Origin of the sequence: Kitasatospora cystarginea (assembly GCF_039533515.1) — a bacterium.
Taxonomy (GTDB): Bacteria; Actinomycetota; Actinomycetes; order Streptomycetales; family Streptomycetaceae; genus Kitasatospora; species Kitasatospora cystarginea.
Genome location: NZ_BAAATR010000014.1, coordinates 114302 through 171972 on the forward strand (window position 1 = coordinate 114302; position 57671 = coordinate 171972).

At 71.9% G+C, this 57671-nt stretch carries 50 protein-coding genes (2 of these 50 running past the window's edge); 23 read left to right on the plus strand and 27 right to left on the minus strand.

Annotated elements, in window-relative coordinates:
• From pheA to ABD369_RS17715, 3 genes are all read left to right on the plus strand, one after another.
• On the plus strand, positions 1-496 hold the 3' portion of the coding sequence (pheA, locus tag ABD369_RS17705) for a prephenate dehydratase (RefSeq protein WP_344637377.1). The gene continues 440 nt to the left of window position 1, outside the view; 496 of the gene's 936 nt are visible here — the last part of the coding sequence; the start codon falls outside the window, past its left edge; the stop codon is at positions 494-496.
• 755 nt (positions 497-1251) lie between these two features.
• Positions 1252-2529: a serine--tRNA ligase gene (gene serS, locus ABD369_RS17710; protein ID WP_344637378.1), complete on the plus strand. Its 1278-nt coding sequence runs from the start codon at positions 1252-1254 to the stop codon at positions 2527-2529.
• A 69-nt stretch (positions 2530-2598) separates the two neighbouring features.
• Complete coding sequence (locus tag ABD369_RS17715) at positions 2599-3447, plus strand: HAD family hydrolase (RefSeq protein ID WP_344637379.1); 849 nt, start codon at positions 2599-2601, stop codon at positions 3445-3447.
• Between the two features lie 140 nt (positions 3448-3587).
• Here the strand turns inward: ABD369_RS17715 and ABD369_RS17720 are convergent, their stop codons facing one another.
• The gene (locus tag ABD369_RS17720; RefSeq protein ID WP_344637380.1) at positions 3588-5354 is read right to left on the minus strand and encodes an LCP family protein; all 1767 of its coding nucleotides are present in this window, start codon (positions 5352-5354) and stop codon (positions 3588-3590) included.
• Between the two features lie 417 nt (positions 5355-5771).
• Here ABD369_RS17720 and ABD369_RS17725 point away from each other — a divergent pair, with 417 nt between their 5' ends.
• The 3 genes from ABD369_RS17725 (at position 5772) to ABD369_RS17735 (ending at position 8478) form a co-directional block, all read left to right on the plus strand.
• On the plus strand, positions 5772-6506 hold the full coding sequence (locus tag ABD369_RS17725; protein WP_344637381.1) for a FadR/GntR family transcriptional regulator: 735 nt from the start codon (positions 5772-5774) through the stop codon (positions 6504-6506).
• A gap of 173 nt (positions 6507-6679) precedes the next feature.
• Positions 6680-7906 carry a CynX/NimT family MFS transporter gene (locus tag ABD369_RS17730; RefSeq protein WP_344637382.1) on the plus strand — a complete coding sequence of 409 codons (1227 nt, stop codon included), beginning with the start codon at positions 6680-6682 and terminating at the stop codon, positions 7904-7906.
• Positions 7907-8037: 131 nt separating this feature from the next.
• Positions 8038-8478 carry an SRPBCC family protein gene (locus ABD369_RS17735; protein WP_344637383.1) on the plus strand — a complete coding sequence of 147 codons (441 nt, stop codon included), beginning with the start codon at positions 8038-8040 and terminating at the stop codon, positions 8476-8478.
• Positions 8479-8535: 57 nt separating this feature from the next.
• Here ABD369_RS17735 and ABD369_RS17740 read toward each other — a convergent pair whose 3' ends face one another.
• The 9 genes from ABD369_RS17740 to ABD369_RS17780 form a co-directional block, all read right to left on the minus strand.
• Positions 8536-9252, minus strand: coding sequence for an ABC transporter permease (locus tag ABD369_RS17740; protein ID WP_344637384.1), 717 nt, complete (start codon positions 9250-9252; stop codon positions 8536-8538).
• 30 nt (positions 9253-9282) lie between these two features.
• On the minus strand, positions 9283-10200 hold the full coding sequence (locus ABD369_RS17745; protein WP_344637385.1) for an ABC transporter ATP-binding protein: 918 nt from the start codon (positions 10198-10200) through the stop codon (positions 9283-9285).
• Between the two features lie 12 nt (positions 10201-10212).
• The gene (locus ABD369_RS17750; protein WP_344637386.1) at positions 10213-11130 is read right to left on the minus strand and encodes an ABC transporter permease; all 918 of its coding nucleotides are present in this window, start codon (positions 11128-11130) and stop codon (positions 10213-10215) included.
• Positions 11114-12154 (minus strand): ABC transporter ATP-binding protein, encoded by a 1041-nt coding sequence (locus tag ABD369_RS17755; protein ID WP_344637387.1) that lies wholly within the window; start codon positions 12152-12154, stop codon positions 11114-11116. Before ABD369_RS17755 ends, ABD369_RS17750 begins: the two co-directional genes overlap by 17 nt.
• A 124-nt stretch (positions 12155-12278) precedes the next feature.
• Positions 12279-13283, minus strand: a complete 1005-nt coding sequence (locus tag ABD369_RS17760) for a hypothetical protein (RefSeq protein WP_344637388.1) — start codon at positions 13281-13283, stop codon at positions 12279-12281.
• Complete coding sequence (locus ABD369_RS17765) at positions 13280-14110, minus strand: hypothetical protein (protein ID WP_344637389.1); 831 nt, start codon at positions 14108-14110, stop codon at positions 13280-13282. The genes ABD369_RS17760 and ABD369_RS17765 overlap by 4 nt, the downstream gene beginning before the upstream one ends.
• Positions 14107-14955 (minus strand): hypothetical protein, encoded by an 849-nt coding sequence (locus ABD369_RS17770; RefSeq protein WP_344637390.1) that lies wholly within the window; start codon positions 14953-14955, stop codon positions 14107-14109. The genes ABD369_RS17765 and ABD369_RS17770 overlap by 4 nt, the downstream gene beginning before the upstream one ends.
• 74 nt (positions 14956-15029) lie before the next feature.
• Complete coding sequence (locus tag ABD369_RS17775; protein ID WP_344637391.1) at positions 15030-15929, minus strand: hypothetical protein; 900 nt, start codon at positions 15927-15929, stop codon at positions 15030-15032.
• A gap of 295 nt (positions 15930-16224) precedes the next feature.
• On the minus strand, positions 16225-17112 hold the full coding sequence (locus ABD369_RS17780; RefSeq protein ID WP_344637392.1) for an LLM class flavin-dependent oxidoreductase: 888 nt from the start codon (positions 17110-17112) through the stop codon (positions 16225-16227).
• A gap of 749 nt (positions 17113-17861) precedes the next feature.
• On the opposite strand from ABD369_RS17780, the gene ABD369_RS17785 reads away from it, so the two are divergent.
• The 7 genes from ABD369_RS17785 to ABD369_RS17815 all read left to right on the plus strand — a co-directional run bounded on the left by ABD369_RS17785 (position 17862) and on the right by ABD369_RS17815 (position 23517).
• Positions 17862-18140 (plus strand): hypothetical protein, encoded by a 279-nt coding sequence (locus tag ABD369_RS17785; RefSeq protein ID WP_344637393.1) that lies wholly within the window; start codon positions 17862-17864, stop codon positions 18138-18140.
• A gap of 53 nt (positions 18141-18193) precedes the next feature.
• Complete coding sequence (locus ABD369_RS17790; protein WP_344637394.1) at positions 18194-19450, plus strand: hypothetical protein; 1257 nt, start codon at positions 18194-18196, stop codon at positions 19448-19450.
• Positions 19451-19649: 199 nt separating this feature from the next.
• Positions 19650-19898, plus strand: coding sequence for a type II toxin-antitoxin system CcdA family antitoxin (locus ABD369_RS17795; protein ID WP_344637395.1), 249 nt, complete (start codon positions 19650-19652; stop codon positions 19896-19898).
• Positions 19895-20296: a DNA-binding protein gene (locus ABD369_RS17800; protein ID WP_344637396.1), complete on the plus strand. Its 402-nt coding sequence runs from the start codon at positions 19895-19897 to the stop codon at positions 20294-20296. Before ABD369_RS17795 ends, ABD369_RS17800 begins: the two co-directional genes overlap by 4 nt.
• A gap of 293 nt (positions 20297-20589) precedes the next feature.
• A complete protein-coding gene (locus ABD369_RS17805) occupies positions 20590-21819 on the plus strand; it encodes a serine hydrolase domain-containing protein (protein WP_344637397.1) in 1230 nt (409 codons plus the stop codon).
• 173 nt (positions 21820-21992) lie between these two features.
• A complete protein-coding gene (locus ABD369_RS17810) occupies positions 21993-22559 on the plus strand; it encodes a hypothetical protein (RefSeq protein ID WP_344637398.1) in 567 nt (188 codons plus the stop codon).
• Between the two features lie 130 nt (positions 22560-22689).
• Positions 22690-23517, plus strand: a complete 828-nt coding sequence (locus ABD369_RS17815; RefSeq protein WP_344637399.1) for an HAD family hydrolase — start codon at positions 22690-22692, stop codon at positions 23515-23517.
• Between the two features lie 36 nt (positions 23518-23553).
• On the opposite strand, the gene ABD369_RS17820 is transcribed toward ABD369_RS17815, so the two are convergent.
• The 13 genes from ABD369_RS17820 to hisC form a co-directional block, all read right to left on the minus strand.
• The gene (locus ABD369_RS17820; protein WP_344637400.1) at positions 23554-25443 is read right to left on the minus strand and encodes a GAF domain-containing sensor histidine kinase; all 1890 of its coding nucleotides are present in this window, start codon (positions 25441-25443) and stop codon (positions 23554-23556) included.
• A 38-nt stretch (positions 25444-25481) separates the two neighbouring features.
• Entirely contained in the window at positions 25482-29003 is a 3522-nt protein-coding gene (cydD, locus tag ABD369_RS17825; RefSeq protein ID WP_344637401.1) for a thiol reductant ABC exporter subunit CydD, read from the minus strand.
• Between the two features lie 31 nt (positions 29004-29034).
• Positions 29035-30048 (minus strand): cytochrome d ubiquinol oxidase subunit II, encoded by a 1014-nt coding sequence (gene cydB, locus ABD369_RS17830; protein ID WP_344637402.1) that lies wholly within the window; start codon positions 30046-30048, stop codon positions 29035-29037.
• Between the two features lie 26 nt (positions 30049-30074).
• Positions 30075-31634: a cytochrome ubiquinol oxidase subunit I gene (locus ABD369_RS17835; RefSeq protein WP_344637403.1), complete on the minus strand. Its 1560-nt coding sequence runs from the start codon at positions 31632-31634 to the stop codon at positions 30075-30077.
• A gap of 436 nt (positions 31635-32070) precedes the next feature.
• Positions 32071-33657 carry a sensor histidine kinase gene (locus ABD369_RS17840; RefSeq protein WP_344637404.1) on the minus strand — a complete coding sequence of 529 codons (1587 nt, stop codon included), beginning with the start codon at positions 33655-33657 and terminating at the stop codon, positions 32071-32073.
• A 4-nt stretch (positions 33658-33661) separates the two neighbouring features.
• Positions 33662-34354 carry a response regulator transcription factor gene (locus ABD369_RS17845; protein WP_425557649.1) on the minus strand — a complete coding sequence of 231 codons (693 nt, stop codon included), beginning with the start codon at positions 34352-34354 and terminating at the stop codon, positions 33662-33664.
• A 287-nt stretch (positions 34355-34641) separates the two neighbouring features.
• The gene (locus ABD369_RS17850; protein ID WP_344637405.1) at positions 34642-35325 is read right to left on the minus strand and encodes a VC0807 family protein; all 684 of its coding nucleotides are present in this window, start codon (positions 35323-35325) and stop codon (positions 34642-34644) included.
• A gap of 151 nt (positions 35326-35476) precedes the next feature.
• Positions 35477-36160 (minus strand): single stranded DNA-binding domain-containing protein, encoded by a 684-nt coding sequence (locus ABD369_RS17855; RefSeq protein ID WP_344637406.1) that lies wholly within the window; start codon positions 36158-36160, stop codon positions 35477-35479.
• A gap of 43 nt (positions 36161-36203) precedes the next feature.
• Entirely contained in the window at positions 36204-37406 is a 1203-nt protein-coding gene (locus ABD369_RS17860) for an ABC transporter permease (RefSeq protein ID WP_344637407.1), read from the minus strand.
• Positions 37403-38227, minus strand: a complete 825-nt coding sequence (locus tag ABD369_RS17865; protein WP_344637408.1) for an ABC transporter ATP-binding protein — start codon at positions 38225-38227, stop codon at positions 37403-37405. Before ABD369_RS17865 ends, ABD369_RS17860 begins: the two co-directional genes overlap by 4 nt.
• Entirely contained in the window at positions 38224-39633 is a 1410-nt protein-coding gene (locus ABD369_RS17870) for an efflux RND transporter periplasmic adaptor subunit (protein ID WP_344637409.1), read from the minus strand. Before ABD369_RS17870 ends, ABD369_RS17865 begins: the two co-directional genes overlap by 4 nt.
• Positions 39634-39883: 250 nt before the next feature.
• Positions 39884-40075 (minus strand): hypothetical protein, encoded by a 192-nt coding sequence (locus ABD369_RS17875; protein ID WP_344637410.1) that lies wholly within the window; start codon positions 40073-40075, stop codon positions 39884-39886.
• 352 nt (positions 40076-40427) lie between these two features.
• On the minus strand, positions 40428-41507 hold the full coding sequence (gene hisC / locus ABD369_RS17880) for a histidinol-phosphate transaminase (RefSeq protein WP_344637411.1): 1080 nt from the start codon (positions 41505-41507) through the stop codon (positions 40428-40430).
• 371 nt (positions 41508-41878) lie between these two features.
• Between hisC and ABD369_RS17885 the strand changes: the two genes are divergently transcribed.
• The 3 genes from ABD369_RS17885 to ABD369_RS17895 all read left to right on the plus strand — a co-directional run bounded on the left by ABD369_RS17885 (position 41879) and on the right by ABD369_RS17895 (position 45641).
• Positions 41879-43051 carry a LacI family DNA-binding transcriptional regulator gene (locus ABD369_RS17885; protein ID WP_344637412.1) on the plus strand — a complete coding sequence of 391 codons (1173 nt, stop codon included), beginning with the start codon at positions 41879-41881 and terminating at the stop codon, positions 43049-43051.
• Between the two features lie 207 nt (positions 43052-43258).
• A complete protein-coding gene (locus ABD369_RS17890; protein ID WP_344637413.1) occupies positions 43259-44416 on the plus strand; it encodes a metallophosphoesterase in 1158 nt (385 codons plus the stop codon).
• Positions 44417-44681: 265 nt separating this feature from the next.
• Positions 44682-45641: a hypothetical protein gene (locus ABD369_RS17895; RefSeq protein ID WP_344637414.1), complete on the plus strand. Its 960-nt coding sequence runs from the start codon at positions 44682-44684 to the stop codon at positions 45639-45641.
• 221 nt (positions 45642-45862) lie between these two features.
• On the opposite strand, the gene ABD369_RS17900 is transcribed toward ABD369_RS17895, so the two are convergent.
• Positions 45863-47539, minus strand: a complete 1677-nt coding sequence (locus ABD369_RS17900) for a DUF885 domain-containing protein (protein ID WP_344637415.1) — start codon at positions 47537-47539, stop codon at positions 45863-45865.
• A 202-nt stretch (positions 47540-47741) separates the two neighbouring features.
• Positions 47742-48473: a TSUP family transporter gene (locus ABD369_RS17905; protein WP_344637416.1), complete on the minus strand. Its 732-nt coding sequence runs from the start codon at positions 48471-48473 to the stop codon at positions 47742-47744.
• 224 nt (positions 48474-48697) lie between these two features.
• Here ABD369_RS17905 and ABD369_RS17910 point away from each other — a divergent pair, with 224 nt between their 5' ends.
• Both ABD369_RS17910 and ABD369_RS17915 read left to right on the plus strand, forming a co-directional pair.
• Positions 48698-49084 carry a VOC family protein gene (locus ABD369_RS17910; protein WP_344637417.1) on the plus strand — a complete coding sequence of 129 codons (387 nt, stop codon included), beginning with the start codon at positions 48698-48700 and terminating at the stop codon, positions 49082-49084.
• Between the two features lie 319 nt (positions 49085-49403).
• Positions 49404-49760 (plus strand): LPXTG cell wall anchor domain-containing protein, encoded by a 357-nt coding sequence (locus ABD369_RS17915; protein WP_344637418.1) that lies wholly within the window; start codon positions 49404-49406, stop codon positions 49758-49760.
• A gap of 234 nt (positions 49761-49994) precedes the next feature.
• On the opposite strand, the gene thiC is transcribed toward ABD369_RS17915, so the two are convergent.
• Positions 49995-51815 (minus strand): phosphomethylpyrimidine synthase ThiC, encoded by a 1821-nt coding sequence (thiC, locus tag ABD369_RS17920; protein WP_344637419.1) that lies wholly within the window; start codon positions 51813-51815, stop codon positions 49995-49997.
• Between the two features lie 221 nt (positions 51816-52036).
• On the opposite strand from thiC, the gene ABD369_RS17925 reads away from it, so the two are divergent.
• Both ABD369_RS17925 and ABD369_RS17930 read left to right on the plus strand, forming a co-directional pair.
• On the plus strand, positions 52037-52243 hold the full coding sequence (locus tag ABD369_RS17925; protein WP_344637420.1) for a hypothetical protein: 207 nt from the start codon (positions 52037-52039) through the stop codon (positions 52241-52243).
• 229 nt (positions 52244-52472) lie between these two features.
• Positions 52473-53960: a flotillin family protein gene (locus tag ABD369_RS17930; RefSeq protein WP_344637421.1), complete on the plus strand. Its 1488-nt coding sequence runs from the start codon at positions 52473-52475 to the stop codon at positions 53958-53960.
• Between the two features lie 107 nt (positions 53961-54067).
• Here the strand turns inward: ABD369_RS17930 and ABD369_RS17935 are convergent, their stop codons facing one another.
• Positions 54068-54844, minus strand: a complete 777-nt coding sequence (locus ABD369_RS17935) for a VC0807 family protein (protein WP_344637422.1) — start codon at positions 54842-54844, stop codon at positions 54068-54070.
• Between the two features lie 192 nt (positions 54845-55036).
• Between ABD369_RS17935 and ABD369_RS17940 the strand changes: the two genes are divergently transcribed.
• The 3 genes from ABD369_RS17940 to ABD369_RS17950 form a co-directional block, all read left to right on the plus strand.
• Entirely contained in the window at positions 55037-56047 is a 1011-nt protein-coding gene (locus ABD369_RS17940) for a 3-oxoacyl-ACP synthase III family protein (protein WP_344637423.1), read from the plus strand.
• Entirely contained in the window at positions 56044-56784 is a 741-nt protein-coding gene (locus ABD369_RS17945) for a glycosyltransferase family A protein (protein WP_344637424.1), read from the plus strand. Before ABD369_RS17940 ends, ABD369_RS17945 begins: the two co-directional genes overlap by 4 nt.
• A gap of 93 nt (positions 56785-56877) precedes the next feature.
• Positions 56878-57671 carry the 5' portion of a class I adenylate-forming enzyme family protein gene (locus ABD369_RS17950; RefSeq protein ID WP_344637425.1) on the plus strand. The gene runs 697 nt beyond the window's last position, so the window shows 794 of its 1491 coding nt (coding positions 1-794); it begins with the start codon at positions 56878-56880; the stop codon falls past the right edge of the window.

Sequence of the window (57671 nt, forward strand, 5' to 3'; positions counted from 1 at the left end):
CGGCGCCTTCGCGGGCGCGTTCGCGGCCCCGATCTACGGACTGGACGTCCTGGTCGACGACATCCACGACGCGGAGAACGCGACCACCCGCTTCGTGCTGGTCGGCCGCCCCGGACGGGTCTCCTCGCCGACCGGCGCGGACAAGACCTCGATGGTGGTCTGGCTGCCGGACGACCACCCGGGTGCGCTGCTGGAGCTGCTGCAGGAGTTCGCGGTGCGCGGGGTGAACCTGATGCGCATCGAGTCGCGGCCGACCGGCGAGGGCCTGGGGAACTACTGCTTCCTGATCGACTGCGAGGGCCACCTCAGCGAGCGGCGGGTGAGCGAGGCGCTGATGGGCCTGAAGCGGATCTGCCCGCAGGTGCGGTTCCTCGGCTCGTATCCGCGCGCCGACCACAGCACCCCGACGCCGCAGCGGCCCGGCACCCGGGACGAGGATTTCAGCACGGCCTCGGACTGGCTCTCGCGCTGCCTCGACGGACGCGGCGAACTCTGACCCGTCCGGGCGATCCACTCGGTGTGCGCCGTGCACACCGATCACCAGTGGTCGTTTTCATGAACAGCGCGGAACGATTCGGTGCTGTTCGGTCAAATTACGTCTTTCTCCGATACATGGACGGTTCACCCGAGCGGTCGCCCGGCGTCGACTCCGGAGTGTCGGTGGACCCGGCTCATCCACAGGCCCGACCGTTCATCCACAGATCGGGTGACTGCCGAGTTATCCACAGTTATCCACAGGGCTGGGGATGAATCGACAAACCGGCATATCCATCTACAGAGCTGGTCAGATCATCAGCTAGCCAGCAGGAACGACTAATCAGACTAGAGTCACCCTAGAGCCATCAAATCACCCGCCCGAGCGAGCGAATTGCCTCGGCCGAGAAGGTGAATCGAGGTTTGAAACCTCAATTCTTCGGTTCATTTTCGCGAGAGCCTGCACCGCCTGCCTGTCCACAGGCTTGCCGGAGAACCTGTGGACAGCGCCTCCAGGACCGTCTCCGCGCCTCCTGTCCACAGTGGTTATCCACAGGGCGGGGGGACTTATCCCCAGGTCGGTCCACCGCCCTCGGCCCCATCGGGCCACACCCGGGCACCGGCCGCCGTCGGGGCCCGGGCGGCATCCCGGACAACCGGGCCGGCGGCAAAACCGGCACCCGCCGCGCCCGGCCTGACACCCGGCCAGCCCGCCGGCCGCCGCGACGCGGCAAAACCGGTTCCTGGGAGCGCTCCCCTCCCCGGTAGGCTGGCCTCGTGATTGACCTTCGCCTGCTTCGTGAGGACCCTGACCGAGTGCGCGCCTCGCAGCGCGCCCGTGGCGAGGACGTCGGCCTGGTCGACGCCCTCCTCTCCGCCGACGAGCGGCGCCGGGCCTCGGGCAGTCGCTTCGACGAGCTGCGCAACGAGCAGAAGGTGCTCGGCAAGCAGGTCGCCAAGGCCCAGGGCGAGGAGAAGGCCGCGCTGCTCCAGCGCACCAAGGAGCTGGCCGCAGCGGTCAAGGCCGCCGACGCCGAGCAGACCGAGGCCAAGGAGGAGGCCGACCGCCTGCTCCGCTCGCTCGCAAACCTGATCGACCCGGCCGCCCCGGTCGGCGGCGAGGAGGACTTCGTCACCCTCGAGGAGATCGGCACCCCGCGCGACTTCGCGGCCGAAGGCTTCGAGCCCAAGGACCACGTCGAGCTGGGGCAGATCCTCGGCGCGATCGACACCGAGCGCGGCGCCAAGGTCGCCGGCGCCCGCTCCTACTACCTGACCGGCGTCGGCGCGCTGCTGGAGCTCGCCCTGGTCAACATGGCGATGGCGCAGGCCACCGAAGCCGGCTTCATCCCGATGATCACCCCGGCCCTGGTCCGCCCGGCCGCCATGGACGGCACCGGATTCCTCGGCCAGGCCGCGGAGAACGTCTACCACCTCCCCGACGAGGACCGGTACCTGGTCGGCACCAGCGAGGTCCCGCTGGCCGCTTACCACATGGACGAGATCATCGACGCCGACCGGCTGCCGCTGCGCTACGCCGGCTTCTCCTCCTGCTTCCGCCGCGAGGCGGGCACCTACGGCAAGGACACCCGCGGCATCATCCGCGTCCACCAGTTCGAGAAGGTGGAGATGTTCGTCTACACCACGCCGGAGGACGCCGAGGCCGAGCACCGCCGCCTGCTCCAGTGGGAGAAGGACTTCCTCACCGCGCTCGAACTCCCCTACCGGGTGATCGACGTCGCCTCCGGCGACCTCGGCTCCTCGGCCGCGCGCAAGTTCGACATCGAGGCCTGGATCCCGACCCAGGGCAAGTACCGCGAGGTCACCTCCACCTCGAACACCACCGAGTACCAGGCCCGCCGCCTGTCGATCCGACTGCGCGAGGAGGGCAGCAAGGTCCGCCCGCTGGCCACGCTGAACGGCACCCTGGTCGCCGTACCGCGCGTGATCGTGGCGATCCTGGAGAACCACCAGCAGGCCGACGGCTCGGTCGCCGTCCCCGAGGCGCTCCGCCCGTTCCTCGGCGGCCGCGCCGTGCTGGAGCCCGTCAAGTAAGCACCATCGCGCGGTAGTTGGGGAGCAACTACCGCACGACCGCAGTAACCCCGGGGAGACGTACGGCAGATGAGCACCGCGAGCCACCGACCTGACGTCTCCCCCGGTGGCGACCTGCCCTTCCGGCTGGTCGCCACCGACCTGGACGGCACCCTGCTGAACTCGGCGGAGACCGTCTCGGAGCGCACCCGCGCCGCGCTGGCGGCCACCGTCACCGCCGGAGCGCTGCACATCATCGTCACCGGCCGCTCGGCCAACTGGGCCCGTCCGGTCTTCGACGCGATCGGCTACACCGGCATCGCCGTCTGCGGGCAGGGCGCCCAGGTCTACCACGCGGGTGAGCACCGGCTGCTCACCTCGCTCACCCTGGACCGCAGGCTCGCCGAGCTGGCACTGGCCAAGATCGAGGCCGAGGTCGGCCCGCTCGCGGTGGCCGCGAGCCAGGACGGCCTGGACGGTGCCGTACTGGCCGGTCCCGGCTACGAACTGCAGATCGGCAGCGACCTGCCGATCGCCCGGGTGGACGCCTCCGAGCTGCTCACCGCGCCGATCAGCAAGCTCTACATCCAGCACCCGGACCACGACGACGACGAACTGGCGCAGATCGCCCAGCAGGCGGCGGGCGGCCTGGTCGGCGTCACCATGGCCGGGGAGGGGATAGTCGAACTGCTGCCGGTCGGCCTGAGCAAGGCCACCGGCCTGGCGGTCGCCGCCAACCGGCTCGGCGTGAAGTCCCGGGAGACCATCGCCTTCGGCGACATGCCCAACGACATCCCGATGTTCGCCTGGGCCGCACACGGCGTGGCCATGGCGGGCGCCCACGAGCAGCTGCTGGCGGTGGCCGACGAGGTCACCGCCGGCAACGACGAGGACGGCGTCGCGGTCGTCCTGGAACGACTCTTCCCGGCCGCCTGCTGAGAGCGTCTGCCGGGGCCGTCCGCCGGTGGCCGGTTGAACCGGTTGGCGGCCTGACGGCTCTGCGGCTTGGCCGCCTGACGGCTTACGACGGTGCCCCTCCCGGATCCGGGAGGGGCACCGTCGTCGTGTTCAGCCGCCGGTCAGCCGTACGAGACGTTGCTGCACGGGTCGTCGTCGGCCGAACGGGCGCCGTTGCTGACGCTGGTCGGCAGCGGGCCCGGGGCCGCGCTCGACCCGCTGGAGGCACCGCCCGCGCCCGAGCCGCCGGCCGCCGCGAAGTCCTTGCCGAGGACCACGTTGATGCCCGCCCTGGAGACCGGCTCCAGCGTGGCGCCGGGGAAGACCGAGGCGACGGTCTGCGCCTTGGCCTTGTCACCGGGGCCGTACTGGACCGAGGTGGTGGCGTGGTCCCGGGTGGCCGCGTTGGTCTTGGTGGTGACGGTGAACTTGGCGTCCTTCAGCCTGGTCTCCGCGGCGTTGGCCAGGCCCGAGGTGGTGGTGCCGTTGTAGATGCCGACCCGGATGCCGGCGCCGTCCACCGAGGCGGGCGCGGCCGTGCTCTGGCCACCGTCCGAGGCGGGGGCCGTGGAGGCATCGGCCGACGGGCTCGCGCTCGCCCCGCCGCTCGCGTCCTGGCCGTCCAGCGTGCGGTCGGCCTTGAGCGCGGCGAAGAGCTCCTCGGCATCAGGGTGGACCAGGGCGACCCGGGCGCCCTCGTACTTCCAGGGGGCGGTGATGAACTTGATGTCGTGCAGGTCGATGGCCTTCAGCGAGAGCGCGAAGGAGAGCAGCTTGTCCGCCGTCCCCAGGCCCTCGTCGACCGTCAGCGACTTGGTCGCGGCGTCCGCCAGCGGGAGCAGGTTGGTCGGACTCATGCCCTTGCCCTTGACGTCCTTGATCAGGGCGGAGAGGAACGCCTGCTGGCGCTTCATCCGGCCGATGTCGGAGCCGTCGCCGACGCCGTGCCGCAGCCGGACGTAGTCCAGTGCCTGCTGGCCCTCGACCGTCTGCTCGCCCTTCGCGAAGATCTGCTTGCCCTTGTGGCCGAGGTTCGGGTCCAGGTCGCCCTCGTAGATGGCGTTCGGCAGACAGACCGTGACGCCCCCGATGGCACTGGTCATCGCGGCGAAGCCCTCGAAATCGACCACCATGGTGTGGTCGACCCGCAGGTTGGTCAGCTTCTCCACGGTGTTCTGGGTGCAGGCCGGATTGCCCTTGTCGGTGTCGCCCACGGCGAACGCGGAGTTGAACATGACGTTGTTCTCCTCCTTGGTCCACTTGCCGTTCGGCAGCTTGCAGGCGGGGCGGGTGACCAGGGCGTCGCGCGGGAACGATATGCCCACGGCGTGCTTGTGGTCGGCGTAGATGTGCAACAGGATCGTGGTGTCCGAGCGCGCACCCGCGTCGCCGCCGCCGCCGAGGTCCTTGTTGCTACCGCCGCGCGAGTCGGAACCGATCAGCAGCACGTTGACCGGGCGGTTGCCGTTGGCGTCGGCGGCACCCGCCTCCGGGCGGTCCTTGCTGACGCCGTCCTGGCCGAAGGTGCTGAGGTTGCCGTTGAGCTTCAGGTAGAGCGCGCCCGCGCCGGCCACCAGCAGGACCAGCGAGGAGGCCGCCACCCAGGCGACGATCTTCTTCTTGCTGCGCTTCTGCTTGCCGCGCGGCCCGCCGCCGCGGCCCGCTCCCCGGCCGCCGCGGCCACCGCCGTCTCCGTCATCGCCGCCGCCGTTGCCGCGACGGGCTGCCGCCCGGCCTCCGAGCCTCGGCGCATCCGCGGCCCCGGCCCCGCGACGCGGCCCGGGCACACCGCGCGGAGCGTCCGTACCGAGCCGCGAACCGCCCTGGGCCCCTCCGTCCCGCCACCACTCGGCGTCGTGGCCGGACGCTCCCGCCCGCTGGCCTGACATACCCACACCCTTCACCAGACGGCAGGAACACAGCACACAGCAGACCCGCCGTGTGCAGGAGCAACGCCCGACGACCGCCGAACGTGCCGTACCACCGCCCCGGATGGTACGCAGCTCTCGCACAGATATACGCAGAAGCTTCAGCGGAGCATATAAAGGCCACATGATGAAGTCACTGCCCGGGCTCCGGATTGCCTGATCCCTCACATAACGGGCGACTTCCGAGCACGGCCGGTCCACGTGGACTCCCTGGGGCCACCGGCGGCCATCCCATGATCAGACAGTGGACTGGAAAACGATCAGCCGATCAGTTGTAGGACAACCAGCTCCCCAGTTGTAGGACAACCGGACAACTACTTGTAGGATGACCGGGCAAGGTGTTTCACGATCACCCGATCGACCCGGAGGGAGCCCGGCATGGCGACTGCAAGCAACGACGGTCTGCAGGCCGCCGGACGGCGCTCGCTCGTCGACGCCACGATCGAGCAGCTGCGGGAGCAGCTGAGCGCGGGCACCTGGCCGGTCGGCGGGAAGATCCCGACCGAGCACGAGCTGGCCGAGCGGCTGCAGGTCGGACGGAACACCGTGCGCGAGGCGATCCGGGTGCTGGTGCACGCCGGAATGCTGGTGTCGCGCCAGGGCGAGGGGACGTTCGTCCGCTCCACCAGCGACCCGGCCGCCGTGCTGCGCGGTGTGCAGCGCTCCGGCGTACGGGACGTCCTGGAGGTCCGCGCCGCGCTGGAGACCGAGGCGGCGCGGCTGGCCGCACTGCGGCACACGCCCGAGGACATCACCCGGATGCGCGCCGCGCTGGCCCGGGAGGCCGAGGTGATCGCCTCGCACCCGGAGCGGGCCGGCCGGGAGGCCACGGTCGAGCACGACCTGGAGTTCCACACCGCCGTGGTGGAGGCCGCGCACAACCCCGCGCTCACCGAGGTGTACCGCTACTTCGGCGCCTCGGTGCACGAGTCGATGCGGACGGCCTTCGGCGACCACGAGATGCCCGAGGTGGTCGTCGCGACCCACGAGGCGCTGGTGGACGCGATCGAGAGCGGTGACCCGGAGCGCGCCGAGGCCGCATGTCGCGAGCTGCTCGCGGAGCCGACGGCCGCCGTGGAGCAGCTGCTCGCCACCATCGCCGCGCGGAAGTAGCACCCGGTACGACCCGCCGTCCGGTACGAACACGACTGACCTCGCCGGCCCCGGCGCCCGTCCGTACCGCCTCCAGTCCCCCTGCTCTCAGCCCGTCCTGCCTCCAGTTCGTCCTGCCCGGACGCCAGTCCTGCCCGGACCCCATCGGTCCCTGCCCGGAGAGAAAGCCCGCCATGTCGGTCACCCGCACCCAGCAGCCGGTCGCCATCCCAGTAGTCCGCACTCGCACCAAGCTCGCCCACCCCGCGCTGCTGCTGCTCGGCATCGTGCTGGTCGCGCTCAACATGCGCGCCTGCCTGGCCGCCGTCTCCCCGATGGTCGGCGAGATCCAGCGGACCTTCGGGCTGTCCTCGACCGTGAGCGGGCTGATCACCACCGTTCCGGTGCTCTTCCAGGGCGTCGGCGCGCCGCTGACCCCCCGGCTGACCCGGCGCTTCGGCGCCGAGCGGGTGGTGCTCGGCGCGGTACTGGTGCTGGGCGCCGGAGTGCTGCTGCGGGTGCTGCCCTCGGTGGCCGCGCTGTACGCGGGCTGCGTGGTGATCGGTGTCGCGATCGCCGTGCTCAACGTCTCGATGCCCGGCCTGGTGAAGCGCGAGTTCCCGGACCGAGCCGCGACCATGACCGGTGCCTACTCGACCACCATGCTGATCGGCGCCACCCTGGCGGCCGGTTCCTCGGTGCCGTTGGAGAAGGCGATCGGCGGCTGGGCGGGCTCGCTCGGTGCCTGGTCGCTGCTCGCGCTGATCGCGGCCCTCGCCTGGCTGCCGCAGGTGCTGCGCTCCCGTCAGGAACGGGCGGCGGTGGCCGCCGCACCGACGGGCAAGCCGATCGAGGGGATCTGGCGCTCACCGCTGGCCTGGCAGATCAGCCTGTTCATGGGCATCTCCTCGCTGATGGTCTACACCCTGGTCGCCTGGATGCCGACCATCCTGGCCGACCACGGCATGGACCGGAGCGAGGCCGGCCTGGTCTTCGCCTTCAGCAACCTGGTGCAGGTCGCGGGCGCCTTCCTGGTACCGCTGGCGGCCGGCCGGATGACCAACCAGCGCGCGCTGGCCGTCTCGATGGCGGTGCTCAACGGGCTGGGGATCACCGGCCTGCTGCTCGCCCCGGTCTCCGGTGCCTGGGTCTCGGCCGCGGTGCTCGGTGTCGCCCAGGGCGGTTCGCTCGGTCTCGGGCTGGCCTTCATCGTGCTGCGGACCGGCAGCGCGGCGGGCGCCGCCCAGCTGGGCGGGATGAGCCAGGCGATCGGCTATCTGGTCGCCGCCGTCGGACCGGTCGGTGCCGGTGCGCTGCACCAGGCGACCGGCGGCTGGAACCTGACGCTGGTCCTGCTGCTGTGCCTCGCCGCGGTCGTCGCCGTGGCAGGCTTCGGCGCTGGACGCGACCGCACGCTCTGAGGCGGGTTCCGGGCCTGGGGAAGGATTCCGGAGGCCCGGAAAAAAAGTTCTCCCCGGAGCGATGAGTTTCCCACCGCCGCCCGGTCTACCCAGGTGAAAGCAGACAGCAGAGCCAAGAGTGGGAGAACGACATGACTGACGCGAACGAGCTCGGCGAGGTCACCATCACCCGTGAGTTCGCCGCGCCCCGTGCGGCGGTGTTCGCGGCGTACGTCCAGCCCGAGCAGTTCGTCCGCTTCTGGGGGCCGGCCGGGACGAGCGTGCCGCTGGACACCGTCACCATCGAGCCGTGGGCCGGCGGCCGGTTCGACAGCACCATGGTCGTCGACGCGACCGGGGACCGGTACCCGATGAAGGGCGTCTTCCAGGAGGTCAAGGAGCTCGAGCTGCTCACCTTCGCCCAGGAGGGGTCGACCTTGGTGGGCAGCATCCGGCTGGCCGACCTCGACGGGGACCGGACGGAGGCCGTGATCCACCAGACCGGCGTCCCGCCGATGTACCGCTCCCCGGAGGCCCTGGCGGGCCTCAACTCCAGCCTCGACCGCCTCGGGGAGCACCTGGCCCAGCGGTGACGCCTCGCCGCTCCCGGGCGGGCGGGCGGCCTTGCCGTTCGCCCGCCCGTTCCGGTCCTACTCCTCGCCCGCGAGGGTGAGGCCGGCCAGCTTCACCGAGGCGAAGGCGGTGGCCGCGATGGTGATCACGATCAGCAGCGGGATCGCCGCACCGAGGGCGACCGGGGCGCTCAGCGCGCCGTCGGCGGCGAACGCCTTGGCCACCGAGAGGCCCCACTGCTGGATGCTGAGGGTCTTGGCGCCGCTGACGAAGTTGCCGACCAGGCTCTCCCAGACCAGCGCGTACGCCAGGCCGGCGATCACCGCGTGCCGGGTGACCACGCCGAGCAGCAGGAAGACCGCGCTGTAGGCGGCGCCGGAGACCAGCGTGCCCAGGGTGAAGGCGAGGGCCAGGCCGTCCTTGGTGCCGTAGATGATCAGGCCCGCCAGCAGGGTCGGGACGGCGGCGAACACCCAGGTGGTGGCGATCGCCACGGCCAGCTTGGTGGTGATGATCTTCCAGCGGGGCAGCGGTTTGGCCAGCAGGTAGACGATCGAGCCGTCGTCGATCTCGGTCGCGATCACGCCCGTTCCGACCACCAGGCCCAGGATCGGCACCAGGGTGCCGAGCGAGAGCGTGCCGAGGATGCTGACGGCCAGGTCGTGCCGGTCGGCTCCCGAGCTCCGCGCGGCCACTGAGACCGCCAGCAGCAGCACCGGGACGGCCAGCAGCAGGACGCCTCGGCGGCGGCCCAGCAAGCCGCGTACGGTCAGCCTGGCTACGGTCCGGTTCATGGGTTCCAGCCCTTCCAGTGGAACGCGGGGTCAGGACGCGACGAGGTAGGAGAAGACGCTCTCCAGCGACTCGTCGGCCGGGGAGACGGTGTAGAGCCGGATGCCGGCCTCCTTGGCGACCTTGGGCAGCAGGGTGGTGAAGCCCTGGAAGTTGATCGCCTGGATGCGCAACGCGCGCTCCTGCCAGTCGAGTTCGATCCCGGCCGTGGAGCCGTCGGCGATCAGCGCGGCGGCCAGCCGCCGGTCGTCGCTGGAGCGGACCAGGTAGCGGTGCGGCCGGTCGGTCATCAGCCGCCGGATCCTGCGGAAGTCACCGGAGGCGGCGTGCCGTCCGGCCACCACCACCTCGATGTGGCGGGCGAGCTGCTCGACCTCCTCCAGGATGTGCGAGGAGAACAGCACCGTCCGGCCGTCCTCGCCGAAGCGGCGCAGCAGTTCCATCAGGTGCAGGCGCTGGCGCGGGTCCATGCCGTTGAACGGCTCGTCGAGCAGCAGCACCGACGGGTCGTGCACCAGGGCGGAGGCCATCTTGACGCGCTGCTTCATGCCCTTGGAGTACGTGCCGGTGCGGCGTTCCTGGGCGTACTCCATCTCGACCAGGGCCAGGGCCCGCTTCGCCGCCGCGCCCGGGTCGGGCAGGCCGTGCAGCTCGGCGTTGGCGAGCACGAACTCCCAGCCGGTCAGGTAGTCGTACATCGACTCGCGTTCGGGGACCAGGCCGATCTTCCGGTACACCTGCTGGTTGCGCCAGACCGCCTCGCCGTCCAGCGTGACGGCCCCGGCGGACGGGGCGAGGAAGCCGCTCATCATGTGGATGAGGGTGGACTTGCCCGCACCGTTCGGCCCGAGCAGGCCGGTGATGCCCGGGCCGATGCTCATGGACACGTCGTTGACCGCGACGACGTTGCCGAACCAGCGGGAGACCTTGTCGATGGTGATGACAGCCACGCCGACGCCCTCTCAGATCTTCCGGTAGCGGCTGAGCATCAGCCAGTAGGAACCGAGCACCAGTACGGCGATCTCGGCGGCGAAGACCGCCACCCCGAGTGCGCCCGGGGCGTGTGTCGCGCGCGAGTCGCCGGCCAGGCCGAAGACCTGGTTGACCAGGCCGTCCACCAGCATCGACGGGGAGAGCATCGAGGACCAGTGCGCGGAGCCCGGCACCTCGGCACGCATCCCGCCCGACAGGCCGAAGACGATGCCCGCGATGATCGAGCTGACCGCCAGCACACCCATGATCGCGGCGACGCCGAAGCCCCGGCGCGGGGTGCTCGCGGCGATCAGCAGGCCCAGCGCGGAGAACAGCACCGCGTACAGCACGGCGGCCACCAGTCCGTAGAGGAAGTGGCCGGTGTTGTGGCCGAGCGGCAGTCCGCCGAGGACCGCGCCGAGGTAGAGCACCACCAGCGGCACCGCCATCAGGATCAGCATCGCCGCGACCATCGAGCCGAACTTGGCCCGGACGTAGTCGCCCCGGGTGATCGGCCGCGAGAAGTACAGCGGCACCGTCTGGTAGCGCAGGTCACGGGACATCAGCACCGGTGCCTGGGCGGCCAGGAAGATCTCGATGAAGATCGAGAAACTGGCCAGGTACTGCGGGTAGTCCAGCGGCAGCTGCTTGCCGTGCTGCAGGATCGCCACGGCGACGATCACCACTGCGGGCACCGCCAGGACACCGAGCACCAGCATCGGCAGCACCTTGGACTTGCCCGAGCGCCCGAGCCCGTACGCGGCCCGCAGGCTCTGCACGAAGAGCGAACGGGTGGCGTACGAGCGGCCCAGGCGCGGGCCGCGGTACGAGCGGTAGCCGATGTCGTGGATCACGCCGCTGTCGGCGGCGGCCGTCCGGCCGGGCACGGCCTCAGGGGGCAGCGACATCGTGGGCACCTCCTGCCGCGTCGGTTCGGGCGTCGTCGGTTCGGGCAGCGTCGGCGTGGTCCGTTCGGGTGTCGTCGCTTCGGGCGTCGTCGCTTCGGGCGTCGTCGGCGAAGATCTCGGCGACCCGGTGCCGGCGCTGCTCCAGCCGGACCAGGCCGAGTCCCAGGTCGGCGACGGTGTCGCGGACCGTGTCGTAGGTCTCGTCGTCCCTTATCTCGACCAGCAGGATCCTGGAGCCGTCCGGCGCGACCGTCAGCCCCGCCTCGGTGAGCCGGGCCCGGACGGCCTCGTCGGCGTCGAAGCCGAGGTCCGTCGGGTGGTCGGTGACCTCGACCGCGAGCAGCTGGGTGACCTCGGTGAAGGACGCCGTGGACGAGGAGCGCAGCAGGCGACCGCCGTCGATGACGACCAGGTGGTCGCAGGTGCGCTCCAGCTCTCCCAGCAGGTGGGTGGTGACCAGGACGGAGATCCCGAAGTCGCTGTGAACCCGGCGGATCAGCGCCAGCATGTCGTCGCGGCCGACCGGGTCCAGGCCGTTGGTCGGCTCGTCCAGCAGGACCAACTGCGGGTCGTGGACGAGTGCCTGGGCGAGTTTCACCCGCTGCTTCATACCGGTCGAGTAGCCGCCCATCGGCCGGTAGCGCTCCTCGTACAGTCCGACGTGCCGCAGGGTGTCGGCGGTGCGCTCGCGGGCGGCGGCCGCCGGGAGACCTGCCATCCGGGCCATGTGGACGACGAACTCGGTCGCCGAGACGTCGGGGGGCAGGCAGTCGTGCTCCGGCATGTAGCCGACCCGCTCACGGATGGCCGGGCCCTCGGTGGCGATGTCCAGCCCGAGCACCTGACCGGTGCCGGAGGTCGCCGGGGAGAGCCCGAGCAGGATCTTGATGAGTGTGGACTTGCCCGCTCCGTTCGCCCCCACCAGGCCGACCACCCCGGGCTGCACCTCCACGGTGAGCCGGTCGAGCGCGGTGACCCGGGGGAACCTCTTGGTGAGGCCGTCCGTCTTGATGACAGTGGACACGTCCTCCAACGTAGTGCGCGGCGGCCGCGCGCGATATGAGCTGGAGCGACGAATCCCGTTTGCGCCTGTGGGATGACGTTGTGGGTCCGATCCCCTAGGGGATCGGACCCACAACGTGCAAGCGTCAGTCCAGCATGACGGACTGAAGGATCGTCACCTGCTGGAATGCCTGGAGTGGCACGCCCTTCGGGTTGGTCATCACGACCGAGCCGAAGACGTCGCCGTTGACCAGCTCGGCCACCCGGCCGACCGGGTCCTTCCCGGCCGCCCGCTCCTTGGTCTGAAGCAGCTGGTTCGTGGTGTGCCCCTCCACGTCGATCGGCAGGCTGACGTGGAGCAGCGCCGGCACGTCCTTGAGGTCGTCCGTTCCGAGGTCGCGGGCGAAGGCGGCGGCCTCGGTGCGCGAACCGAAGGAGAGCAGCCAGATCTCGGTGCGGGTGCCGTCCGGCCCGGTCCACACGCGCCTGGCCGCGGCGCGGCAGGCGTTCTCGTCGAGCATCGCGGTGAGCACGGCCGGGGACTTGTGACGGTTCGCGTAGTCCGCACAGCTCACCCGGGCGGCGCCCGCAACGGCGGTCGCGGACGGCGCGGCGGGCGTGGCGGCCGCGGTGGAGGATGCGGTGCTCGCGGAGGGGGACGTGCCGGCGGACGGCGCGGCGCTCGCGACCGCCGTTGCGGGCGCGGCCGGGGGACCGGCTTCGTCCGACGCTCCCTTGGGAGCGGGCAGCAGCAGTCCGCGCAGATCCGCGTAGTGGCGCCGGTTCGCCGGGTCGGCGCTCGGTACGGGCTTGCCGGACGGCAGCGGAGGCAGCGTCAGCGCCGGGAACGCATACCGGCCGTCGTTCGTGGTCCGCAGACCGGGGATGTCGGTCCGGTCCTGCGCTGTGACCGCCACCGCCGTCGCGGTCCCCGAGAGCAGCAGGAGGAGGGCGGTGGCGCCCCAGCGCAGGGCGGTCGTGCGGCCCGCCTTCCGGGCGGCCTCGGCTGCGCTCGCCTCGGCGGAGACGGCCCAGGGGTTCACCGGATCCGGGGACACCGCGGCGGGCTCGGGTGCGGGCTTCGCGGGAGCGGGGGCGGGCGCAGGCGCAGCGGGCTCGACCGGCGCGTCGGGTCGGGTGCTCTCGGTCATGCGGATGCTCCTGGCAGGGCGAGCCGGTCGAGTTGCCGGCGGAGAAGGGTCACGACCTTGTCCTTGGGCAGCGGCGCCACGCCCTCCACCCTCGTCTCGACCCGGAGGTCGCCCACCGCCGCCGAGCAGATCAGCGCGTCGAGCTTCTCGCCCGGCGGCGCGGACGGCAGGTAGCAGTGCGCCTCCTGGTGTCCCGGCACCTGCGGCCCCTCGCGGAACAGCCCGGAGTCCGACGCCATCGCGCCCACGAAGGCGTTGTCCGCCTTCACCGCGTCCTGGTGGTACTGGAGCAGCCAGATGGTGACCACCAGGTCACCACCGGCGGCATCGGCGTAGCTGCGGACCCCGCCGCCCTTCAGCGGCACGTCCTGCCAGACCTTGCGCACGTCGTCCCGGAGCTTCTGCGGCAGGGCCTGGATCTGGTCGTCGACCCAGGCCTTGCGCTGGTCCTCCGTCAGTTCGGTGTCGTTGCCGTACGCCCCGGCGTCCGGGCCCAGCGTGTAGCCGGCGGGCACCGGCAGCAGCAGGTCGCGCATCGAACCGAAGTGCGTGCCGTTGGACTTGGCGCCGTAGGAGGACCCTGCCGGAGTGCTCGGCGCCGCGGTGGGCGCGGTGTCCCGGGCGGCGGTGTCGGGCTCCGGGTCGCGGTACCGGACCTTCAGTATGCCGACGCCGATCCCGACCCCGAGCAGTGCCGCCGCGACCACCGCCGCACCCGCGCGCAGTGCCGGGCCGGGCTTCGGCCTGGGCTTCGACTCGCCTGCCGGGGCCGGGTGCTGCTCGGTGACGGCCTCGTCCGTACCGGTCATGCCGGTGGTCTCGCTCATACCAGTCGCTTCCACTGCTGCTCGGCGATGTCCTTGAGCTCGTCGGCGGAGACCCGGCTCTGGGAGTAGATGCTGACCACCATCACGACGTTGCCACGCCGGGCGGTGGCGCTCCCGAAGTAGTAGGTGGTGGTGCTGTCGGCGAAGTGGTCCTGCTGGGTCCGCGCCAGATAGGTGCCGTGCACCGTGCCGTCCAGCGTGCCGTCGATGCCGGTGCCGCTGCCGGTGTCCCCCTGGGCCCAGTCGACCGCGGAGGAGACGTGGTCCTCGTCGAACTGGATCAGCTCGACCCGGTAGTTGTTGCCGCCCTTGGTCCAGGCGACCATCGCGTCCCGGCGGAAGCCGCCGTGGACCAGATTCCTGAACTGCCGGTCCGCGCCGCCGTACGAACCGGCCTTCGCTCCGACGCTGAGCCAGCCGGACCCGTCGCCGTGGCCGTAGTTGTCCCAGTCGTCCGCGCCGTCGGGCTTGCTGATCAGCAGCTTGCGCAGGTCACCGTCGATCGCGAGCGGCTTCGGCTCGGCCTCGGCGGCGGCCGTCGGGTCCAGCGGGGTGGCGGGGTAGCTCTCCACTGCGACGTGCAGCGACGGCAGCGGCGTCTCGGGACGGGCGGCCTGGATCGAGTAGCCGACGCCGGCGCCCAGCAGCGGACCCAGCAGCAGTGCGCCGGCCAGCAGCGTCACGGTACGGGGGCGGCGGCGCCCGGCGTCCGGACCGGCGTCCAAATTCACGGCGGGCTCGGGCTCGGGCAGACCGGACGAGACGACATCGCCGAACTCGGCTGCCCCTCCCGGCTCCTGGCCCTGGTGCCGCTCGGGAGACTCTTCGGTCTCGTGGGTGATCACGTTTTCTCCAGTGCGGCGGTTCGACCGCTGTGTCGGAAGGGAATCGAAGGCCGGTGTCGTGAGGCCGCGGCGGCTCAGCCGCCGTCGGACAGCCGCTCGCGCTGGCGCTTCATCACGTCCATCAGCTGCGACTTGTCCGGTGTGCCCTTCACGAAGACGGTGATCTCGTACTGGACGTCGCCGACGTAGCCCACCCCGACCAGCCTGCCGGTCCAGGCCTCCTGACGCGGCTTCATCAGGTACCCCTTGGCCGAGTCGTCGCCGTCGATGCCGAAGCCCTCGCCGTTCTTGAAGGTCTCCGCCTGCGCGAACTCCTGCGCCATGGCGCGGGACTTGAAGCGCAGCAGCCGGGTCTCGACCTCCTGCCTGCCGTCCGCGGAGCGGTACCGGCGGTAGGCGCCCTCGTCCTGGTAGCCGTACGAGTCCAGCACGGAGGGGATCTCGCCGGCGTTGCTGTACTGGGCGGCGATGTCCTTGACGCTCAGCCCGGTGCCGTCGGGGGAGCCGTAGGGCTCGGCGCCGTCCGGCATCGGCAGCAGGAAGTAGCGGAGGTCGCCGCCGTGCGTGTCGCCGTTCACGGTGCCGTGCAGGGTGCTGCTCGGGGTGGGGGTCGGCGCTGCGCTCGTGCTCGGGGCGGCGCCCGGGCTCCGGCCCGCGGCCGGGGCGGCGGTCGGGGTGGTGCCCGTGGCCGTGGCCGATGCTGCGGGACCGGCGGCCGAGGCGGCCGGGTGCGCCGTCGGCCTGCCCACGGCGACGGTGACCGCGGCACTGGTCGCGGTCACGGCGAGCAGACCGGCCGTCGCCAGCGCGATGCCCACGGCGCGCGGCAGCCCGCGCCCGGGCCCCGGTACGGCCTTGGGTGCGGGCGGGTCGGACGGCGCGCCGTCCGACGGTACGTGGTCAGGCGGCACGGTGTCGGACGGCGCTCTGCCAGGCGACGCGTTGTCGACCGGCGCGGTTTCGGGCGCGGACAAGGGATTCCCCCACTGTGAATGGATGACGCCGCGCGCGATCCCGGTCCGGGCCGCCCCCCGCCGGCTCCGCGCGGACCGGCCGCAACGCGTTCAGCAGGATTATGAGATCTCGTCAACCCCTTCAACAACACGATAGTTCCCGACAGTCGGCGCATTGGCCGATCAATCGGACACGTCGTGATCGAACCGCAACGGGCCCCGGCCGCGACGAGTCTGCCCTGCGGCGGATCCCGTGGACGGCACGGCGCCGGGGCGCCCGCTCGGGCACCCCGGCGCCGCCCGTCCGCGGCCGGGCTCAGCCCAGCTGCGAGAGGCCCTCGGTGGCGATCTCCTCGAAGACCGCGAGGTCGTTCTCGAAGATCGAGTCCGGCACCGGCCAGTGGATCACCAGCTCGGTGATGCCGAACTCGCGGTACGTCCCCGCCCAGTCGACGAAGGCGCCCACCGACTGCAGCGGCTTCTCCGCGGTCGACCCCTGCAGCAGCACCTTCTCCAGGGTCGCCACGTCCCGGCCCTGCGCCTCGCAGGCCGCCGTCAGCTTCTCCAGCTGCGCCTCGATGACGGCGGGCGCCTGCTCCGCCGGCATCGCCGCGGGCCCCTTCGGGTCGCCGTACGTGACCCAGCCCTGCCCGTGCTCGGCCGCCAGCCGCAGCCCGCGCGGACCGGTCGCCGCCACGTAGAACGGCACCCGCGGCCGCTGCACGCAGCCCGGGATGTTCCGCGCCTCCACCGCCGAGTAGAACCGGCCCTCGTGGGTCGTGGCGTCCTGCGTCAGCAGCTTGTCCAGCAGCGGCAGGAACTCCCCGAAGCGCTCCGCGCGCTCCTTGGGCGTCCAGGCCTCCTGGCCCATCGCGGTGGCGTCGAACCCGACCCCGCCGGCCCCGATCCCCACCGTCAGCCGCCCGCCGGAGACGTCGTCGACCGACATCAGCTCCTTCGCCAGCGTGACCGGGTGCCGGAAGTTCGGCGAGGTCACCAGCGTCCCGAGCCGGATCCGCTCGGTGGCCACCGCCGCCGCCGCCAGCGTCGGGATCGCCCCGAACCACGGCTCGTCCTGGAAGGACCGCCAACTCAGGTGGTCATACGTGTACGCGGCGTGAAACCCGAGCTCCTCGGCCCGCCGCCAGATCTTCTGCCCCTCGCCCCACCGGTGGATGGGGAGGATCACGGTACTCAGACGCATGCCCTCGACCCTACGGGAGCCGTGGTCACCTCTTCAGGAAGGCAAACCTCCGCCCTGTCCGCGGGGCCGTGCACCGGCTGCCCCGGGCCGGCCGGCAGTTCGGCCCCGCCCAGCCGGTCGAGGCCCTGCCAGGTCGCTTCGTCGCGCATGCACAGCCACCTAGGCGCGGTGGGTCAGGCGATCGCGCAGGGTACCCACGCGTCGCGCAGGCGGAGCCAGCGGCCCCCGGCGTAGGGCGTCGGCGGCAGGGTCGTGGGGGCCGTGCGGCAGACAGGCCTGGGACCACGGGGCCAGACGTGGTAGGAGTACCGACGAGGTCGGTGATGATCGCGCAGAAGCGCCCGTCAACCTGCGCTTGGGTCAGCTCCGCAGGCGCACCGGTGGCGGATGATCACGGCAGCCGCGGCGGCTCCGGTGGGATCATCGCCATTGTTCAGAGCCTCCGTCAGCAGCACCGGGAGCCCACACTTGCCGTGGCCGTCCCCCGGAGCCTTCGCCGTATCGAGGATGGCCTGGACGTCGGGATCCAGCACCGGAGCCGCGCCCTTGCTGCTGGGGCTCGTCAGGATCTTTCCGTTGGGCAACTTGAGGCCCTTGGCCGTTCCCGGGGTCTTCCTGTTCGGCCGTACCTTGCTTCCCTTGACCGCTTACGCTCCGGCGGGTGAGGTTCGGGCAACCCGCGGCGACGTCACCTGCGTGACCGCTAACGTGGCGCCATGGGTGTTCTGGGTAGGGCCGAGCTTGAGGCAATGATCGATGAGGCCACTGTCGACGCCTACGGCGAGGACGAGCAGCTGACCGGCTTGTTCACCATGATCGAGGAGAACCTCGCGGTGCCGTTCAGCACGACGGTTCTCGGGGTCGAGGTGACCGTGCGCGGCATCGACCTCGCACAGGACGGCCGGATCGTCGCACTGTGCTCTCGCGGCCCCGCTCGACAGAAGATCGGGATCCTGGACCTGCCGATGCCGACACCTGCCCCGGAGGGCTCCGAGTGGATCGAGGCCTACCGACACTGGGCCGCCTGACGCCAAACAGCTCACACAACACCTCGGAACTGGCTTGTGAAGAAAGGCAGGACATGGCGATCGCCGCGCAGGACGCTAATCACGGCATCGACGAGCGCTCGCTCAGCGAACTGATCGAGCGCAGCGCCGAGTTGAAGGGCGAGCTGGTCGCCTTCGCGCAGAGCGCGCGCTTCGACCGGTGGCTGACTCCCCTCCTGCTGGAGGCCGCAGGCCCTGAGCGGCGGCTGGACGAGAGCGAGGCAATCCGGATCATCGACCACTTCATCCTGCGGTACCGTCTGCCGGACGGTGCGACCGTGGTGGACCGCTTCGTCGCCGGGCGGCGGGACTTGAGCGAAGGCGACCGGGAGATGCTGCTCGGCTGGCGTGACCCGGTCGAGGGCATCTTCGAGATCCGGCGCAAGGACGGGGATGGCGTCGTCCTGCTGAACCTGGTCGACGACATGGAGTACCGCACGTACTCGAACGTCGGACGGGGGGCCTTCCACAAGGCGTCCAAGGGAGGATTCCTTCTCGCCTGCCTGGTGCCCGTCCACTCGGCCGACGGCGCGTGGCTGATCTCCGGAGCGATGTCGTCCTACCCGAGGTCCAGCGCCACCGAGATCGCCCAGGCCGCGCTCCAATTGGCGACGAGCCACCCTGAACTGGTCTTCCGCAACCCCGAGAAGATGGAGCAGGGATGGGAACGGATGCGGGAGGACCGGGCCGCGTTCGTCGAGTTCTGCGGCGCCGACGAACTGGTCCTTCCCCCAGCCGAGACCGAGGACCGGCTCAACGCCTACTACCGGCACCGGCAGGAGGCCGCCGTCGCCGGGCACCCCGACCGTGCCCGAGGCAGGCGACTCCCGGGCCTCGACTTTCCGGCCTTCGAACTGCCACAAGAACTCGCGGACTCGGACACCATCGGCGTCATCTACGACGAGGTCGACGGACTCAACTTCTACGCGGACTACGGGCTGCTGCGAGACCTCTTCGCCAACCCGGACCTCCCGGGGCGCAGGCAGCACCAGGACCTGTTGCGCACATACCTGCGCGAGGAGTCGATCGCGCCACTACCGATCCGCCGACTGGCCGCCGCGTACCCGGAGACCGTCGACGCGGTGTTCCGAAAGCTGCTGCGGAAATCTGGATTCACCTGGAGCGAGGACGGCGAGGCCCTGCTGCGCCGACGCAAGCCCTGGTACTACGCGCAGGAGCCCCGACCCGGCGTTTCCGTGATCGGCGAGCGCCTCATCGAACTCGCCGCTGATAACCGAGGACGGAAGTTCGCCAGAGCACGGCGCGTGCCGCGCCAGCCCGATCACGCGTAAGAGCGCAGGGCCGCAGTCGAGGGCATGCTGACGCGCAAGGAACCGAAGCGAGTACCCGCGAGCCGGGAGCAGGCCGACCATCTCCTCCTCCGCCCTTCGCCCCACCAGTGGACGGGGAGGATCACGATACTCGGACGCATGCCACGACCCACGTCGCGAAAGGCCCTGAAGCCGAGACATACCGCAGTATGCTTTCCCCATGGGAGCTACCACCCGGATCACAGTAACCCTGCCCACCGAGCAGGTGGCCGAGCTGAAGAAGCTCACGGACAACGTCTCCGGCTACGTCGCCGAGGCGGTCGCGCGGCAGATCAGGCACCAGCTGCTCGCTGAAGACCTTCGCCGTTATCAGGCGGAACACGGCGAATTCACCGACGAGGAGCTGGCCGAGGCACACGCGGAGATCTTCGGGCCCGGAGGGGCCACGGACTCGGCGAGCGCTGCGTGACCGAGCGCTTCGAGACGGTCGTTCTCGACTCCCAGGGGTTGTCCGCCTGGATCGCACAGGATCGCCGACTACTCGTCAGGTTGCAGGTGTTCGTCGCCATGGGCGCCGAGTTCGCTGCCTGCGCCAACACGATCGTGGAAGTCGCGCACGCTCGCGTGAACGTGGCGCGACTGAACTGGGCGCTCTCCCGGATCAGGGTCGAGGCGGTCACCGAGAGTTCGGCCAAGGCGGCGGCGGAACTGCTCAAGCACGCCGGTCTGCACGGCCACAAGTGCGCGATCGACGCGACTGTCGCCGAAATGGCACTGCGCCAGCCGGGACCGGTGGCCATGCTCACCTCCGACGTCGACGACATGGCGAGACTCTGCGGAACCCGCGTCCGACTCATCCCGATCTGAACCCGGCGCCCGGACGCCCCTGTCGAGCGTTTCCGCAGCTCAGGATGCAATAGGTGAACGAGGCTTGACCGAGGTGACGAGGGCGCCGAGCCGGATCCGCTCGATGGCCTCGGATTCCCTCGATGGAAGTCGCCCCGGCCGCCCCGCTGCCGGCGACCGCACGGACCTGACCGGGCGTCAGGGGCGTCTCGGGGTGCGGTCAGGGCGATCACCGGTTCCGAGGGGGCGGGGCGGCGGGACAGGCTGTGAGCCGAGAGCCGCGGCAGGCGGTTCAGGAGACTGGGGAGCCAGTGGTGAACAAGCTTGTGCGACGCGTTTCGGCCCTTGGACTGGCGTGTGCGGCCGCGGTCGGGACCACTGCCGTGGTCGGCGGACAGGCGATGGCGAGCGAGCGGGTCGCGGCGCGGGTGGGGCAGCAGACGCTGGACACCGCGGCGCTGCAGGCGGCGATCCAGCCCCGGCCGGGGGAGGGGGCGGCGGGGGCCATCGCCCGGGTGGTCAAGGGCGGCCAGGTGTGGCAGGGGTCGTCCGGTGACACGGTGACCGGACGGAGTGTTCCGGCCGACGCGCACTTCCACATCGGCAGCATCTCCAAGACCTTCGAGACCGTGGTGGTCCTGCAGCTGGCGGCCGAGGGAAGGATCGACCTGGACCAGACCGTCCAGCACTACATGCCGGGACTGCTGCCGGACACCTTCCGGCAGCCCATCACCGTGCGCGAGCTGCTCAACATGACCAGCGGCCTGCCGGACGTCGACCAGGGGGCACCGGACCAGTCGGCGGACTACCTGATCGCCCACCGGTACGACTACCGCACCTTCGACCAGGTCATCCAGGACACCCTGCGCCCGCTCGGCCGCCCGGCGCCGGGCCCGAACTTCGCGCCCGGCACCGCGCAGCAGTACAACTCGCTGGGCTTCCGGATCGCCGGGAAGCTGATCGAGCAGATCACCGGCAACTCGTTCAGGGACGAGGTCACCGAGCGGATCATCAAGCCGCTGCACCTCTCGCAGACCTCCGTGCCCGAGGACCGCACCCGGATGCCCCGCCCGTACCTGCACGGCTACCTGACCAGCGGCGACGGCAGGGCGGTCGATGTCAGCGAGCAGGGCGGCAATCCGTCCAACATGATCTCCACCCCGTCCGACCTGGACCACTTCATCACCGCGCTGTTCCAGGGCCGGCTGCTGCCCGCCGCCCAGCTGGACGAGATGTTCCGGCTGCCCGAGGGCAGCGACGGCAAGACGCTCAAGTACTTCGACAACTCCAACTGCACCGACGGCAAGGGCAATCCGGGTCCGGCCTGCTTCGGTGCCGGACTGATGGGCAACCCGCTGCCCGACGGCACCGTGCTCTGGGGCAAGACGGGCCACGACCTCGGCTACGCCAACGGCGTGTTCGCCACCCGCGACCTGTCGATGAAGGGCGTCTTCTCGGTCTCCACCACCGACCTGAACAACGGCCGTCCGACCGCACTCTCCAACCGGCTGCTGATGGCCGCCCTCAAGCCCGCCGGGCACTGACGCCCCCCCGGAGGCACTATCGAACTGTCAGTCAGATGCAGCTGCGTGGACGGGATGTGAGAGCCGGGTGAGCAGTGGCGGGCTGCGTGAGCAGGTGTCGGCACGGATCGATAGCCTGTCTCGCCGTCAGCGCGGCCCGACGCCGCGTCACAACCATGGGGGAAACCTATCCGATGTCCTCTCGCAGACTGCTTGCCGCCGCCGTGCTCACCGTCGCCGCTCTCGGGCTGGTCGGGTGCGATCCCAACGACCCGAAGGGCGGCTCCTCGGCGGCCCCTGCGGCACCGTCCGCCACGGCTTCCGGCGCTGCCTCCGGTACGGCGAAGCCGGCGCCCGCCGGCAAGTCCTCGAGCGCTCCCGACGGGGACCCCGGGGAGAACTGCACCCCGGCCAAGCTCCCGGCGGGCCACAAGATCGTCCAACCGGTGCAGCAGCCCAAGCAGAACACCATGCTCGCCAAGGCGACCAAGTTCGCCTGCGACCCCAACGACGGCCACTGGGAGGCGGTCGGCAGCCCGGAGAGGTTCGTCTTCGCGCCGCACGCCAAGGCCGAGCTCGCCGCCGGATCGGTCGGCTACAAGTCGGTCGCGGTCGGCGAGCTCTGGAACCACATCGGTGACTGCCTGGACGGCGGCCAGAACGTGAAGCCCCCGCTGACCTGCTCCGCCTTCCCGGTCTACGACATCACTCAGAACTCCTCCGGGGAGATCACCGAGATCAAGGAGCTCTGGCACTCCTGACCGGCCTCGCCCCGCCCGTCCCGGTACGCCGGGAGGCCCCGGGCCCCGGGCGCCGGGCACCGGGCACCGGGCGGGGCCGCCGCCCGAGCCGGCCGGAGGCGGCACCGGGCGGGTGCGCGAAGATGGAGCGGTGACCACCAACCCCGTGCGCCCCCGCCTGATCGCGACCGACCTCGACGGCACCCTGCTCTGCCCGAGCGGGACCGTCTCCGAACGGACGGCCGCCGCGCTGGCGGCGGCCGAGGAGGCAGGCCTGCAGGTGGTGTTCGTGACCGGGCGGCCGCCGCGCTGGATGCAGCAGATCAGCCCGCACATCGGCGGTCACGGGGTGGCGATCTGCTCCAACGGCGGAGCGGTCTTCGACGTCCGGCAGGGCGAGATGGTGGAGGTCTTCCCGCTTGGCCCGGCGGACGCGCTGGCCGTGATCACGGCGCTGCGGGAGGCGCTGCCGGGTACCGCCTTCGCCTTCGAGCACCTGGACGGGTTCGCCCGCGAACCCGAGTACGAGCTCAGGATGTGGGGTGACGACGACATCCGGCCGGCCGCCCCGGCCGAGGAGCTGCTGGCTCCGCAGGGTCGGGTGCGCGGACTCTACAAGGTGCTCGCCCAGCACTCCGACCTCGATCCGGACGCCTTCCTGGCAGAGGCCCGCCGGGTCGCCGGACACCTCGCCGAGATCACCCGCTCCGCGCCGGTCGCCCTGCTGGAGATCAGCGCGCTCGGGGTCACCAAGGCCAGCACGCTGGCCAGTTGGTGCCGTGAACAGGGGATCGACCGCTCCGAGGTGGTGGCCTTCGGCGACATGCCGAACGACCTGGAGATGCTGGCCTGGGCCGGTACCTCGTACGCCGTCGCCAACGCCCACCCCGAGGTGCTGGCTGCGGTCGCGCAGCACACCGTCAGCAACGAGCACGACGGCGTGGCGGTGGCGATCGAGGAACTGCTCGAACGGGGCTGACCCCGCGCGGCCGGGCGGCACGCTCCGGCCCGGTCGTCAGAGCCTGGCCGACCAGCGGACCCGGGTGCCCTTGCCGTGGGGACCGGGCTCGTGCCAGGCGGCGCCGTCGAGGTTCTCGGCGCGCCTGGTGAGGTTCTTCAGCCCGCTGCGCCGGCCGCCGTGCGGTATGCCGACCCCGTCGTCGGTGACGGTGAGCAGCACGCCCGGCCGACCGGCCAGGTCCAACGACCCGGGGGCGCCGGAGACCGGGTGGCCGTCGGCGTCGAGGTGGACGGTGGCGTCGATCTCGGCGCCGACCCGGGAGGCGCGGGCGTGGCGAGCCGCGTTGGAGAGCATCTCCCTCAGCGCGGCCAGGAGTTGGCGACCGGTCTGCTCGCCGACCAGGCTCTCCACGGGGCCGGTGAAGGTCACCGAGGGCTTGAAGCCGAGGGCGGCAGCCGCCTGGCCGGCCTCGCGCAGCACGCGGGTGCGCAGGTTGTCCGGTTCGTCGCCGCTCTCGTCGTGCTGGAGGGCGTAGATGGTGGTGCGGACCTCCTGGATGGTGGCGTCGAGCTCGTCCACCGCCTTTCCGATGCCCGTCCTGACCTCGGGGACGACGGCGCGCCGGGCCGCGCCCTCCAGCATCATGCCGGTGGCGAACAGCCTTTGGATCACCAGGTCGTGGAGGTCCCGGGCGATCCGGTCGCGGTCCTGGAAGACGGCCAGCCGCTGCTGGTCGCGCTGGCCCTCGGCCAGTCGCAGGGCGAGCGCTGACTGCGAGGCGAAGGTCTGGGCGAGCTGCTTCTCGGTCTCGGTGAACGGGGGCGCGTCAACGCTGCGCCAGACGCAGAGCCCGCCGAGGACCCGTCCGGCGGCGATCATCGGGACGGCCATCGAGGCACCGAAGTTGCGGGCGAGCCGGATCTCCACGTCGGGGTCGGTGGACATGTCGTCCAGGTAGACGCCCGAACCGGCCATCAGCCGGGAGGCGAAGCTGCCCTGAGGGAGCAGCTCGCCCCGGACGAACTCGGCCGCCTCGCCGGAGGCGTGGGCCACCCGCATCTGGCCGTCGCCGGTGGGCAGCAGGATCATGCCCAGTGCGCCGTCGGCCAGTTCGCGGACCTGCTCGGCGGCGACGGTGAGGGCGACCTCGGCCTCGTCGGTGGAGAGCAGCGCGGTGGAGACGGCGGCGGCGCCGGCGATCCAGCGCTCGCGGCGGCGGCCCTCCTCGTAGAGGCGGGCGTTCTCGATGGCGACCCCGGCCGCGGCGGCGAGCGCGTTCAGCACCTGGGCGTCCTCTGGGGTGAAGACGCCGCTGCCGCTGCGCTTCTCGGTCAGGTAGAGGTTGCCGAACACCTCGCCCCTGACCCGGATCGGCTCGCCGAGGAAGGAGGTCATCGGCGGGTGGTGCGGCGGGAAGCCCACGGAGCGCGGGTCGGTGGCGAGGTCGGCCAGCCGCAGCGGTTCGGGGCGTTCGATCAGGGCGCCCAGGATGCCGCGTCCGGTGGGGAGTTGGCCGATCTCGTCGGCGGTCTCGTCGTCGATGCCGATGTGGATGAAGTCGGAGAGCCCGTCGCCGTGCGGGGAGATCACACCGAGGGCCGCGTACTTGGCGTCGACCAGTTCGGCCGCGGCGGCGGCGATCCGGTGCAGCGTGGCGTGCAGGTCGAGCCCGGCGCCGACCGAGACCACGGCCTCCAGCAGCCGCTGCATCCGCTCGGTGACGGCGGCGGCGGACTGGAGGCGCTCGGCGACCTCGGTGACCAGGGTGTCCAGGCCGAGCGAGGCGATCTCGGGCACCCGGTGCGGGGGCTGGCCGGCGGCTGGCTGCGCGGTGAGGTCCGGTGCGGAGTACACCGGAGCGGGGCGCCCGGGAACAGGACGCTCCGGCACGGAGCGGCCCGGCCGTGGCCGGTCCTCTCGGGCGGGGTCCGGTCTGCTCTCCATGCCTGTGAGCCTAGTTCGTTCAGGTTTGACCCGATGATTCAGGCGGCGGCGAGCAGCGTGTCGGCCCGCTCCTCCCGCCGGCGGAGCGCGCCGAGGCGGCTGTCCGGATCCGCGGTGAGTTCCGACCAGCGGCCGCGCTCCACGATCCGGCCGTGCTCCAGGACGATCACCTCGTCCACCGTGTTGTCGTCCAGCCCGGCCAGCCGGTGGGTGATCAGCAGGGTGGTACGGCCCGCGGTGGCGGCCAGCAGGTCGGCGGTGAGGGCGTCGGCGGTGGGCAGGTCCAGGTGCTCGGCGGGCTCGTCCAGGATCAGAACGGGGAAGTCGGCGAGCAGCGCGCGGGCGAGTGCCAGGCGCCGGCGCTGGCCGCCGGAGAGCCGGGCGCCGTGCTCGCCGACCATGGTGTCCAGGCCGTCGGGCAGGCCGTCCACCCAGTCGAGCAGGCGGGCGGCGGCGAGCGCGGCCCGCAGTTGCTCCTCGGTGCAGTCCGGCCGGGCGAGGCGCAGGTTCTCGCGCAGCGAGCTGTCGAAGACGTGCGCGTCCTGGGCGCAGAGGCCGATGACGCGGCGGACGTCGTCCGAGTCGAGCATCCGGGTGTCCACAGGCTGTGGACGGCCGCCGAGGGTGACGGACCCCGCGCGCTGGTCCACGAAGCGCAGCAGCACCTGGGCGAGGGTGGTCTTGCCGGAGCCGGACGGGCCGACCACGGCGATCCGACGGCCCGGGGTGAGGTCGAGGTCGACGTCGCGCAGCGCGTCCTCGGCCTGTCCCGGCCAACGGGCGGTCAGGCCGCGGACGGCGATCGGGAACGGGTCGGCGGGCGGGGCGGCCGGTGCTACGGGTTCGGCGACCGGCGGCTCGGCCGCGAGCACCTCGGCGAGCCTGGCCCGTGCGGCCCGGCTGCGCTCGCGGAACTGCACGGCGGTGGACATGCCCGCGACGGCCTCGAAGGCGGCCAGCGGAGTGAGCACCACCACCGCCAAGCACACGCCCGGGAGCGTGCCGCCGCTGACCGCGTGCACTCCGGCGGCCGCGCTCGCGGTCACGGTCAGCCCGGTGACCAGGGCGATCAGCCCGGCCGACACCCCGCCGGCGGCGGCCGAGCGGGCGGCGAGGGCGGTCAGGCGGCGGTCGGCGGCGCGGGTGGCGTCGAGCCGGGCGGGCAGCGCCCCGGCGACGGCCAGCTCGGCGGTACCGGTCAGGGTGTCGACCACCATGGCCGCCAACTCGCCACGGGCGGGCGCCTGTTGGCGCTCGGCACGACCGGAGATCCGGGCGGCGAGGGCGGGTACGACGGCCCCCGCGAGCAGCAGGCCGAGCGCCAGCAGGGCGCCCGCGAGTGGGAGGAAGGCGGCCAGGGCGGCGGCGGAGCCGAGCGAAACCAGCAGTGCGACGGCGGCGGGCAGGCGCCAGCGCAGGTGGTGGTCCTGGACCGCGTCCACGTCACGGACCAGGCGGGAGAGCAGGTCGCCGCGGCGGAAGGCGGGCAGGGCGGCCGGGGCGAGCTGTTCGAGCCGCCGGTAGACGGCGGTCCGGACGCCCCCGAGGGCGCGCAGGACGGCGTCGTGGGAGACCAGGCGCTCGGCGTAGCGGAAGGCGCTGCGGCCGATGCCGAAGGCCCGTACTGAGGTGACGGCCATCATCAGGTAGAGCACCGGGGGCATCTCGGAGGCGTAGGAGATCAGCCAGCCGGAGGTGGCCATCAGGGCCACGGCGCAGCCCAGCGCGAGGGCGCCCAGCAGGACGGCGGGCGCCAGGCGGGGCTCGGCCGCCGCCTCGGGGAGTCCGGGGACTGCGTCTTCGCCCTCGGCGTCGCGGGGAACCGCGTGGGGCACCCGCGCCACGGGAAGCACGGGCGCCGCCCCGCCGGGGTCGCGGGGTGCGTCCTGCTCGATCTCGGGCCGCCCCTCGGATGCCTGGGCGGCCTGTACGGCCGCCACGGGTTCGGGGGCGGTGAGGTGGTAGTGGTGGTCGGCGACGGCGAGCAGGGCCGGACGGTGGGCGACCAGCAGGACGGTGCGGCCGGCCAGGGCGCGGACGGCCTCGACGACGGCGGCCTCGCTCGCCCCGTCCAGGTTGGCGGTGGGTTCGTCCAGCAGGACCAGCGGGCGGTCGGTGAGCAGCGCGCGGGCGAGCGCGATGCGCTGGCGCTGGCCGGCCGAGAGGCCGGCGCCGCCCTCGCCGAGCACGGTGTCCAGGGCGGCGAAGTCGGTGGCGTGGGCGGCCGCGAGCGCGGCCCTGACCTGGTCGTCGGTGGCGTCGGGGCGGGCGAGCTTGACGTTCTCGGCGATCGTCCCGGCGAACAGGTGGGGATGCTGCGGCACCCAGGCGATCCGGCTGCGCCAGCTCGCCGGGTCGAGGTCGGCGAGGTCCTGGCCGTCGACCAGCACCCGGCCCGAGTCCGGCCGGGTGAAGCCGAGCAGGACGGACAGCAGGGTGCTCTTGCCCGAGCCGCTCGGGCCGGTGAGCGCGGTCGTGCGACCCGGCCGGATGGTGAGCGAGAGCCCGGACAGCGCGGGCGCCGTCCGGCCCGGGTGGGTGAGGCCGACCCCCTCGACCGAGATCACCGCACCGGCCGGCGTGGGGGCCGGACGGGTGCCCGAGGCGGGCAATGGGGTCTCCAGCACCTCGAAGATCTGGTCGGCAGCGGCGAGCCCCTCGACGCTGGCGTGGTAGAGCGCGCCGACCTGCCGGATCGGGAAGTACACCTCGGGCGCCAGGATCAGCACCAGCAGCCCGGTCTCCAGGCCGAGGCTGCCGTCGACCAGCCGGAAGCCGATCGAGACGGCGACCAGGGCGACCGAGAGGGTGGAGAGCAGCTCCAGGGCGAATGAGGAGATGAAGGCGATCCGCAGGGTCCGCATGGTGGCCCGGCGGTACTCGTCGGTGATCCTGGCGATGGTGCGGGCCTGCGCCTTGGCCCGGTTGAAGACCTTGAGCGTGGGGAGGCCCGCGACCACGTCCAGGAAGTGGTGCGAGAGCCGGGAGAGCGAGGCCCACTGCCGGTCCATCCGGGACTGGGTGGCCCAGCCGATCAGCATCATGAAGAGCGGGATCAGCGGCAGCGTGCCCGCGATGATCGCGGCGGAGGTCCAGTCGGTGCCGAGGATCCGGGCCAGCACCACCACCGGGACCACCACGGCGAGGGCCAGCTGCGGCAGGTAGCGGGCGAAGTAGTCGTCCAGGGCGTCGACACCCCGGGTGGCCAGCGCGGCGAGTTCCCCCGTCCGCCGGCCCGACAGGTAGGCGGGACCGAGGGCGGTGGTGTGGTCGAGCAACCGCCGCCGCAGGGTGGACTTCACCGTGGCGACCGAGCGGTGTGCGGTCAGCTCGGTCAGCCAGGCGACCGCCGCCCGGCCGGCCGCGGTGGCGGCCAGCCAGAGCAGCGGAGCGGCGAGGTGGTAGGAGTGCCGTTGGAAGGCCCGGACCACGATCTCGGCGATCAGCGAGGCCTGGGCCACCACCAGCACTGCGCCGAGGGCGCCGAGCACCACCGACCCGGCGAGGAAGGCGCGGGTGGTGCGGGCGTACCGCAGGAGCCGGGGGTCCACAGGCTTCACGGTCGGCTCCTTCGGTGCGTACGCGGGCGGGTCAGTGGTCGGTGGTGTGGACCGCCGGAAGGTGCTGGACGCCGATCCGCTTGCGGAACACCCAGTACGTCCAGCCCTGGTAGAGCAGCACCAGGGGGGTGAAGACCGCCGCGATGACGGTCATCAGCTTGAGCGTGTAGGGCGAGGAGGCGGCGTTCTCCACCGTCAGCGACCAACTGCTGTTCAGCGTCGAGGGCATGACGTCCGGGAAGAGCGACAGGAAGAGCATAGCCACCGCCGCCACCACGGTCAGCCCGGAGAAGGTGAACGCCCAGCCCTCGCGGCCCAGTTGGTTGGCCGCCAACGCGACGGCCAGCGCCAGCACCGCGACGAGCAGCGCGGCCAGGCTCCAGCCGGTGCCCTGGTGGGCCTGGGTCCAGGCCAGGAAGCCCGCCGCCGCCACGGCGGTGGCCAGCCCGAGCCAGCGCGCCGCGGCGCGCGCCCGGTCGCGGATCTCGCCGACCGTCTTGAGCGAGGCGAACACCGCGCCGTGGAAGGTGAACAGCGCCAGGGTGACCAGGCCGCCGAGCAGCGCATAGGGGCTCAGCAGGTCGAGGACGCCACCGACGTAGTTCTTGTGCTCGTCGATCGCCACGCCGTGGACGATGTTGGCGAAGGCCACGCCCCACAGGAAGGCGGGCAGCAGGGAGGTCCAGAAGACGGCGTGCTCCCAGTTGCGCTGCCAGCGCTCCTCGGTGCGCTTGGCCCGGTACTCGAAGGCCACGCCCCGGACGATCAGGCAGACCAGGATCGCCAGCAGCGGCAGGTAGAAGCCGCTGAACAGGGTGGCGTACCAGTCGGGGAAGGCGGCGAAGGTGGCGCCGCCGGCGGTGAGCAGCCAGACCTCGTTGCCGTCCCAGACCGGGCCGATGGTGTTGATCAGGACCCGGCGTTCGGCGGTGTTCCTGGCGAGCAGCTTGGTGAGCACGCCGATGCCGAAGTCGAAGCCTTCGAGGAAGAAGTAGCCGATCCACAGGACCGCGATGAGGACGAACCAGACGTCGTGGAGTTGCATGTCACTGTCCCTCGGTGAACGGGGTCTCAGTAGGCGAAGGCGAGGGGCTTTTCGGCGTCCTCTGCCGAGGACGGACCACGGAGCGTCGGGTCCTTGGCGGGCGGCTGCTCCGAGGTGACCGGTCCGGCCGAGGCGTACTTGGCGAGAAGCCGCACCTCGATCACCGCGAGGATCGCGTACAGCAGCGTGAAGGTGGCCAGCGCACCGACCTGGGTGGCGGCGTTGACATTGGGCGAGACGGCGTCGGCGGTGGTCATCAGGCCGAAGACGGCCCAGGGCTGGCGGCCCATCTCGGTGAAGACCCAGCCGAAGCTGTTGGCGATCAGCGGGAAGCCCATGGTCCAGATGCCGATCCGCCAGCTCCACTTGGTGAGGAACGGGCCCATCTCCCGGGTCCTGGTGAGCATCAGCCGGGGCGCCTCGTCATCCTCGGTGCGGAACTCGGGGGCGAGGAGGAATCTTCTCCTGGTGGTCCAGAGCCCGATCAGGCCGGCCACGAAGGAGGTCATCCCGAAACCGATCATGAGGCGGAAGCCCCAGTACGTCACGAAGACGTTCGGGATGTAGCCGGCGGGCTTGCCGCCGTACTTGGCCGCCTCGGCTTCGGCGGTGTTGTTGATGCCGGGGACGGCCGAACTGAAGTCGCTCTTGGCCAGGAAGGAGAGCGCCGCCGGCACCTCCAGCTCCACCGAGTTGTGGCCCTTGGTGACGTCGCCGACCGCGAAGACCGAGAACGGTGCGGGCGACTGGGTGTCCCAGAGCGCCTCGGCGGCGGCCATCTTCATCGGCTGCTGCTCGAACATCACCTTTGCCAGGGTGTCACCGCTGATCGCGGTGCCGAGGCCGGCCACCACGGCCATCGCCAGGCCGACCCGCAGCGACGTCCGCATGGTGGCGACCTTCTTGCGCTGGTCCGCGGTGACCTCTCCGGCCGCGGCGGCGCGCCTGGCCCGGACCAGGTGGTACGAGGCGATGCCGACCATGAAGGCGGCGCCGGTAAGGAAGGCGGCGGTGAGGGTGTGGAAGACCACGACCAGGGTGGTGTCCTGGAACAGCACCTTGGTGATGTCGGTCAGCCGCGCCTTGCCGGTGGCCTTGTCGACGGCGTAGCCGACCGGGTGCTGCATCCAGGAGTTGGCGGCCAGGATGAAGTACGCGGAGAGCACGGTGCCGATCGACACCATCCAGATGCAGGCGCAGTGGATCTTCTTCGGCAGCTTGTCCCAACCGAAGATCCACAGGCCGATGAAGGTGGACTCGAAGAAGAAGGCGATCAGCGCCTCCATCGCGAGCGGGGCGCCGAAGACATCGCCGACGAAGCGTGAATAGTCGGACCAGTTCATCCCGAACTGGAACTCCTGCACGATCCCGGTCACCACGCCCATGGCGATGTTGATCAGGAAGAGCTTGCCCCAGAACTTGGTGGCGTGGAAGTACTTCTCCTTGCCGGTCCGTACCCAGGCGGTCTCCAGGCCGGCCACGGTGGCGGCGAGGCTGATCGTCAACGGCACGAACAGGAAGTGGTAGACGGTGGTGACACCGAACTGCCATCTCGCGATGGTCTCGTGAGCGACTGCTAGCTCCACGGCGCCCTCTCTCTGGTCGTTCCCCGCGCTTCGGACGAGCCGTGCCTTCGGCATGAGAGCGATCAGCACGGACTTGTCCGCTTGTGAACGTGAACACGTTCACAAGGGAAGTATCTCCCATGCTTACGACAGCGCGGACAGTGGGGGGTGGGTCTCGGATGGTCGAACGGACCATCCGACGCGGCCATGGCCTGCGACAAGAAACGGACGGCAGGACAACGGCGGGCTTCTTCGCCGCTCGGGAGCTTGACGGCACGACTGCGCGGCGACCCTCCAGGCAAGGGCCGGACGGGCACTCCTCACGGGCCGGCGGGCCTCCCCCGGGCCGCCGGCCCGCCCTGGAACGCCTGCCCGGAAGACCCTGTCCCGAAGGCATGCCCGAAAGACCCCGCCGCAGGAGGGGCCGATCACCCCGGCGGCAGGGACGCCCCCTTGCTCAGTGGCTCTGCGCGGGGATGTGGACGCGGAAGGCGGCGCCCCGGCCCGGGGCGGTGGAGAGGGTGAGGGTGCCGTCGTGGGCGTGGACCAGGGCGGTGGCGATGGCCAGGCCGAGGCCGGCGCCACCGCCCTCGTGGCGGCTGCGGGAGGCGTCGACGCGGTAGAAGCGCTCGAAGACCTGGGCGGCCTGCTCCTCGGTCAGACCGGGGCCCGAGTCGGCGACTTCCAGCAGGCAGCGGCCGTCCCCCGTGGTGCCGACCCCGATCCGGACTGCGGTGCCCGAGGGGGTGTGCTTGACCGCGTTGCCGACCAGGTTGGTCACCACCTGCCGCAGCCGGGCCTCGTCGCCGAGCACCGGAGCGGGCTGCGGGGCGCCGCTGCCGTCGGGCCCGGTGAGGGAGACCGGGCGGCCGGGGTCGAGCGCGGTCAGGTCGTGCAGGGCGTCGGCGGCCAGCGTGCGCAGGTCCATCGGGGCCAGGTCGAGCGGGCGCTCCTCGTCGAGCCGGGCGAGCGTGAGCAGGTCCTCGACCAGCCCGCTCATCCGGACGGCCTCGCTCTCGATCCGGTCCATCGCCCGGTCCACGTCGGGCAGCGCGCCCATCCGGTACAGCTCCGCGAAGCCCCGGATGCCCGCGAGCGGGGTGCGCAGCTCGTGCGAGGCGTCGGCGACGAAGCGGCGCATCTTCGCCTCGGACTCGGCGCGGGCGGCGAACGCGGCCTCGATCTGGGTGAGCATCCCGTTGAGAGTCGCGGAGAGCCGTCCCACCTCGGTGCCGGGCGGGAGTTCGGGCATCCGGTGCGAGAGCCGTCCGGCGGCGATCAGCTCGGCGTCCTGCTCGATCCTGGCGAGCGGGCGCAGCCCGGCCCGTACCGCGATCGCGCCGAGCGCGGCGATCAGCACCAGGACGGCGCCGCCGATGGCCCAGAAGGACGCGCGCAGCTTGGCCACCGTGGCGTCCACGTCGTCCATCGAGACCGCGGCAAGCAGGTAGGAGGGGGCGGCGAACGGGTTGCCGCCGGTGTGCAGCAACGGGAGCACGACCACCCGCCAGCGCCCCTGACCGGTCTGGTCAGGGAGGTCGAATCCGGTCAACTCTCCTGCATGCTGATGCAGTTGACTGTACGTCAGCTTCCCGAGGTCGGGTGCCGGATCGGTATCGGCGATCGGCTGCCGCATGGTCTGCTGGACCGTGCCGTCGGCGGACAGGTACTGCACCACGTACTGGCTGGGCAGGAACTGCCCGGCCCGGCGCAGGTTCGGGCTCGGGTTGTTCTGGCGGTTGCCGCCGAAACCGCGGTGCGACAGCGGTTCGGCGAACCGGAGCAGCTGCTGGTCGGCCCGGTCGGCGAGCTGAACGCGGACGGTCCCGAGGACGACGGTATCGCTCACCACCAGTCCGGTGGCCACCAGCAGCACCGCGAGCACCAGCAGCCGTGCCCGCAGCGACAGCCGGGCGAACCGGGACAACCGGGCGGACCTGGCCAGACGGGCGAGCCAGGACAGCGCGGCGAACCGGGGCGGGCGGGTGAGCCGGGGCGGCCTCGGCAGTCCGAGGAACTTTCCGGGCAGGCGGAGGCGGCGCACGGGTTCAGTGCTGGGGCGGGCGGCGCAGGGCGTAACCGATGCCGCGCACGGTGTGGATCAGCTTGGGACCGTGCGCGGGCCCGGAGTCGAGCTTGCGGCGCAGGTAGGAGATGTACGACTCGACGATGGAGAGGTCGCCGCCGAAGTCGTACGCCCAGACGTGGTCGAGGATCTGGGCCTTGGAGACCACCCGGCCGACGTTGGCCATCAGGTAGTGCAGCAGCTTGAACTCGGTCGGCGAGAGCGAGATCGTCCGCTCGCCGCGGGTGACCTCGTGGGCGACCGGGTCGAGGGTGAGGTCGCCGACCACCAGCCGGCCGTCCTCCGTGGGGCCGCCGGCCCGGCGCAGGATGGCCCGGATCCGGGCGATCAGCTCCTCCAAGCTGAACGGCTTGGTGACGTAGTCGTCGGCGCCGGCCGCGAGCCCCTGTACCTTGTCGCCGGTGCCGTCCTTGGCGGTGAGGAAGAGCACTGGGACGTGCTCGGCGGCCTGCGGCCACTGGGCCTGCTGGCGCAGCCGCTCGACCACGGTGAAGCCGTCCAGGTCGGGCAGCATCACGTCGAGCACCACCAGGTCGGGCCGCTCGGCGGCGACGGCCTGCAGCGCCTCCTCGCCGCTCGCGGCGGAGGCCACCCGGAAACCGGAGAAGCGCAGGCTCGCGGAGAGCAGCTCACGGATGTTCGGCTCGTCGTCCACCACCAGCAGGAACGGTTCGCCGCCTGAGCCAGCCTGACGTGCGGGTACGCCCGCTGTGGCGGTACCGCTGGCTGTCGAAACTGTCCCTTGCACTGCTGTTCCGCCTCCCGGTCGGACGATGCATCCTCGTTGGACGATAGCCCGGGGAGGCTACGCGTGGTTGATGAGGACGGGATTAGACGTGCATCGACCAGGTAACGCCCACGGGCGCGGGGCCTTCCTCGGCCGACCGCGTGCGCGACCGGCGCGCCACGGCGGACGAGGCTCCCCCGCGCCCCATTGAAGTATCAGGCAGCCGCGACCGAGGTGGCGGCCGCGGCCGTGGTGGCGGCCGCGCGGGCGTGGGCGCGCTTGCCGTAGGCGATGCTCCAGACGATCAGGGCGGCCGTGGCTCCGTAGGAGAGCACGGAGTTCACGGCGACCATCGCGCCGCTGCTCAGGACGTACGAGAGGACGATCCGCAGTGCCGCCTCGGCGATCGAGCCCAGGCCCCAGACCAGGGTCATCGTGCGCTGGACCTTGCGGAAGCCTTCGTAGGCCCACAGGCCGTTCCAGTGGTCGATCGACTCGCGGGAGCCGTCGGTGGCGAACTTGCGGCCGAAGTAGAACATCAGCGGACGCGGAGCGGCCAGCGTGGCCAGGCAGACCAGGCCGAAGAGACCGGTGATCGCCGAGTCCTTGACCAGGAGCAGCCGGGCCGAGTGCGGACCGACGAGGGTGACCGCCAGGGTGAGCGCGACGATGATCAGGCTGAAGATGCCGAACTCGTCGATCTTGCGCTGCCAGGCGATGCTGATCAGCATGCCCAGGATCGGCCAGGCCGCCGAGGCCAGCAGCGCGGTGTACTCCGGATACCCGTGCGATTTGAGCTGACTTTCGGTCAGGATCGGCGCGACGATGTTGAAGATGATGGTGAACACCCAGCCGAGCGCGGCCGCGCCGCCTCGCCTGGCCGGAGTCTGGTCCGACACGATTCCCCCGATGATCATTTGATTTTGCCGGACCGGACAGTAGTGGATCCCGTGTTCGCTCCACCAGCCCCTGGCCCGGCTCCACCGCCCATGGGCCGGGCCCGGCCGATGGGGGATCTGCCGGGCCCGGTTCGTCCGACGACTGCGGGGTTCAGCCGTTGGACGAGTTGGATGGGTTGGACGGGTTGGACGGGTTGGACGGGTTGGACGGGTTACGGGCTCCGCCGAAGCCCCCGCCACCGAAACCGCCACCACCGAAGCCGCCGGGGCCACCGGATCCCTCTGTGAGCTGGGTGGCCGCGTAGCCGCCGGAGGAGTCGGGGGTGCCGATCACGGTCACGCTCTGGCCGGGCTGGAGGTCGGAAACCTTGCCCTCCTTGTTGAGCTGGACCTTGGTGCTGTCGCCGGTGGTCACCTTGACGGTGTTGCCGTTCGCATCGGTGAGGTAGACGGTGCCGCCGTCCACGGCCTTGACCGTGCCCCGGGTGAAGCCCGCCCCGCCCTGGCCGCCCTGGCCACCGCCGCGGCGGCCGCCACCGCCCTGGCCGCCACCGCCCTGGCCAGTGCCGAAGCCCTGGCCGCGCTGGCCGGCGGCGCGCTGGGTGGTGTTGCTCTTCCCGTTGCCCTGCTCGTACCAGACACCGCCGGCGAAGGAGAACACCGCGATGGCCGCGCCGGCCAGGGCCAGGGTGACCCAGGGCAGCTTGCGGCGCGGCGGCGCGGCCAGTTCGGCGGTGACGTCGCGGGCGTCCGGCGGGGTGGCCAGCAGCTCGACGTGCGCGGCGGGGTCGGCCGGCGCTGCGGGCTTCGCCGACGGCTCGTGTTCGGAGGTCATGTGGCCTTCTTCTGCTCGTCTCAGGGGTCTGCTCGTGGGGGGTCTACTCGTGCCGGAGGGCGTCGATCGGGCGCAGCGAGGCGGCCCGGTTGGCGGGATAGCTGCCGAAGAACAGGCCGATGGCCACCGCGATGGCGAAGGCGCCGAGCACCGACTGCGGGATGACCACCGGTTTGATGCCGACGACGCTGAACTGCGAGCCGACGATCCCGGCCAGCACCCCGAGCCCGGCGCCGAGCACCGACAGCAGGGTGGACTCGGTGAGGAACTGGCCCAGGATGACCGCCTTGGGGGCGCCGAGCGCCTTGCGGATGCCGATCTCCCTGGTCCGCTCGGTGACGGTGACCAGCATGATGTTGGTGATCCCGATCCCGCCGACCAGCAGCGAGATCGCGGCGACCGCGCCGAGCAGCACGGTGAAGGTCTTGGTGGTGCTCTCCCGGGCGGTCAGCAGCGAGGTCTGGTTGCTGATCCGGAAGTCCGCCTTGCTCGGGTCCGAGATCCCGTGGGTGCCCATCAGGATCCGGGTGATGTCGCTCTGCGCGGCGGTGGTGGCGTCGGCCGAGGACGCCTGCACCAGGATCTGGTTGACCGAGCCGAAGCCGGTGAAGGCGTTCTGCACGGTGGGCAGCGGCGCGATCACCACGTCGTCCGGGTCGTTGAAGCCGGTGCTGCCCTTGGTGGCGAGCACGCCGACCACGGTGAACGGGGTGCCGCCGACCACGATCCGCTTGCCGACCGGGTCCTCGTCCGCGAACAGCTGGGCGGCGGTGGTGGAGCCGATCACCGCGACCTTGCGGGAGTTCAGCACGTCGTCGTTGCTGAAGTAGTCGCCGTGCGCCACCTTCTGGTTGGCGGTCTCGAAGTACGCCGGGTAGGTGCCGATGATCGAGCCCGGGGTGTACGAGATGTTCCCGTAGAGCGCGGTGGCGGTGGTGGTGACCACCGGGGCGACCGACTTGATCGACGGTGCGTCGGTGGCGGCGGCCAGCGCCTTGGCGTCGTCCACGGTGAGCTTCTTGGCAGCCGAGCCGCTGCCGCGGGCGTTCATCGAGGAGACGGTGAGCGAGTTGGTGCCGAGCGAGGTGATCGAGTTCTTGACGGCCTGCGAGGAGCCGTTGCCGACCGCCAGCAGCAGGATCACCGAGGCCACGCCGATCAGCACACCGAGCATGGTGAGCGCCGACCTGACCTTGTTGGCGGCCAGACCGCCGAGTGCGAAGCGGAGCATCTGCCAGACGATCACGGGCGGGCTCCGGTGAGTTCGCGCAGCGCGGGCGGCGGCCCGTCCACCGGGGCCTGCCGGACGTCGGAGATGATCTGCCCGTCGACCAGGCGCAGCACCCGCTTGGCGTGCTCGGCCACCTCGTCCTCATGGGTGATCAGTACGACGGTGCGGCCGGTGGCATTGAGGCCGTCGATGATGGCCAGCACCTCCTTGGTGGAGTGGCTGTCCAGGTTTCCGGTGGGTTCGTCGGCGAGCAGCATCGCGGGTGCGGTGACCAGCGCGCGGGCGACCGCCACGCGCTGCTGCTGGCCACCGGAGAGCTGGTTGGGCCGGTGCCCGGCGCGCTCCAGCAGGCCAACCAGCGAGAGTGCGGCGAGCGCCCGGCGCTTGCGCTCGGCGGCACGCACGCCGGCGTACGCCAGCGGGAGTTCCACCTGGGCGAGCGCAGTGGTGCGGGGCACCAGGTTGAACGACTGGAAGATGAACCCGATCTTGCGGTTGCGGACCAGGGAGAGCTGCTGCTCGTCCAGGTGCCCGACGTCGATGCCGTCCAGCAGGTAGCGGCCGGAGGTCGGGACGTCCAGGCAGCCCAGGATGTTCATCAGCGTGGACTTGCCGGAGCCCGAACTGCCCATCACCGCGACGTAGTCGCCCTGGGCGATGTCGAGGCTGACGCCCTGGGGCTCGCCGGTGCCGGGCGCGAGCGGGCCGCGCAGGGCGTGCACGGTCGCGTCGCCGTGGCCGTACGCCTTGGTGAGGTTGCGGATCTGGATCACCGGAGGCTGCTGGGCGGCCCGCTGCCGGGCCTCCCAGGCGGCCGCCGTCTGGGAGGGCGTCATCCGCGACCGCCCCCGCCACCGCCGTTGCCGCCACCGCCGTTGCCGCCACCGCCGTTGCCGCCACGGCCGCCGCCGAAGCCACCACCACCGCCACCGCCGCCGAAGCCGCCGCCACCGCCGCCCAGGCCGGGGAAGGAGCCGCCGGGGAAGCCGTTTCCGGTGCCCGCGGTGGTCGAGGTCAGCTGGACGTGCTCGCCCTCGGTCAGCCCGGAGACCACCTGGACCGTGGAGTCGCCCTCCACCCCGGCGGTGACGTCCACCCGCTCGGTGCTGCCGTCGTCGTGCACCACGGTCGCGGTCCGGGAGTCACCTGTGCCCGAGAGCGCGGCGGTCGGGACGGAGAGCGCGTTGTCGGCCTCGCCGGTGATCACCGAGATGGTGGCGCTGAGACCGGTCCGCAGCGAGCTGGTGTCACCGTCGATCTGCAGCACCGCGCCGTACTGGACCGCGCTGGAGGATCCGCCCGCGCCGCCGCTGCCCGAGCCGACCGGCAGCGAACTCACCGACAGCACGGTCGCCTTGAGCTGGGTGTCGGACTTCGCGTTCAGGGTGACGGTGGCCGCCTGGCCCTTCTTCAGCTTCAGCGAGTCGAGTTCGGAGAAGGACGCGGAGACCTGCATCCCGGCCGGGTTGGTCAGCACGATGAAGCCGCTCGGCGCGCTCGTCGTGCTCGAACCCGACCCGCTGCCACCGGACTTGCCGCTGCCGCTGCTGCCGGAACTGCCGCCCGAGCCGGAGCCGGCGGAGCCCGAGCTGCCCGCGACGGTGTCGCCGACCTTGCCGCCGACGGACGCGACCGTACCGTCCTCCGAGGCGACCAGGCTGGTGCCGGCGAGCGCCGCCTTGGCGTTGGTGAGCCCGGCCTCGGCCGTGGTCAGCTGCTGCTGGGCCTGGGCGACCTGGGCCGCGTCCACCTTGGTGGTGGTGACGGTGGTGGTCTTGGGGGCGGCCGACGCGCCTCCCCGGCCGCTGCCGCTGCTGCTGCCGCTGGCGGGGACCTGGGTGGTGGTGGTCTCGCCGTCCTGCGCCTTGGTGAGGTTGGCCTGGGCGGCGGTGAGCGCGGACTCGGCCGCGGTGACCTGCTGAAGTGCCTGCGTGGTGTCCACGGTGGCGAGCAGCTGGCCCTTCTTCACCGTGTCGCCGACCGCCACCTTGACCGCGGTCACCTTGCCGCCCGTGGCGAAGTCCTGCCCGGCGTCGCCGGGGGAGGAGAGCGTGCCGGAGCCGGAGACCGTGGCCAGCACGGTGCCCTTGGTCACCGTGGCGGTACGGGTCTGCGGCCGGCCCGCGGCCGTACTGGTACCGCTGTCCAGCGTGGCGTACGCCAGGGCGGCACCGCCCAGCAGGACCACGCCGAGCGCGGAATTGACGAGGACGGCACCACGCCGTCGCGGGAGCACCTTCATGGGGGTCAGCGTGACGCGGTGCTCTTGCCAAGTCCTGGGGCAGGCCTGGGAGCGAGCTGACGCCAGCAATCCGGACATTCAGCCGCATACCGGGTCCCGGGCGGCCGGAACTCTTCCTCCCGCTTGGGCAGCGGTTGATCGACCTCCCAGGGACTTCCCAGCATTTCCGGTCCGCTTTCTGATCCGGCCCGGCCCCTCCGGGGGCAGCAGCCGTCAGGGGCAGGCCCGTTGGCCCTGGAGCTCTCGACGGTCAGTCGGCCAGCCGGCCCGCGAAGTGGTCCATGTAGGCCCGCATGTCGAAGTGGGCGTGCCCCGAGAGCGAGAACACGATGGCCTTCGCCTCCCCGCTCTCCCGGCAGGCCGGCGCCTCGTCGACGGTGGCCCGGACGGCATGGCAGGACTCGGGCGCGGGCACGATGTCCTCGCTGCGCGCGAACCGCACCCCCGCCTCGAAGCAGGCGTCCTGCCTCCCGCGCGCTGGTGAACTCCTGGGCGACGACCTCCGGCGGGAGGAGCGGTGCCAGGTCCTCCTCGGTGACCGGCTTCCTGGTCCCCGGGTGCAGCAGCGGCGGTACCGGCGACGGGAGATCGGGCAGCACGTTGCACCGGGCGGTGGGGATCTCGTCCTCGGGCAGCAGGTACTTGAGAGTGGTCATCACGCCGCTCTCCGTCGCAGGGGCGCTGACGCAGGTGCTCCTTCCACCCGGCTGCGCGCCTCGCACCACCCTCGACGACGCAGGGGCACGGCGCGCACATCGGCGCGCCGTGCCCCTGCCGGCCGGGCCCGCGGGAGGTCAGAGCTCCTTGCGGAAGGCCGCGGCGGTGGCCAGGAAGATGCTGTTGGCCTCGGTCTCGCCGATGGTGACCCGGACGCCCTCGCCCGGGAAGGGACGGACCACCACGCCGGCCTCGGCGCAGGCGGCGGCGAAGTCGAGGGTGCGCTCGCCCAGGCGCAGCCAGACGAAGTTGGCCTGGGAGTCCTCGACCGTCCAGCCCTGCTCGGCGAGACCCGCGGCGACCCGGGCGCGCTCCTGGACCAGTGCCTCGACGCGCTCCAGCAGCGCGTCCTCGGAGCGCAGCGAGGCGAGGGCCGCGTCCTGGGCGATCCGGCTGACGCCGAACGGCACGGCGGTCTTGCGAAGCGCGGTGGCCACCGGCTCGTGCGCGATGGCGAAGCCGACCCGCAGTCCCGCCAGGCCGTACGCCTTGGAGAAGGTGCGCAGCACGCAGACGTTGGGGCGGTCGCGGTAGAGGTCGATCCCGTTGGGGACCTGCTCGTCGCGGATGAACTCGATGTACGCCTCGTCGATGACGACCAGGATGTCGCTGGGGACGGCGTCCAGGAAGCGCTCCAGCTCGGCACGGTGGATCACCACACCGGTGGGGTTGTTGGGGTTGCAGACGAAGATCAGCCGAGTCCGGTCGGTGATCGCGGCGAGCATCGCGTCCAGGTCGTGCGCCTCGTCGGCGGTGAGCGGGACGGCGACCGGGGTGGCGCCGGCGACCTGGGTGATGATCGGGTACGCCTCGAAGGAGCGCCAGGCGAACATGACCTCGTCGCCGGGACCGGCGGTGGAGAGCACCAGGGACTGGGCGACGCTGACCGAGCCGGTGCCGGTGGCGATGTGCTCGGCGGGGACGCCGAAGCGTGCGGCCAGTTCGGCGGTGAGCTCGGTGACCGCCATGTCGGGGTAGCGGTTCAGCGAGCCGGCGGCGGCCACGGCGGCCTCCAGCACGCCCGGCAGCGGGTCGTAGGGGTTCTCGTTGGAGGACAGCTTGTACGAGTCGGCGCCGGCGGGCTTACCGGGCTTGTAGGTCGGAATGGCGTCCAGGGTCGGCCTCAGCCGGGGCCCCTGCGCTGCCGTCTCGCTCACGGTGCTCTCCTTCTGCTCATTGCTGTTCGTGCGGCGGGCACGTGCCGCCTGGTGGCCGCAATGCGATCGGTGCCCGGTGCCGCCGGGGTCGCCGCGCGGTGCCGAACCCTTCCGACGCACCCGTTCCGCCCCGGTCGGGTGCCTTGAACGATACCGATCGCGCTCACCCGTAGGAGTGAGATGCTCCTCGGGGCCATGGACGCGGATCAGCCATTCTGCCGGGTTCCGACGGCACATGTCAGAGGTGGGAAGCCGGAATTGGTGCGGATATCCAAGGGGACAACCGCGACAGTTCATGGAGAAACGGTACTTCTCGCCCGAGGGCCGCCCCGGTCACGGACCGCCGCCATGCGCCATACGATCGGTCAGCCATGACAGCAGCAGCCAATCAGAGCGGTCGGCGACCCACCTCTCGGCGTCTGGAGCGGGCCGGCATCCGGGATGTGGCGGCAGCCGCCGGAGTGTCGATCACCACTGTCTCGGACGCCCTCAACGGCAAGGGCCGCCTGCCCGACGAGACCAGAAGCCGGGTGCGCGAGGTCGCCGAGCGCCTCGGCTACCGCCCGTCCGCGGCCGCCCGGACCCTGCGCACCGGCCGGTCCGGACTGATCGGGCTGACCGTCACCACCTACGGCGAGGAACCGTTCACCTTCACCGAGTTCGCCTACTTCGCCGAGATGGCCCGGGCGGCCACCAGCGCGGCGCTCGGCCGCGGGTACGCCCTGGTGGTGCTGCCCGCCTCCTCGCGGCACGACGTCTGGAGCAACATCGCGCTGGACGGCACCGTGGTGATCGACCCGCCCGACCAGGACCCGCTGGTCAGCGAGCTGTACCGGTCGGGCGTACCGGTGGTCAGCGACGGCAAGCCCGGCAACTGCCCGGTCACCGCCTGGGTGGACAACGACCACGAGGCCGCCGTGCTGGGCATCCTGGACCACCTCTCCGAGGCCGGCGCCCGCCGGATCGGCCTGCTCACCGGGACCAGCACCGACACCTACACCCGGCTCTCCACCGAGGCGTACCTCGCCTGGTGCAAGCGGGTCGGCCAGGAACCGGTCTACGAGACCTACCCCGCCCACGACCCGGCCGCCGGCGCGGTCGCCGCCGACCGGCTGCTGGCCCGCCCGGACCGCCCCGACGCGGTGTACGGCCTGTTCGACCCCAACGGCACCGACCTGCTCGCCGCCGCCCGCCGGTACGGCCTGCGGGTCCCCGACGACCTGCTGCTGGTCTGCTGCAGCGAGAGCGACGTGTACGCGGGCACCGAACCGCCGATCACCACCCTCTCGCTCAAGCCGCGCCGGATCGGCACCACCGTGGTCAACCTGCTGATCGACGCCATCGAGGGAGTCGACTCCGGCACGGGCGTGGCGCTCTCCGACCTGACCGGGGGCACCCGGCTCTTCCCGCCGCGCTTCCGCACCGCCGGCACCGGACCGCCGCCGGGCACCCTGATGCCCACCGAGCTGATCGTGCGGGCGTCCTCGCAGCGCCGCAGTCCCCGGACCACCATCAGCGCACCCCGCCCACCGGGCGAGGTTTAGGGCCTGTCCGGCGGATCTTTCCGGGCGCGCGGCGCCGGACAGGCCCTGGACCGCCACACGATGGGACAAATCGGGTCGTACACCGCCCCGGTTGAGGCGCCGGAAGCACCGTCCGCGCCCGCTCGGAGCGGGTCGGCGAGACTCTCCGGCCGATTGGATACCGACCAGGTGAGGACGCCGGGAGAGTGGTCTTCCTATGATGGGCGAATGACACCCGAGGACCGCTTCCCCGGGCCTGAACTGCCCGACTCAGGCCCCCACCACCCCCAGGACCTCGACGTGCTCCCGTACGGCTCCTACTACGAGCCTCCCGAGCCGCCGCCCGGGTACGGCTACGACACCACTTACAGCGGCTACGGCGGCGCCCGCTTCCTCGAACAGCACTGGCCGACGCACAGTCACCCCGACGACGTGACAGTGCAGATGGTCCACCGCGAGCCGCTGCCGGCGCCGGTCCACCACGAGGACCGGCCGACCATCGAACTGGGTCCACCGCTCGCTCCGCCGCCACCCGAGGAAGTCCACTTCCCGTATCCGCAACCCACCCCGGGCGAGGCTCCGGGCCCGCTGTACGTGGTCGGCGACGTGCACGGCTATCTCGACGAACTGCGGGCCGCGCTGCACCAGCAGGGCCTGATCGACGCCGAGGGCCACTGGTCCGCCGGTCGCGCCAGGCTCTGGTTCCTCGGCGACTTCACCGACCGCGGCCCCGACGGCATCGGCGTCATCGACCTGGTCATGCAGCTCGCCGCCGAGGCCGCCGCCGCGGGCGGCTACTGCCGGGCCCTGATGGGCAATCACGAACTGCTCTTCCTCGGCGCCGCCAAGTACGGCGACGAGCCGGTCCAGTCCACCGCCGGCACCGCCTCCTTCCTCGCCGCCTGGCGGCTCAACGGCGGCCAGCAGCAGGACCTGGACCGCCTGGAGCCGCACCACATCAGCTGGCTCTCCCGGCTCCCCGCGATGGCCCTCGAGGACAACCACCTGCTGCTGCACTCCGACACCACCGCCTACCTGGAGTACGGCGAGTCCATCGCCGAGGTCAACGACGCGGTGCACCACCTGCTCGCGGACGAGGGCGCGGACGAGTGGTGGGACTGCTTCCGCCGCTTCACCAAGCGGTTCGCCTTCCGCGGCCAGGCCGGGCCGATGGCCGCGCACGAGCTGCTCGCCGCGTACGGCGGGCAGCGCGTGGTGCACGGGCACAGCCCGATCCCGTACCTCACCGGCTCCACGCACGCCGAGGAGGGCGTGCCGCCGCACATCCCCGGCCCGTACATCTACGCGGACGAGCTGGCCATCGCGATGGACGGCGGGGTCACCATGGAGGGTCGACTGCTGGTCGCCCGACTGCCCCTCAACTGACGCCGAATCAACGCCTCGCGCCCGGCCCGGACTCTCCGGCCGGGCGCCGTGTTTTCGAACGGCAGTACCGGAGTGAACAGCAGTCCGATACCACAAGGGTGCTCGTACCACTGAAAATCCGGAAACCGACTGTCAGTCACTCGCTGCTCGCCCCTACCATCGATGCACCATGCCGGGCCGGGTCCCGGTCGCTCCGAGCACCGGCACCCGACGGTCCACCGGCATGGACCAGTCCACCTCCGTGATCCAGCGGAACGGGGTACCCATGACCACCACCCCACATCTGCTCGCCGAGGACCGCCCGGACTTCGAGCGCATCCTCGACGAAGCCCTGCGCGCCCCGGAGATACTCGCTGCCCTGGCCGGGGCCGGCCCGCACCTCACCGCCGCCCAGCTCCGCACCAAGGCCCTGCTCGCCGCCGACACCGCCGCGGCCGGCGCAGCGGACGAATACCTTCGCTACACCGGGCTGCGCACCGCCCTGCGGCACCAGGAGGGCGCCCGACCCCGGACGCGGCCGGAGCCGGAGCCGGCCCCCGCGCCGGCCGAACAGGGCGTCGGGCTGCTGCCCGCGCTCACCGTGCTGGCGCCGATCCTCTCCTGGTCGGCGGCGGCCGTCCTGCTGCTGCTCGGCTACACCCTGCGCGCCACCAGCCCCGCTCTCGCCCTCGGACGGGCCGTGGTGACCGCCGGGTGGACGGCACTGGCCGTCGGCGTCGCCACGCTGGTGACCGGCGCGGTCGGACTGATGCTCACCGCACTGCGCGACAGCACGGCACCGCCGCCGTACGCACCGCCGCAGACGGCAGCACAGCCCCAGGCGGCGGCACAGCCTCGGGCGGCGGCCGGGGCGGCGCCCGACGGCGGGACTGGTGGCGGCGCTGGCGGCGGCACTGGCGGCGGCCGGACGGACGCTCCCACGCCATCGGACGGCCTCGCCGAGGCCCGGCTCGCCTGGCACACCGCGCTGCTCGAACGCGCGCTGCTCCCCTACCTGCGTGCCAACCTGAGCGCCGAACCCGCGCTCCCCGCCCAACCGGCCGCCCACCCCAACCCGCCGGAGCTGCTCAGCCCCGGCTACAGCCGCGCGGCCTTCGGCAGCCCGGGCTTCACCAGCCCGGGTGCCGAGAACCTGACCGGCCCCGAGGGCCGTACGCCGCGTACCGCCGAGTTCAGCAGCCCGGGCTACAGCCCACCGGGCTTCACCGGACCGGACGAGGTCTGACCGTCCGGCGTCACCGGCGGTCAGACCGTCCGGCCCCGGCTTGCGGTCCCACGGCGGGCGATGGCCGACCGCGCGGAGGCCGGGAGTTCGGGATCCACCAGGTCGACGGTCAGCTTGGTGACGTGCCGTCAGTCCGCCCTCGCGGGCTTGAGGGCGGTGCCGATGTTCTGGCAGACCTGGCGGAGCCGAGCAGTCGCACCCCTGTCGGCCGAAACGACCAGTTACAGCGTCGCGAGGTTGGCGGCCAGGTCGTCGAGCCCGTAGGAGCCCTGGGAGAGCGCCTTCATGTGCCAGGCCTTGAGGTCGAAGGCGCCGCCGTGCCGCTTCCTGGCGGCCTCGCGGCCCCGCAGCCAGGCACGTTCACCGAGCTTGTAGCTGATCGCCTGACCCGGCCAGCCGAGGTAGCGGTCCACCTCGCCGGTGCGGCGCTCGACCGAACTGCCGTGGTAGGCGGCCATGAACGCGGTGGCCAGCTCCGGAGTCCAGCGCTCGCCCGGGTGGAAGGGGGAGTCGGCGGGGATGGCGAGTTCCAGGTGCATGCCGATATCGATGATCACGCGGATGATGCGCAGCATCTGCTTGTCGAGGTAGCCGAGGCGGCGGCCCGGGTCGGATAGGAAGCCGAGTTCGTCCATCAGCCGCTCCGCGTACAGGGCCCAGCCCTCGGTGTTGGCACTGACACTGCCCAGGGTCACCTGGTAGCGGCTGAGCCGGTCGGCGACCTCGACCCAACGGGCCAGCTGGAGGTGGTGGCCCGGAACGCCCTCGTGGTACCAGGTACTGACGATCTCCCAGGTCGGGAAGGTGTCCTTGCCGAGGGTCGGCAGGTAGGTCCGGCCGGGGCGGCTGAAGTCGAGGCTGGGACGGGTGTAGTGGGGCGCGGGGGAGCTGCCGGGGGGCGCGATCCTCGACTCGACCCGGCGCAGCGGCCCCGAGATGTCGAAGTGGGTGCCGTCCAGCGCCGCTATCGCCTCGTCCATGATCTGCTGCAGCCAGACCCGGATCTCCTCCTCCCCCTTGATGACGTGGCCGTACTCGTCCAGGTGGTGCATGGCCTCCAGCACGGTGGCGCCGGGCAGGATGCGGCCGGCCTCGGCCCGCATCTCGGCCAGGTTCCGGTGGAACTCGTCCCAGGCCCAGGCGTACGCCTCGTCGACGTCGACGTCGGCGCCGGTGGAGAAGCGGGCGGACCGCAGGTAGCGTTCCCGGCCGACCGGGTCCGGGACTCCGGCGGCGGCCGGCAGGTACGTCCCGTGCAGCCAGTCGCGGAACTCGCCGACGGCGGCGCTCGCCCCGACGGCGTCGTCGTCCAGCCCGGGGCGCTGCCCGGTGGCGCAGTCGGAGACGAAGTCGGCGAACCAGCTGGTGCCGCCGGTGTCCCGGCCGGTCCAGGCGTCGAGTTGGCGGATCACGGCGCCCACCTGGCGCGGGGCGGAGAGCAGACCGCGTGAGATCCCCTCGGTCAGGGTGGCCCGGTAACCGTCCAGCGCGCCGGGGAGGTTGCGCAGCCGGCCGGCCACCGTCGCCCAGTCCTCCTCGGTCTCGGTCGGCATCAGGATGAAGATGGAACGCAGCCGCTGCACCGGGGAGTTGAGGTTGCGCAGCGAGCGGTAGTGGTCGCCGGCGTCGTGCACGGCGAGTTCGGCGGTGAGACGCTCGCGCAGCAGCCGGGCGCAGGCCTGCTCGGCGGGGTCGGTTCCCGCCTCCTGGCCGTCGAGCCTGCCGAGGGTGCCGCGGGCGAGTTCGGCGAGCGCCTCGAAGCCTTCCGGCGACAGGTCGGGCTGCCGGTCGTCCCCCGGGTTCAGCCCCAACGCGGTGGCGACCGACGGGTCCTGCGCGGCCACCCGCTCCACGTGGCCGTCGGCGATACGTCGTGGTGTGCTCAAGTCATCTGACATTCCTTCATATTGGCGCTCCGGTGGCCCGGCCGTCAGCACCCAGCCCCGCCCCGGCCGCCGCCCTGGGATTTCCGCCGCCGAACGCCGGCCCGGGGCAGGCCGCTCCACGGCCCCGTCCGGCCGCCCGCCACCGGCGGACCCGTGAGGTGGGGACGCGGGCCGGAGCCGGCCACCGGGCGCCGACGGGCTCACGGCTCCCGGTTCAGAGCTCCCACAGCCCCTTTCCCAGCGTGGTGAGCCCACCCGCCAGCGCGAGCGACAGCACCGCCCACCGGGCGTACCTCTCCGGCACCCGGTCGGCGAGCGCCCTCCCGATCAGCGCTCCCCCCGCGATGCCCGCCGCGGCCAGCAGCCACACCGTTCCGGTGAGCCGTGGCACGCCTTTGGCCGAGACGGAGAGGGTGTTGACCAGGACCCCGTAGAACTGCGCATTGGGCACGAACTCCCCGGCCGTCCAACCCGCGTTGACCGCGTACAGGGAGACGGCCGGCCCGCCCACCCCGGCTGCGGAGTTCATGAACCCGCTGGTGGCGCCCGCGGCGATCGCCCCGCTGACCCCGCGCAGCGCGCGCACTCGGGCCCCGGCCATCACCAGCACCACCGCCGCGGTCACCAACGCTCCCACGCCGGCCAGCAGTTCGGGCTCCGGCATCCGCGCGGCCAACCAGGCCCCGGCCGGGACGGTACACGCGGCCGCGACCACCAGCGGGAGCATCGCGGTCAACCGGACCTGCCGCCAGGTGCCCGCCAGCCCGATCGCGCTGATCGCCCCCGCCGCGCAGTTCGCCAGCACCACCCCCTGGCCCGGTCCGAGCAGCAACACCAGCACCGGCGCCGCGACCAGAGCGAACCCGATCCCGGCCAATCGCTGCACGGAGGCGCCCAACAGCACGACACACCCCAGCAACAGATCGGCGACATGCCGTTCCAACATGGTCGTCCCGTCGTTCAGCCCAGCTAAACGATCTTAGTCCGTTCCCGTCTTGATGGCGCGGCCCGTTCGGCGGATCGTGGAAGACGTCGCCCGGTCCCGGCCCCCAGGGAGCCTCCGGCACCGGTTGAACGGCACACCGGCCACGCGGGTGCCCGCCAACGGCACCGTGTGTCCCACCACCGACCGGCCCAGCAGGCCGCGACCCCGGAAGCGAAGTGACCGTCATGCGTGTGAAAGCCTTCGACCACCTGGTCCTCAACGTCCAGGACATCGAGCGCGCACTGGAGTTCTACTGCGGACCGCTCGGCCTGGAGCCGGTGCGGGTGGACGAGTGGCGGGCCGGCCGGGCCCCCTTCCCGTCGGTGCGGGTCAGCGCCGAGACCATCATCGACCTGGTGAGCGGCCCCCGGGAGGGATCGAACGTCGACCACTTCTGCCTCACCGTGGAGCCGCTGGACTGGCAGGAGGCCATCGACTCGGGCGTCTTCACCGTCCTGGACGGGCCGGTCGGCCGGTACGGCGCGCGCGGCAGCGCAACCTCGGTCTATGTGCGGGACCCGGACGGCAACACCATCGAACTGCGCTGGTACCCGCAGGACGCCGAGGGGTGATTCCGGGGGCCCCTGGTGCGCCCCACCGTGCATGAACGCCGTACGGAGGTCGGCGAGGCTGGGTGCGCCCTCGGCGAGTTGGTCCATGGCCCCGGGAAGGCGAGGCACCCTCGCCAGTTTGGCGGTGACTCTGCGGAGACGCTCTTCCACGCCTCATCGCTTCTCTCTGAAACGCATTCACCCGTCAAGCATTGCGCAGGTACAGCATCGTGCCAGCCCGCACCGACGCCTGGCCACCTCCGCACACGCGACGAGCGGCAGCGGTCCGAGCCGCTCGCATCCTCGGACTGGCCCGCGCGTCACGGGCTGGCTCAGCGCCTTGTCGTACATCGGCCAGGGCCCGGTGATCAGCTCCCAGCCGGCGCACGTGACCGTGGACGGCACCCCCGCCCCGTCCGACTCCAGCAGCCCGACCGCCCAGCCCGCCCAGCCTTCGCCGACCACTGAGGCCACCTCCGGCTCGACCTCCCCGGACAAGACGTCCACCAGCAAGGTCGTCCAGGCGGCCGACACCTCCTCGGCCCCGTTCGCCGATCTCACCCCCACCTCCACCTCGCTTGCCTCCACCGGCGCGAGCAACACCGGTGCCCTCGTCGGCGCAGGCGGAGCCCTCGTGGTGCTCGGCGCCGGCACGCTCTTCTTCACCCAGCGCCGCCGCCGTCAGGCACAGGGCTGACACGCGCGACAACGAAGCGGTGCCCCGAGCAGCTGAAGCTGCTCGGGGCACCGCCCGTTCTCCGCCGGACAGGCCCTGAGCGCCCGTAGCGCGGTTCGCGGCGATACGGCGCAGCGAGGCACCGAGATCGGGCGATTCGTCACCGGACAACAGCGTCGGTGTCACGGGTGGCGAAAAGGAGGGCTGCCCCGGAGCCCGGTCCCGGTTTCCGGGGCAGCCCCGACTGGCGTGCCGTCAGTCAGCCAGCGGCAGGTACACCCGGTTGCCGTGGGCCGCGAACTCCTCGGACATGGTCTTCATGCCCTCGACGGCCGCCGCGTCGTACTCCGGCGAGGCCCCACCGCCGCCGAACTTCTCGTTGATGGATTTGCTGATCTTCATCGAGCAGAACTTCGGCCCGCACATGGAGCAGAAGTGGGCCGTCTTGGCGGGCTCGGCAGGGAGGGTCTCGTCGTGGAAGTCGCGCGCGGTCTCCGGGTCCAGGGCCAGGTTGAACTGGTCCTCCCAGCGGAACTCGAAGCGGGCGTCGGAGAGGGCGTCGTCCCAGGCCTGGGCGCCGGGGTGGCCCTTGGCGAGGTCCGCGGCATGGGCGGCGATCTTGTAGGTGATCACGCCGGTCTTGACGTCGTCGCGGTTGGGCAGGCCCAGGTGCTCCTTGGGCGTGACGTAGCAGAGCATCGCGGTGCCCCACCAGGCGATCATCGCGGCGCCGATGCCCGAGGTGATGTGGTCGTAGCCGGGGGCGACGTCCGTGGTGAGCGGGCCGAGGGTGTAGAAGGGCGCCTCGTCGCAGATCTCCTTCTGGAGATCCATGTTCTCCTTGATCTTGTGCATCGGGACGTGGCCCGGGCCCTCGATCATCACCTGGACGTCCTTCGAACGGGCGATGCGCCCGAGCTCGCCCAGCGTCTGCAGTTCGGCGAACTGCGCCTCGTCGTTGGCGTCCGCGATCGAACCCGGACGCAGGCCGTCACCGAGCGAGAAGGTGACGTCGTAGGCGCGCAGGATGTCGCAGAGCTCCTCGAAGTTGGTGTAGAGGAAGTTCTCCTTGTGGTGCGCCAGGCACCAGGCCGCCATGATCGAGCCGCCGCGCGAGACGATGCCGGTCTTGCGACGGGCCGTCAGCGGGACGTAGCGCAGCAGTACGCCCGCGTGGACGGTCATGTAGTCGACGCCCTGCTCGCACTGCTCGATGATGGTGTCGCGGTAGACCTCCCAGCTCAGCTCCTCGGCCTTGCCGTCGACCTTCTCCAGTGCCTGGTAGAGCGGCACGGTGCCGATCGGCACGGGGGAGTTGCGCAGGATCCACTCGCGGGTGGTGTGGATGTTGCGGCCGGTGGAGAGGTCCATGACGGTGTCGGCGCCCCAGCGGGTCGCCCAGGTCATCTTCTCCACCTCCTCCTCGATGGAGGAGGTCACCGCGGAGTTGCCGATGTTGGCGTTGATCTTCACCAGGAAGTTGGTGCCGATGATGGCCGGTTCCACCTCGGGGTGGTTCACGTTCAGCGGGATGACGGCCCGGCCGGCGGCGACCTCGGCCCGGACGAACTCCGCCTCCAGGCCCTCGCGCAACGCGATGAACTCCATCTCCGGCGTGACGATCCCCCGCTTCGCGTAGGCGAGTTGGGTGACCGCGACGCCGTCCCGGGCGCGCAGCGGACGGCGCGGACGGCCCGGGAAGACCGCGTCCAGGTTGCGCAGGTTGCCGCCGCGCGGCGAGGTGTGCCGGATCCCGTCGTCCTCGGGGCGGGCCTCACGGCCGTCGTACTCCTCGACGTCGCCGCGCTGGCGGATCCACGCGTCGCGGAGCGCGGGCAGACCGCGGCGCACGTCCGGCTCGTACGCGGGGTCGGTGTACGGCCCTGAGGTGTCGTACAGCGGCACGGTGGTGCCGTTGGTGAGCCGGACCTCGCGGTACGGCACCCGCAGGTCGGGCCGGGAGCCCTCGTGGTACGCCTTCCGCCATGCCGGGGTCGGGTAGCCGGTGCTCGCGCTGGTGACCTTGGCGGTCGCCTCCGGCTCGCGGGCAGGCTGCTGTGCATCAAACGTGGTCATCTCGGACCTCTACTCCCTACGCCGGCATTACCCGGTCAGGTTCCTGCGGTCGGCGCAGCGTTCGGTACGCGTGTACCGGTCAGCGCCCTCTCAGCCCGGTGCTCCGAGCTCCCGTTTCGGCAGGCGGTGTTGCCTGCGTGAGACGTCCAACACCGTAGCGGGCGGAACCCGGGCGGTCCAGACGGGTTCCGGCCGTGCGCGGTGAGGGGCAGACTGGGGCCATGGTGGGCAACACGGGCCGGGTCACCGGCAAGGTCGGTGCCGGTCTGGTCGGCGAGGTGCTGGTACACGTACCTGAGCGGCAGGGGACGGAGGCGTTCCTGGCGCATCCGTCGGTGCCGGACGAGACGCTGCCGGTCGGCACGCCGGTGGTCGTGGTGGAGTACCAGCCGCCGCGCACGGTCTACGTGGCCCGCGCGCTGGCCTGAGCACCGCCGCCCGCGCACCGGCCTGAACACTGCTCCGACCGGACGGCACAAGTCCGAGTCATCCGTATTGTCATCGCGTTGACGGAATCTTGACGGGTTCGATGCAGAACACGAACCGTCCCGGCTTCACATTGGATCCCATCAGGCGCAGAATCTCCTGCTGCCACCGGTTCCGCGCCATCCTGCACAACAGAGCGCAGCCACGGAACCGGTGCCCTGAAGGGGGAGAATGCCGATGTTGATCGGCGTTGTGGGAGCGGTCGTCGCTCTCGTGGTCATCGTGACCGTGTTCAAGCTCATGTGGCGGGTTGCCGAACCCAACGAAGCACTGGTCATCTCCGGGTCCAAGCACCGCGCCGAGGGGGTCGGCGAGGGCCTGGGCTTCCGGATCGTCACCGGCCGCGGCACGCTGGTGGTGCCCGGCGTGCAGGCGGTCCGCCGGCTGTCGCTCGACCTGAACGAGGCCGAGCTGGACGTCGAGTGCGTGACGTCGCAGGGAATTCCGGTACACGTCAAGGGCGTTGTGATCTTCAAGGTCGGCGACGACGCGGTGTCGATCGCCAACGCCGCCCGCCGCTTCCTGGACCAGCAGAAGGCGATGGGCCAGCGGGTGCACAACGTGTTCGCCGGTCACCTGCGCTCCATCGTCGGCAATCTGACGGTCGAGGACATGATCCGCGACCGCGAGCGGCTGACCGGTGAGACCCGGGCCGCCTCCGGCACGGAGATGGAGAAGCTGGGTCTGATCATCGACTCGCTGCAGATCCAGGAGATCCTCGACCCGACCGGCTACATCAAGAACCTGGCCGCGCCGCACGCCGCCGCCGTCCAGCGCGACGCCCGCATCGCGGCCGCCGCAGCCGACCGGGAGGCCACCGAGGCCGAGCAGGAGGCCGCCGCGCGCAAGGCCGAGGCGACCCGCAACTCCGGTATCCAGCAGGCTGGTTACCAGGCCGAGCTGGAGAAGGCGACGGCCGCCGCGCTGCAGGCCGGGCCGCTGGCGCAGGCCGCCGCCCGGCAGGAGGTCGTGGTCCAGGAGACCAAGGTGGCCGAGCTGGAGGCGCACCGCAAGGAGCAGCAGCTCCAGGCGGACGTCCGCAAGCCCGCCGACGCCCGGGCGTACGAGACCCGTACCAAGGCCGAGGCCGAGCGTGACGCGCGGATCTCGGCGGCCGAGGCGCACGCCAAGGAGACCGAGCTGAAGGCCGGTGCCGAGGCGAACCGGCTGAAGATCGCCGCGGCGGCCGAGGCCGAGGCCACCCGGGCCCGGGGTCTGGCCGCCGCCGAGGCGACCAAGGCGACCGGCCAGGCGGAGGCCGCGGCGGCCGAGGCCAAGGGTCTCGCCCAGGCCGAGGCGGCCCGCGCGCTGGGTCTGGCCGAGGCCGAGGCGATCAAGGCCCGCGCGGCCGCGCTCGCCGAGAACCAGGAGGCCGTGGTCGCCCAGCAACTCGCCGAGAAGTGGCCCGAGATCGTCCGCGCGGGTGCCGAGGCCTTCGGCAACGTGGACCACATGGTGCTGCTGAACGGCGCCGACGGCATGGGCGAGATGTTCGCCAAGGCGCTGACCATGGGCGGCACCGGCCTCGGGCTCGCCCGCCAGCTGCTCTCCGCGATGAACGCGGGCGGCGGCGAGGCGGGGGCGGCGGACGCCGCGCCCACCGCCCCGGCCGCCAAGCCCGTTGCCCAGGCGATTCCGGTGCAGGAGCAGCGGAACTGATTCCACCGCGCACCGAATGAGCCGGGCCCGGCCACCGTTGTCTCGGTGGCCGGGCCCGGTGCCGTACTCAGGGAAGCGGGGGTCTTGGGGAAGCGGGGCGGCGGGGCTCAGGCGAGCGGGGCCGGGGTGCGCTCGGCCTCGGCGGCGACCAGGCCGTGGATCCGGCCGGCGGCGGCGTTGCCGGCCACGATGCCGATCAGGATCGCGGCGACGAGGAAGACCGTGCCCATCCAGGCCATGGTCGCCACCGGCAGGGTGTAGGCGCCGATCACCTTGGCCACGCACTCGGCCACCAGCACGGTGCCCCAGATCAGCGAGAAGGCCCGCTCGCAGCGCCGGAAGGAGACCGAGGCACCCACCGAGGCCGCCGCGCCGGACGCCAGCCGGTCCCACGCGGCCGACATGGCCGGCTTCCCCTTGACGACGAACGGCCGCATCCCGGCGGTCATCATCGGCCGGCCGGCGAAGGCCGAGACCAGCACCGCCAAGCCGATCACGCTGCTGATCGCGCCGTCCTTGGCGATCATCAGCCGGGCGTCCCCGGTGACCGCCGAGAGGCCGATGCCCGCCAGGTTGACCACCAGCATCAGGGTGGCGAACGCGTTGAACGAGCGCTCGCGCACCAGTTGGAGGACGGTGCGGACGGCGGGCACCACACTGGAGACGGTCAGCGAGGCGATCATGCTCAGATGGAACACCGAGTGCGCCGCGTAGTAGGCCAGCAGCGGCAGCGCGACGTCGATCAGCAGCGGCCGGAGCGGAGCCAGCTCGCTGTGCTTCTCCTCGGCGGCGGCGGTCCCGGCCGGAGCGGTCCCGGCCGCGGCGGTCTCTGCCTGAGCGATCCCGGCGGGCTGCTCCATCACATTGCCAGCGGTGAGTGCCATGATCCGTGACCTTTCCTGTCGTCCCTGCTGCGGGCTTCCCTGTGCCTCAAGAATCCCGTCCGGGGCCGGTCCGCCGGCAGTGTCTGCCGTCCGGGAAGCGACATGACGGATGTCATGTTGAGCTGATGGCCACTCAGCGCTGAGTACCCGTACTCAGGTCGCTGGACGGTGCCGGCCAGAAGCATGGGAGGCATGAACCTCCACACGCCGGGCATCGGCATCACCGCCGTCGGCTCCTGCCTGCCGGACCAGGTGCTCACCTCGCGGGAACTCCAGGACCAGGTCACCGCCGGCACCGGCCTGCGGCTGCCGGAGCGGATGTTCGAGAAGGCCACCGGCATAGTGACCCGGCGGTTCGCGGCCGATGGCGAGTACGCCTCGACGCTCGCGCTGGGCGCCGGCCGCCGGGCGCTGGCGGCCGGCGGGTACCACCCGCTCGACATCGACCTGCTGGTGTACGCCTCCGCCACGCGGGACGTGGTGGAACCGGCCACCGCCCACCTGGTGCAGGCCGAACTCGGTTCTCGTGCCCACGCGTTCGACGTCTCCAACGCGTGCAACAGCTTCATCAACGGCATCGACGTGGCCCGCGCGATGATCCTGGCCGGCCGGGGCCGGCGCGCCCTGGTGGTCACCGGCGAGACGCCCAGCCGGGCGATGCGCCGCGACCCGGGCGGACTGGCCGAGTTCCGCGCGGGCTTCGCCGGCTACACCTTCGGCGACGCGGGCGCGGCCGTGGTGGTCGAGCCGGTGCCGCACGGCGGGATCCTCGACATCGAGACCGAGACCGCTTCCGAGCACTGGACGGTCGGCGGCATACCGGGCGGCGGATCGCGCCACCCGCGCGGCGACGAGCACACCTACTTCCACGGCGGGGGCAAGGAGTTGCGCGGCGTCTTCGAGAAGATCGGCGGCGACATCCTGACCCGGGTGGCCGCCCGCACCGGGCTCGGCTGGGACGCCTACGCCCGGGTGCTGGTGCATCAGGTGACGGTGCCCTACCTGGAGCGGTTCGTCGAACTGACCGGCGTCCCGGCCGACCGGCTGGTGCTGACCGTACCCGAGCTCGGCAACATCGCCAGCGCCACCCTGGGCGTCCAACTCGACCGGATACGCGATGAGTTGAAGCGGGGCGACCGGGTGCTGCTGGTGGGTCTGGGCGGTGGCGTCAGCCTGATGACGATGGTCTGGGAGGTCTCGTGACCGAGCTCTGGGTCGTCGTGCCCGCGTACCAGGAGGAGGCCCGGATAGCGGGCACGCTGGACGCGCTGGCCCGCCAGCACGACCGGGACTTCCGGCTGCTGGTGGTCGACAACGACTCCTGTGACCGGACCGGCGAGGTGGTACGGGAGTTCGCGTCCCGGGCGCCGTTCCCGGTCGAGCTGCTGGTCGAGACGGAGAAGGGGGTCGGCTGCGCCGTCGACACCGGCTTCAGGCACGCCATCTCCGCCGGCGCCGCGCTGCTCGCCCGCACCGACGCCGACTGCCTCCCGCAGCCCGGCTGGACGGCGGCCGCGCGGGCGGCCGTGCTCCGCTCAGGGGGCCTGGTCTGCGGGCACATCACAGCCCGGCACGACGAACACGGCCTCCTCGGACGGGCGGCGTTCCGCGCCCTGGTCACCCTCGGCGCCGCCTTCGGCCGCATCCGGCCGGCCCACCACCGCAGGCACGGCTACCTGGTCCCGTACCGGATGCACGCAGGAAACAACATGGCCATCACCGCCGAGCTCTACCTCGCGGTCGGCGGCATGCCCCGCCGCCCCTCACCGACCGACCGCACCTTCATCAACCGGGTCCGCCGCCACACCACGGCGATCGTCCACTGCCGGGACATGGTGGTGCACAACTCCACCCGCCGGATCCGCGCCTACGGCGTCCTCGGCACCGCCCGCTGGTACCTCGAACGCGGCAGCGGCGGCCGCGGCGTCGACCCGCGCTGAAGCCCCGCCGCCGCGGACCGGAACCGTTCGCGGCCAGGAGCGAGCCCCCGGAAACGGCCCTCCGCCCCATCTCCCGCACCCACCGGAGCCACCATGCTGGAACAGCTCGCGCACGCCCTCCGCCAGGGCGCCGACCGCCCCGCCGTACTCGGCGCGTCCCGCACCGGTGCCACCCGGGTGCTGGCCCGCTGCGGCGAACTCACCGAGCTCGCGGACGGCTACGCGAGCGCCCTGCACCAGCGGTACGGGCTGCGCCCCGGCGACACCATCGGCGTGGCCGTCCGCCCGGGCCCCCGGGCCCTGGCCGTCATGCTCGCCGCACACCGCCTGGGCCTCGCCATCGCCGTCCTCGACCCCGCCGCCGGGCCGGACGTCCTGCTCGCCCGGCTGTCGTCCGCCCGGCCCGCCCTGGTGCTCGCCGACGCCGCCGCCCAGGCCGTCGCGGGCTGGGCGCACCCGCTGGCCCGGCGGGCGGGCCTCGCCCTGCCGCCGCTGGCCGCCCTCGGCCCGGTGGTGACGGTCGGCCCGCGTGCCCCGGGCTGCGCACCGGCCCTCCGCCCGGCCCGGGCTCCGCTGCCCGCGCCGTACGAGGGTGACGGCGACGCCGTAATCGTCTTCACCTCCGGCACCACCTCGAGCCCGCGCGCCGTGGTCCACAGCCGCGGTGGACTGGCCGCCGGAATGCGCACCGTCACCGACCTGGTCCGGCCCCGGCCGGGGGAGACCGTGCTCGGCGGCACCTCCTTCGTCCTCGTCCCCTCGCTGGCCGCCGGGGCCGCGGTGGCCCTCCCGGCCCGCTCGACCCGGCTGCTCCAGCGCCAGATCCGCCTGCTGCGGCCCGCCAACACCTACCTCACCCCACCGCAGCTGCGCGGCCTGGACGGCTT

Coding starts and splice junctions, on each gene's coding strand:
- ABD369_RS17715 (WP_344637379.1), top strand. CDS start 2,599: ATGAGCACCGCGAGCCACCGACCTGACGTCTCCCCCGGTGGCGACCTG.
- ABD369_RS17720 (WP_344637380.1), bottom strand. CDS start 5,354: ATGTCAGGCCAGCGGGCGGGAGCGTCCGGCCACGACGCCGAGTGGTGG.
- ABD369_RS17725 (WP_344637381.1), top strand. CDS start 5,772: ATGGCGACTGCAAGCAACGACGGTCTGCAGGCCGCCGGACGGCGCTCG.
- ABD369_RS17730 (WP_344637382.1), top strand. CDS start 6,680: ATGTCGGTCACCCGCACCCAGCAGCCGGTCGCCATCCCAGTAGTCCGC.
- ABD369_RS17735 (WP_344637383.1), top strand. CDS start 8,038: ATGACTGACGCGAACGAGCTCGGCGAGGTCACCATCACCCGTGAGTTC.
- ABD369_RS17740 (WP_344637384.1), bottom strand. CDS start 9,252: ATGAACCGGACCGTAGCCAGGCTGACCGTACGCGGCTTGCTGGGCCGC.
- ABD369_RS17750 (WP_344637386.1), bottom strand. CDS start 11,130: ATGTCGCTGCCCCCTGAGGCCGTGCCCGGCCGGACGGCCGCCGCCGAC.
- ABD369_RS17760 (WP_344637388.1), bottom strand. CDS start 13,283: ATGACCGAGAGCACCCGACCCGACGCGCCGGTCGAGCCCGCTGCGCCT.
- ABD369_RS17765 (WP_344637389.1), bottom strand. CDS start 14,110: ATGAGCGAGACCACCGGCATGACCGGTACGGACGAGGCCGTCACCGAG.
- ABD369_RS17780 (WP_344637392.1), bottom strand. CDS start 17,112: ATGCGTCTGAGTACCGTGATCCTCCCCATCCACCGGTGGGGCGAGGGG.
- ABD369_RS17785 (WP_344637393.1), top strand. CDS start 17,862: ATGATCGATGAGGCCACTGTCGACGCCTACGGCGAGGACGAGCAGCTG.
- ABD369_RS17790 (WP_344637394.1), top strand. CDS start 18,194: ATGGCGATCGCCGCGCAGGACGCTAATCACGGCATCGACGAGCGCTCG.
- ABD369_RS17795 (WP_344637395.1), top strand. CDS start 19,650: ATGGGAGCTACCACCCGGATCACAGTAACCCTGCCCACCGAGCAGGTG.
- ABD369_RS17810 (WP_344637398.1), top strand. CDS start 21,993: ATGTCCTCTCGCAGACTGCTTGCCGCCGCCGTGCTCACCGTCGCCGCT.
- ABD369_RS17820 (WP_344637400.1), bottom strand. CDS start 25,443: ATGGAGAGCAGACCGGACCCCGCCCGAGAGGACCGGCCACGGCCGGGC.
- cydB (WP_344637402.1), bottom strand. CDS start 30,048: ATGCAACTCCACGACGTCTGGTTCGTCCTCATCGCGGTCCTGTGGATC.
- ABD369_RS17855 (WP_344637406.1), bottom strand. CDS start 36,160: ATGACCTCCGAACACGAGCCGTCGGCGAAGCCCGCAGCGCCGGCCGAC.
- ABD369_RS17865 (WP_344637408.1), bottom strand. CDS start 38,227: ATGACGCCCTCCCAGACGGCGGCCGCCTGGGAGGCCCGGCAGCGGGCC.
- ABD369_RS17870 (WP_344637409.1), bottom strand. CDS start 39,633: ATGAAGGTGCTCCCGCGACGGCGTGGTGCCGTCCTCGTCAATTCCGCG.
- ABD369_RS17885 (WP_344637412.1), top strand. CDS start 41,879: ATGACAGCAGCAGCCAATCAGAGCGGTCGGCGACCCACCTCTCGGCGT.
- ABD369_RS17890 (WP_344637413.1), top strand. CDS start 43,259: ATGACACCCGAGGACCGCTTCCCCGGGCCTGAACTGCCCGACTCAGGC.
- ABD369_RS17895 (WP_344637414.1), top strand. CDS start 44,682: ATGACCACCACCCCACATCTGCTCGCCGAGGACCGCCCGGACTTCGAG.
- ABD369_RS17900 (WP_344637415.1), bottom strand. CDS start 47,539: ATGTCAGATGACTTGAGCACACCACGACGTATCGCCGACGGCCACGTG.
- ABD369_RS17905 (WP_344637416.1), bottom strand. CDS start 48,473: ATGTTGGAACGGCATGTCGCCGATCTGTTGCTGGGGTGTGTCGTGCTG.
- ABD369_RS17910 (WP_344637417.1), top strand. CDS start 48,698: ATGCGTGTGAAAGCCTTCGACCACCTGGTCCTCAACGTCCAGGACATC.
- thiC (WP_344637419.1), bottom strand. CDS start 51,815: ATGACCACGTTTGATGCACAGCAGCCTGCCCGCGAGCCGGAGGCGACC.
- ABD369_RS17925 (WP_344637420.1), top strand. CDS start 52,037: ATGGTGGGCAACACGGGCCGGGTCACCGGCAAGGTCGGTGCCGGTCTG.
- ABD369_RS17930 (WP_344637421.1), top strand. CDS start 52,473: ATGCCGATGTTGATCGGCGTTGTGGGAGCGGTCGTCGCTCTCGTGGTC.
- ABD369_RS17935 (WP_344637422.1), bottom strand. CDS start 54,844: ATGGCACTCACCGCTGGCAATGTGATGGAGCAGCCCGCCGGGATCGCT.
- ABD369_RS17940 (WP_344637423.1), top strand. CDS start 55,037: ATGAACCTCCACACGCCGGGCATCGGCATCACCGCCGTCGGCTCCTGC.